The organism is Streptomyces sp. NPDC001617, from assembly GCF_053596855.1.
Map to the genome: position 1 here is coordinate 1 of NZ_JBSFHA010000083.1, position 49,681 is coordinate 49,681.

Annotated in this window: 41 protein-coding genes; 23 read left to right on the plus strand and 18 right to left on the minus strand. The window is 70.9% G+C overall.

What is annotated here, in order from left to right:
- Positions 1–107: 107 nt before the first annotated feature.
- Positions 108–269: a hypothetical protein gene (locus tag ACWC09_RS41235; RefSeq protein WP_450856177.1), complete on the minus strand. Its 162-nt coding sequence runs from the start codon at positions 267–269 to the stop codon at positions 108–110.
- Positions 270–477: 208 nt separating this feature from the next.
- Positions 478–3,435: a BTAD domain-containing putative transcriptional regulator gene (locus ACWC09_RS41240; protein ID WP_450856178.1), complete on the minus strand. Its 2,958-nt coding sequence runs from the start codon at positions 3,433–3,435 to the stop codon at positions 478–480.
- Between the two features lie 221 nt (positions 3,436–3,656).
- Between ACWC09_RS41240 and ACWC09_RS41245 the strand changes: the two genes are divergently transcribed.
- The 7 genes from ACWC09_RS41245 (at position 3,657) to ACWC09_RS41275 (ending at position 12,200) form a co-directional block, all read left to right on the plus strand.
- Positions 3,657–4,883, plus strand: coding sequence for an amidohydrolase family protein (locus ACWC09_RS41245; protein WP_450856179.1), 1,227 nt, complete (start codon positions 3,657–3,659; stop codon positions 4,881–4,883).
- Positions 4,880–5,809: an LLM class F420-dependent oxidoreductase gene (locus ACWC09_RS41250; RefSeq protein WP_450856180.1), complete on the plus strand. Its 930-nt coding sequence runs from the start codon at positions 4,880–4,882 to the stop codon at positions 5,807–5,809. Before ACWC09_RS41245 ends, ACWC09_RS41250 begins: the two co-directional genes overlap by 4 nt.
- 10 nt (positions 5,810–5,819) lie before the next feature.
- Positions 5,820–6,590, plus strand: a complete 771-nt coding sequence (locus tag ACWC09_RS41255) for an SDR family NAD(P)-dependent oxidoreductase (RefSeq protein WP_450856181.1) — start codon at positions 5,820–5,822, stop codon at positions 6,588–6,590.
- A 118-nt stretch (positions 6,591–6,708) separates the two neighbouring features.
- Positions 6,709–7,827 (plus strand): LLM class flavin-dependent oxidoreductase, encoded by a 1,119-nt coding sequence (locus tag ACWC09_RS41260; RefSeq protein WP_450856182.1) that lies wholly within the window; start codon positions 6,709–6,711, stop codon positions 7,825–7,827.
- 14 nt (positions 7,828–7,841) lie between these two features.
- Positions 7,842–9,572: an N-acyl-D-amino-acid deacylase family protein gene (locus tag ACWC09_RS41265; RefSeq protein WP_450856183.1), complete on the plus strand. Its 1,731-nt coding sequence runs from the start codon at positions 7,842–7,844 to the stop codon at positions 9,570–9,572.
- Positions 9,573–9,577: 5 nt separating this feature from the next.
- Entirely contained in the window at positions 9,578–11,038 is a 1,461-nt protein-coding gene (locus tag ACWC09_RS41270) for an aldehyde dehydrogenase family protein (RefSeq protein WP_450856216.1), read from the plus strand.
- A gap of 109 nt (positions 11,039–11,147) precedes the next feature.
- Entirely contained in the window at positions 11,148–12,200 is a 1,053-nt protein-coding gene (locus ACWC09_RS41275) for an aldo/keto reductase (RefSeq protein ID WP_450856184.1), read from the plus strand.
- A 30-nt stretch (positions 12,201–12,230) separates the two neighbouring features.
- On the opposite strand, the gene ACWC09_RS41280 is transcribed toward ACWC09_RS41275, so the two are convergent.
- Positions 12,231–12,653: a nitroreductase/quinone reductase family protein gene (locus tag ACWC09_RS41280; protein ID WP_450856185.1), complete on the minus strand. Its 423-nt coding sequence runs from the start codon at positions 12,651–12,653 to the stop codon at positions 12,231–12,233.
- An 81-nt stretch (positions 12,654–12,734) separates the two neighbouring features.
- On the opposite strand from ACWC09_RS41280, the gene ACWC09_RS41285 reads away from it, so the two are divergent.
- Positions 12,735–13,568, plus strand: coding sequence for an endonuclease/exonuclease/phosphatase family protein (locus tag ACWC09_RS41285; protein WP_450856186.1), 834 nt, complete (start codon positions 12,735–12,737; stop codon positions 13,566–13,568).
- Between the two features lie 140 nt (positions 13,569–13,708).
- Here ACWC09_RS41285 and ACWC09_RS41290 read toward each other — a convergent pair whose 3' ends face one another.
- On the minus strand, positions 13,709–15,223 hold the full coding sequence (locus ACWC09_RS41290; RefSeq protein WP_450856187.1) for a CehA/McbA family metallohydrolase: 1,515 nt from the start codon (positions 15,221–15,223) through the stop codon (positions 13,709–13,711).
- Between the two features lie 154 nt (positions 15,224–15,377).
- On the opposite strand from ACWC09_RS41290, the gene ACWC09_RS41295 reads away from it, so the two are divergent.
- The 3 genes from ACWC09_RS41295 to ACWC09_RS41305 all read left to right on the plus strand — a co-directional run bounded on the left by ACWC09_RS41295 (position 15,378) and on the right by ACWC09_RS41305 (position 19,564).
- Complete coding sequence (locus ACWC09_RS41295) at positions 15,378–16,247, plus strand: LLM class F420-dependent oxidoreductase (RefSeq protein WP_450856188.1); 870 nt, start codon at positions 15,378–15,380, stop codon at positions 16,245–16,247.
- A gap of 67 nt (positions 16,248–16,314) precedes the next feature.
- Positions 16,315–18,927: a bifunctional FO biosynthesis protein CofGH gene (locus ACWC09_RS41300; RefSeq protein ID WP_450856189.1), complete on the plus strand. Its 2,613-nt coding sequence runs from the start codon at positions 16,315–16,317 to the stop codon at positions 18,925–18,927.
- A 73-nt stretch (positions 18,928–19,000) separates the two neighbouring features.
- Complete coding sequence (locus ACWC09_RS41305) at positions 19,001–19,564, plus strand: hypothetical protein (protein ID WP_450856190.1); 564 nt, start codon at positions 19,001–19,003, stop codon at positions 19,562–19,564.
- Positions 19,565–19,577: 13 nt separating this feature from the next.
- Here the strand turns inward: ACWC09_RS41305 and ACWC09_RS41310 are convergent, their stop codons facing one another.
- A complete protein-coding gene (locus ACWC09_RS41310; RefSeq protein WP_450856191.1) occupies positions 19,578–20,114 on the minus strand; it encodes a DUF2165 domain-containing protein in 537 nt (178 codons plus the stop codon).
- A 68-nt stretch (positions 20,115–20,182) separates the two neighbouring features.
- Between ACWC09_RS41310 and ACWC09_RS41315 the strand changes: the two genes are divergently transcribed.
- The 6 genes from ACWC09_RS41315 to ACWC09_RS41340 all read left to right on the plus strand — a co-directional run bounded on the left by ACWC09_RS41315 (position 20,183) and on the right by ACWC09_RS41340 (position 26,256).
- Positions 20,183–22,987: a tetratricopeptide repeat protein gene (locus ACWC09_RS41315; RefSeq protein ID WP_450856192.1), complete on the plus strand. Its 2,805-nt coding sequence runs from the start codon at positions 20,183–20,185 to the stop codon at positions 22,985–22,987.
- 82 nt (positions 22,988–23,069) lie between these two features.
- Entirely contained in the window at positions 23,070–23,291 is a 222-nt protein-coding gene (locus tag ACWC09_RS41320; RefSeq protein ID WP_450856193.1) for an ATP-binding protein, read from the plus strand.
- Positions 23,292–23,516: 225 nt separating this feature from the next.
- The gene (locus tag ACWC09_RS41325; protein WP_450856194.1) at positions 23,517–24,314 is read left to right on the plus strand and encodes a helix-turn-helix domain-containing protein; all 798 of its coding nucleotides are present in this window, start codon (positions 23,517–23,519) and stop codon (positions 24,312–24,314) included.
- A 98-nt stretch (positions 24,315–24,412) separates the two neighbouring features.
- Positions 24,413–24,760, plus strand: coding sequence for a DUF6247 family protein (locus tag ACWC09_RS41330; RefSeq protein ID WP_450856195.1), 348 nt, complete (start codon positions 24,413–24,415; stop codon positions 24,758–24,760).
- Positions 24,757–25,017 carry a hypothetical protein gene (locus ACWC09_RS41335; RefSeq protein ID WP_450856196.1) on the plus strand — a complete coding sequence of 87 codons (261 nt, stop codon included), beginning with the start codon at positions 24,757–24,759 and terminating at the stop codon, positions 25,015–25,017. The genes ACWC09_RS41330 and ACWC09_RS41335 overlap by 4 nt, the downstream gene beginning before the upstream one ends.
- Positions 25,018–25,140: 123 nt before the next feature.
- On the plus strand, positions 25,141–26,256 hold the full coding sequence (locus ACWC09_RS41340) for an ADP-ribosylglycohydrolase family protein (RefSeq protein ID WP_450856197.1): 1,116 nt from the start codon (positions 25,141–25,143) through the stop codon (positions 26,254–26,256).
- Positions 26,257–26,277: 21 nt separating this feature from the next.
- Here the strand turns inward: ACWC09_RS41340 and ACWC09_RS41345 are convergent, their stop codons facing one another.
- The 3 genes from ACWC09_RS41345 to ACWC09_RS41355 form a co-directional block, all read right to left on the minus strand.
- Complete coding sequence (locus ACWC09_RS41345; RefSeq protein ID WP_450856198.1) at positions 26,278–26,907, minus strand: DinB family protein; 630 nt, start codon at positions 26,905–26,907, stop codon at positions 26,278–26,280.
- Positions 26,908–27,017: 110 nt separating this feature from the next.
- Positions 27,018–28,583 (minus strand): sodium:solute symporter family protein, encoded by a 1,566-nt coding sequence (locus ACWC09_RS41350; RefSeq protein ID WP_450856199.1) that lies wholly within the window; start codon positions 28,581–28,583, stop codon positions 27,018–27,020.
- Between the two features lie 125 nt (positions 28,584–28,708).
- A complete protein-coding gene (locus tag ACWC09_RS41355) occupies positions 28,709–29,494 on the minus strand; it encodes an SDR family oxidoreductase (RefSeq protein ID WP_450856200.1) in 786 nt (261 codons plus the stop codon).
- Between the two features lie 80 nt (positions 29,495–29,574).
- Between ACWC09_RS41355 and ACWC09_RS41360 the strand changes: the two genes are divergently transcribed.
- Positions 29,575–30,414 (plus strand): hypothetical protein, encoded by an 840-nt coding sequence (locus tag ACWC09_RS41360; RefSeq protein ID WP_450856201.1) that lies wholly within the window; start codon positions 29,575–29,577, stop codon positions 30,412–30,414.
- 136 nt (positions 30,415–30,550) lie between these two features.
- Here ACWC09_RS41360 and ACWC09_RS41365 read toward each other — a convergent pair whose 3' ends face one another.
- From ACWC09_RS41365 to ACWC09_RS41375, 3 genes are all read right to left on the minus strand, one after another.
- Positions 30,551–30,742 carry a DUF397 domain-containing protein gene (locus ACWC09_RS41365; protein WP_450856202.1) on the minus strand — a complete coding sequence of 64 codons (192 nt, stop codon included), beginning with the start codon at positions 30,740–30,742 and terminating at the stop codon, positions 30,551–30,553.
- A gap of 233 nt (positions 30,743–30,975) precedes the next feature.
- The gene (locus ACWC09_RS41370) at positions 30,976–31,833 is read right to left on the minus strand and encodes a helix-turn-helix domain-containing protein (RefSeq protein WP_450856203.1); all 858 of its coding nucleotides are present in this window, start codon (positions 31,831–31,833) and stop codon (positions 30,976–30,978) included.
- 307 nt (positions 31,834–32,140) lie between these two features.
- Positions 32,141–32,899, minus strand: a complete 759-nt coding sequence (locus tag ACWC09_RS41375) for a GOLPH3/VPS74 family protein (protein ID WP_450856204.1) — start codon at positions 32,897–32,899, stop codon at positions 32,141–32,143.
- 203 nt (positions 32,900–33,102) lie between these two features.
- Between ACWC09_RS41375 and ACWC09_RS41380 the strand changes: the two genes are divergently transcribed.
- Positions 33,103–36,423, plus strand: coding sequence for a D-alanyl-D-alanine carboxypeptidase (locus ACWC09_RS41380; protein ID WP_450856205.1), 3,321 nt, complete (start codon positions 33,103–33,105; stop codon positions 36,421–36,423).
- 204 nt (positions 36,424–36,627) lie between these two features.
- Positions 36,628–38,505: an MFS transporter gene (locus ACWC09_RS41385; protein ID WP_450856206.1), complete on the plus strand. Its 1,878-nt coding sequence runs from the start codon at positions 36,628–36,630 to the stop codon at positions 38,503–38,505.
- A gap of 7 nt (positions 38,506–38,512) precedes the next feature.
- On the opposite strand, the gene ACWC09_RS41390 is transcribed toward ACWC09_RS41385, so the two are convergent.
- From ACWC09_RS41390 to ACWC09_RS41400, 3 genes are all read right to left on the minus strand, one after another.
- On the minus strand, positions 38,513–39,388 hold the full coding sequence (locus ACWC09_RS41390; RefSeq protein WP_450856217.1) for a MerR family transcriptional regulator: 876 nt from the start codon (positions 39,386–39,388) through the stop codon (positions 38,513–38,515).
- A 111-nt stretch (positions 39,389–39,499) separates the two neighbouring features.
- A complete protein-coding gene (locus ACWC09_RS41395) occupies positions 39,500–40,006 on the minus strand; it encodes a glutathione peroxidase (protein ID WP_450856207.1) in 507 nt (168 codons plus the stop codon).
- Between the two features lie 9 nt (positions 40,007–40,015).
- Positions 40,016–41,008 carry an ArsR/SmtB family transcription factor gene (locus ACWC09_RS41400; protein WP_450856208.1) on the minus strand — a complete coding sequence of 331 codons (993 nt, stop codon included), beginning with the start codon at positions 41,006–41,008 and terminating at the stop codon, positions 40,016–40,018.
- Positions 41,009–41,092: 84 nt separating this feature from the next.
- On the opposite strand from ACWC09_RS41400, the gene ACWC09_RS41405 reads away from it, so the two are divergent.
- Positions 41,093–42,334 carry an MFS transporter gene (locus ACWC09_RS41405; RefSeq protein WP_450856209.1) on the plus strand — a complete coding sequence of 414 codons (1,242 nt, stop codon included), beginning with the start codon at positions 41,093–41,095 and terminating at the stop codon, positions 42,332–42,334.
- On the opposite strand, the gene ACWC09_RS41410 is transcribed toward ACWC09_RS41405, so the two are convergent.
- From ACWC09_RS41410 to ACWC09_RS41425, 4 genes are all read right to left on the minus strand, one after another.
- Positions 42,228–43,136: a slipin family protein gene (locus tag ACWC09_RS41410; RefSeq protein WP_450856210.1), complete on the minus strand. Its 909-nt coding sequence runs from the start codon at positions 43,134–43,136 to the stop codon at positions 42,228–42,230. The genes ACWC09_RS41405 and ACWC09_RS41410 overlap by 107 nt on opposite strands.
- Before the next feature lie 148 nt (positions 43,137–43,284).
- Positions 43,285–44,334 (minus strand): aminoglycoside phosphotransferase family protein, encoded by a 1,050-nt coding sequence (locus tag ACWC09_RS41415; RefSeq protein WP_450856211.1) that lies wholly within the window; start codon positions 44,332–44,334, stop codon positions 43,285–43,287.
- Positions 44,335–44,439: 105 nt separating this feature from the next.
- Entirely contained in the window at positions 44,440–45,381 is a 942-nt protein-coding gene (locus tag ACWC09_RS41420) for an N-acetylmuramoyl-L-alanine amidase (RefSeq protein ID WP_450856212.1), read from the minus strand.
- A gap of 148 nt (positions 45,382–45,529) precedes the next feature.
- Positions 45,530–47,242, minus strand: coding sequence for a TROVE domain-containing protein (locus ACWC09_RS41425; protein WP_450856213.1), 1,713 nt, complete (start codon positions 47,240–47,242; stop codon positions 45,530–45,532).
- Between the two features lie 382 nt (positions 47,243–47,624).
- Between ACWC09_RS41425 and ACWC09_RS41430 the strand changes: the two genes are divergently transcribed.
- Both ACWC09_RS41430 and ACWC09_RS41435 read left to right on the plus strand, forming a co-directional pair.
- Positions 47,625–48,185, plus strand: coding sequence for a hypothetical protein (locus ACWC09_RS41430; RefSeq protein WP_450856214.1), 561 nt, complete (start codon positions 47,625–47,627; stop codon positions 48,183–48,185).
- Positions 48,186–48,262: 77 nt separating this feature from the next.
- Complete coding sequence (locus ACWC09_RS41435; protein WP_450856215.1) at positions 48,263–49,480, plus strand: FAD-dependent oxidoreductase; 1,218 nt, start codon at positions 48,263–48,265, stop codon at positions 49,478–49,480.
- The last annotated feature ends 201 nt before the right edge of the window (positions 49,481–49,681 follow it).

The following is a 49,681-nucleotide window of genomic DNA, read 5'->3' on the forward strand; positions in this document are numbered from 1 at the left end:
CAGCGGTCCCGACCCGGGGCGGGGCGGGCGGGGCCGTGCAGTGCGGGACGTAGGGGGTAGGCGGCTCCCCTCCGAGCCGCCGCGGCCGATCCCCGTGTCGGAGTGCGTCAGGCGGGGTTGTCGGTGACGTGGACGTTGTCCGTGGTGACGGTGCCGGTGTCCGTCGCCGTCGCCGTCAGCGGCTCGTCCGTGACGTGGACGTTGTCCGTGGTGGCCTCGGCCGGCTCGTCGGTGACATGGACGTTGTCCGTGGTGTTCTCGTTGCTCATCTGGTGCTCTCCCCTGGCAGTGTCGTGCTGTGGATGGACGAGATCCGTCCGGCAGCTCCCCCGAGGGCTGCCGGACGGATCGTGAGGCCGGTTCACCTCAAGGTCCCGGCCCTGTGCCGTTCCGTCTGCCCCCCGACGCGACGGCCCGGCACAGATGAGCATGACGGGCGGCGATAAACGAACGATGAACGCGCGTCCCGTCGCTCCGTCAGGCGACCGCTGTCGGCGTCAGCAGGCTCCTGACCTCGTGTGCCTCCGGCGCGCCGAGGTCCTCGAAGATCTCCAGAGCCTCGCGCCAGCACACCTGCGCCCGGTCGAGCTGGCCGATCCCGTTGAGGGCGCGTCCCAGGACGGTGAGGACGTTGCCGCGCCGCCACTCCCCGCCGATGCCCCGCAACAGGGTCAACGCCGCCTCCGCGTTCGACGCCGCCTGTGCGGGACGCCGGGCCGTGAGGTCGAGTTCGGCGAGACGGAAGATCGTCATGCCCTCCCAGAGGTGCTGCCGGCTGTCCCGGAAGACACCGAGTGCCTGTTGGAGGCATTCCGTGGCCTGGGCCAGCTGCCCGCTGCGCGTGAGGGCGAGGCCCAGCGCGTACCGGCCGTTGGCCCCCTTCAGGTCGTGCCCCATGTCGTCGTACATGGCCGTGCCCTGCCGGGCCAACGTCACCGCGCTCTCCGCCCGGCCGGTGGCCAGATGCGCGCGCGACAGGTTGCACAGGGCACTCGCCTCGCCCGGGCGGTCCCCGAGCGTGCGGAAGTGCTCGATGGCGCGGGTGAAGTGGGCCTCGGCGTCGTCGTACCGGTTCTGGTACATCGCGATCGCCCCGCCGACGTTGGCGGCCCAACAGCCGGTCAGCGGATCGTCGGCGGCCTCGGCCGACTCGGTGGCCTGGTCGGCCTCCTGGACAGCCGCGTCGAACTTGGTGCCGGAGATGTGGTGGACGAAAGCCAGCGCCATGAGCGCCCGGCCCTCGGTGCGAGGATCCACGGCCTCCCGGGCCGCCTCCCTCAGCAGCACCGCGACCGCCTCGTACTCCTTGGAGTTGGTCCCCGACTCCGCCAGGTCGACGGCGGCCCACAGGACGTCGACGGCGCGCCGCAGCGAGCCGCCCCGCGCGGACTGCCGTACGCAGGCCAGGAGCGGGACCGCCTCCGCGTACAGCCAGTCCTGCGCCGCGTGCCGGTCGGAGAAGGTCAGCCCCGGATACTCGGGGCGCACCAGGTGCTCCACCAGCCGGTCGCCGGGCCGTTCGATCAGATAGACCCCGGCAGCCGTGGCCAGATAGAAGTCCAGCAACCGCGACAGCGCCGCCTCCTGCTCGCTCGGCGGCCGCTCGTCCCGTTCCGCGCATGCGCGCGCGTAGAGCCGTACGAGGTCGTGGTAGCGGTAGCGACCCGGCGCCGCCGACTCCAGCAACGACGTGTCGACCAGGCACTCCAGCAGGTCCTCCGTCTCCTCCACCGGGAGGTCGAGCACCGCCGCTGCCGCCGGGAGGGAGATGTCCGGCCCGTCCGCCAGGCCCAGGAGGCGGAACGCCCGTGCCTGGGCGGGCTCCAGCTGGCCGTAGCCCAGCTCGAAGGTCGCCTTCACCGCCAGGTCACCGGCCTGGAGTTCGTCCAGCCGCCGCCGCTCGTCCGCCAGCTTCGCCGCCAGGACGGAGACCGTCCAGGTGCGGCGGGCCGCGAGGCGGGACGCGGCGATCCGTATCGCCAACGGCAGGAAGCCGCACGCCCCCACGACATCCAGGGCCGCCTCGCGCTCGCTGGCCACCCTCTCCTCGCCCACGATCTTCGTGAACAGGGACAACGCCTCGTCCGGGGACATCACGTCCAGGTCCACCAGGTGCGCCCCGGCCAGGTCCACCATCCGCACCCGCGACGTCACCAGCGCCGCGCAGCCCTCCGTCCCCGGCAGCAGCGGACGTATCTGGGCCGCGTCCCGGGCGTTGTCCAGCAGGACCAGGACCCGGCGGCCGTCCAGGACGGACCGGTACAGCGCCGACCGCTCCTCCAGGGAGTCGGGGATCGCCGAGTCGGCCGTGCCGAGCGCACGCAGGAAGGACCCCAGCACCGTCTCCGGCTCCGCCGCCCGTGACCCCGCTCCCTGCAGGTCGACGTACAACTGCCCGTCCGGGAAGGCCGATCGCGCCTGGTGCGCCACATGCACCGCCAGTGTCGTCTTCCCGACACCTCCGATGCCCGCCAGTGCCGACACGGCCATCACGCGGCCCTCGGCGGAGGAGAGGACCTCGCCGAGTTCGCGTACGAAGGCGGTGCGGCCGGTGAAGTCCGGGACCGTGGCCGGGAGTTGGGCGGGGCGGACCTGTACGACAGCGGGCTCCGCCACCGGTGCCGACGGTTCCGCGAGGCCGGGGTCCGCCTGGAGGATGCGCTGGTGCAGCTCGCGCAGGCCCTGGCGCGGGTCGACGCCCAGTTCGTCGGCGAGGAGACGGCGTGTGTCGGCGTACACGGCCAGGGCCTCCGCCTGCCGGCCGCTGCGGTACAGCGCCAGCATGAGCAGTTCGCGCGGGCGCTCGCGCAGAGGGTGGGCGGCGGTCAGCGCCGTCAGTTCGGACACCGCCTCCGCATGGCACCCCTGCTCCAGGTCCATGTCGAGCCGCGACTCCAACAACTGGAGCCGCCACTCCTCCAGACGGACCCGCTGTGCCTCCGCGTACGGGCCCGGTACGCCCGCCAGCGTCTCGCCGTCCCACAGGGCCAGCGCCCGCCCCAGCACCTCACGGGCATGGCAGAGATCCCCGGCGTTCTTCGCCTTCTCCGCCTCCGCGGCCAGGTCGTGCGCGACCGCCAGGTCGAAGGCGCCCTCGCCGAGACCGCGGATCGCGTAGCCGCCGGACTCGCTCACCAGGACCCCGGGATCCAGGACCTTGCGCAGCCGGGAGGCGTACGTCCGTACCGCCGCCAGCGCCTGCGAGGGCGGGTCCTCGCCCCACAGGGCGTCGATCAGCTCGCCCGCGGTGGCCGTCCGGCCCTCGCGCAGCAGCAGGGCGGCCAGCAGGGCGCGTTGCTGCGGGGAGCCGGTGCTCAGCGACTCGTCCCCGCGCCGGGCACGCACCGGACCGAGCACGCCGAAGCGCAGCGCCGCCGGCTCCGAGGCGGAGGCCACACGCCTCTGCTCCGGCACCCGCGGTACACGGTCGACCATCGCCGTCCCCCTAGACACATTGAGCAACCCCGCCAGTTTGCCCTGTCCCTCGTGGTTGCGTCAGCTGTGGAGGGGACGGTCACAGCCAGACTCGCGGTATATCACAAGGCTCTCACCTCGTCTTCGCACACTTCCGCACAGGGAGTGAGACATCGGCGAGCGGAAAACAGCCCGCCACCACGTAGCTGACGGGTCGTCAGATCGGCGCTACCGTGAGCGCCATGGACACCGACCTGACGTTCCCTCAGATCATCTCCGTCGACGACCACACCGTGGAGCCCGCCCGCGTCTGGCAGGACCGGCTCCCGAAGAAGTACGCGGACGTCGGCCCCCGCATCGTCCGCGCCCCGCTGAAGGAGATCAGCTTCCTCGGCGGCCGCTTCCGCCCGGTCATGGGCGCACCGGGAGATGACGGCCCGCTGGGTGACTGGTGGTTGTACGAGGGCCTCCAGCGCCCCCTCACCCGGCTCGACACCGCCGTCGGCTACTCCCGCGACGAGATCAAGCTGGAGGTCATCACGTACGAGCAGATGCGGCCCGGCTCCTACGACGTCCCGCAGCGCCTCGCCGACATGGACGTCAACCACGTCCAGTCCGCCGTCTGCTTCCCCACCTTCCCCCGCTTCTGCGGCCAGACCTTCACCGAGGCCAAGGACCACGAGCTGGGGCTGCTGTGCGTCCAGGCGTACAACGACTGGATGGTGGAGGAGTGGTGCGGCCCGGACGCCCAGGGACGCCTGATACCCCTCACCCTCATCCCCCTCTGGGACGCCGAGCTGGCCGCCGCCGAGGTCCGGCGCAATGCCGCCCGGGGCGTCCGGGCCGTCGCCTTCTCCGAGATACCCCCGCACCTCGGCCTGCCCTCCGTCCACTCCGACGACTGGGACCCCTTCCTCGCCGCCTGCGACGAGACCGGCACGGTCATCGCCATGCACATCGGCTCCAGCAGCCGTATGCCGTCGACGTCGAAGGACGCACCGCCCGCCGTGGGGTCGACGATCACCTTCGCCAACTGCTGCTTCTCGATGGTCGACTGGCTGATGAGCGGCAAGTTCGAGCGCTTCCCGAACCTCAGGGTCATGTACGCGGAAGGCCAGATCGGCTGGATTCCGTACATCCTCGAGCGCGCCGACGTCGTGTGGGAGGAGAACCGGGGCTGGGGCGGCGTCGCCGACAAGGTGCACCGGCCGCCGTCCGAGCTGTTCGCCGAGCACGTCTACGGCTGCTTCTTCGACGACGCCTTCGGGCTGAGGAACCTCGACTCGATCGGCCTCGCCAACGTCCTGTACGAGACGGACTACCCCCACTCCGACTCGACGTGGCCGAAGTCGAGGGAGGTCGGCGAGGCGCAGATGGGGCATCTGGAGCCGGAGGTCGTGGAGCGGATCGTCCGGGGCAACGCCATCGACCTGCTGGGCCTGACCCCCGAAGGGCTCTGGCGGCCATGAGTGCCACCCCTCTGTCGTACGGCATGCAGCTGCCCGTCCAGTCCCAGAGCACCCTCTACGCCGAGCCCTGGGAGGCCGGCGCGGGCCCGGACGACCTCGCCGAGATCGCCCGCGTCGCCGACCGGGCCGGTTTCGACTACCTCGCGAGCTGCGACCACGTCGCCATCCCGCGCCGCCTCGCCTCCGCGATGAGCACGGTCTGGTACGACCCCGTCGCCACCCTCGCCTTCCTGGCGGGGGTGACCGAGCGGGTGCGGCTGCTCAGCCATGTCGCGGTCGTGGGGCTGCGGCACCCGCTCCTGACCGCCAAGCAGTACGCCACCCTCGATCACCTGAGTGGCGGCCGGCTGGTCCTCGGGGTCGGGGCCGGGCATGTCCAGGAGGAGTTCGAGGCGCTCGGCGTGGACTTCGAACAGCGCGGGGCCGTGCTCGACGAGGCGATCGACGCGCTGCGGGCGGCGCTCGGGCCGGAGGAGTTCCCCGAACACCACGGCAAGCGCTACGACTTCGAGGGGCTGGGTCAGCGCCCCAGGCCGGCCCAGCAGCACGTCCCGCTCTGGGTCGGCGGCTCCTCGCCCGCCGCCGTACGCCGGGCCGCGCTGAAGGGGGACGGCTGGCTGCCGCAGGGAGACCCGCGCGACCGCCTGCCCGACCAGATCGCCGAGCTCAAGCGGTTGCGCGCGGAAGCCGGCCTCTCGGATCCGCTGACCATCGGCGCCATCACCGAGCCCCTCTACCTGTCCACCCCCACCTGGGAGGTGGGCCGCCGCACCCTCACCGGCGCCCCGGAGCGGATCGCCGAGTCCCTCCGCGCCTATCGCGCGATGGGCGTGCACCAGATCCAGGTGCGGTTCCGCTGCCGCAGCCGCGCCGAACTCACCGACCAGATGGCCGCGTTCGGGGCGGACATAGCCCCTCACCTCTAAGGAGTACGGCATGGGCAAGCTGGACGGACGTGTCGTCATCGTCACCGGTGCGGCACGCGGGCAGGGGGAGCAGGAGGCCCGCCTGTTCAGAGCGGAGGGGGCCGAGGTCGTCGTGGCGGACGTCCTCGACGAGCAGGGAGAGGCCCTCGCGAAGGAGATCGGCGGGCGGTACGTCCACCTCGACGTCGGCGAGGAGGAGCAGTGGCGGTCGGCCGTGGCCACGGTCAAGAACGCCCACGGCCGCATCGACGGCCTCGTCAACAACGCCGGCATCCTGCGCTTCAACTCCCTGGTCGACACGCCCCTCGACGAGTTCATGCAGGTCGTACGGGTCAACCAGGTCGGCTGCTTCCTGGGCATCAGGAGCGTCGCCCCCGCGATGGAGGACGGCGGCACCATCGTCAACACGGCGTCCTACACGGCCGTGACGGGCATGGCGGCCGTCGGCACGTACGCCGCCACCAAGCACGCCATCCTCGGCCTGACCCGCGTCGCCGCCCTGGAGCTCGCGCACCGGGGCATCCGCGTCAACGCCATGTGCCCCGGCGCCATCGACACCGCGATGTCCAACCCGGCGCAGCTGGACCCGGAGGCCGACGCGGAGGAGACCGGCCGGGCGCTGGACGAGCTGTACCGCAAGCTCGTGCCGCTCGGGCGGATCGGGCAGCCGGCCGAGGTGGCCCGGCTCGCGCTGTTCCTGACGTGCGAGGACTCGTCGTACATCACCGGGCAGCCGTTCGTGATCGACGGAGGGTGGCTGGCGGGGGTCAGCATTGTCTGAACCCCGGAATCTGACTAGCCATCAGCTATTGACCCTCCATGCGGGTGGTGCGACAGTCTGCCCATCGAAACTGACGGTGTGTCAGAAAAACATCCAGTACCGGGGACGGTGAACCGCCTTGGAATTCGGGCTCTTTGTACAGGGATACGTGGGCAAGCGCGCCGAGACCGATCCGCTCGCCGAGCACAAGGCGCTGATGGAGGAGACCGAGTACGTCATCCAGGCGGACAAGTCGGGCTTCAAGTACGCCTGGGCGTCCGAGCACCACTTCCTGGAGGAGTACTCGCACCTCTCCGCCAACGACGTCTTCCTGGGCTATCTGGCGCACGCCACCGAGCGCATCCACCTCGGCTCCGGGATCTTCAACCCCCTCGCCCAGGTCAACCACCCGGTGAAGGTCGCCGAGAAGGTCGCCATGCTCGACCATCTCACCGGCAACCGCTTCGAGTTCGGGTCCGGCCGCGGCGCCGGCTCGCACGAGATCCTCGGCTTCCTTCCCGGCATCACCGACATGAACTACACCAAGGAGATCTGGGAAGAGACCATCGCCGAGTTCCCGAAGATGTGGATGCAGGACGAGTACGTCGGCTTCCAGGGCAAGCACTGGCAGCTGCCGCCGCGGAAGGTCCTGCCGAAGCCGTACGGGAAGTCCCATCCGGCGATGTGGTACGCGGCCGGGTCGCCGCCGTCGTACGCGATGGCCGCGAGGAAGGGGCTGGGCGTGCTCGGCTTCAGCATCCAGAAGGTCTCCGACATGGAGTGGGTGCTGGAGCAGTACAAGACGGCGGTCGTGAACGCGGAGCCGGTCGGGGAGTTCGTCAACGACAACGTGATGGTGACGACGACGGCCATCTGCGCGCCGACGCACGACGAGGCGATACGGATCGCGACCAACGGCGGGCTGCACTATCTGCCGTCGCTCGTCTTCCGGTACCACGACACGTTCCCGCGGCCGGAAGGGTTCCCGGTGTGGCCGGAGACGCTGCCGGAGTACACCCCCGAGTTCGTCGAACTGCTCATCGAGGAAGAGCTGTTGATCTGCGGTGACCCCGACGAGGTGCTCACCCAGTGCAAGCGGTGGGAGCAGGCGGGGGCGGACCAGTTGAGCTTCGGGTTGCCGGTGGGGGTGCCGAAGGAGGAGACCCTGCAGACGATCCGTCTCATCGGGGAGCACGTGATTCCGAAGATCGACACGGATCCGGTGCATCGGACGACCCGGTTCCGGCAGTCTGTATAAGGAGGTTCGGTCAGATGCTCGACCACCTCATCAAGGGCGCGACCGTCGTCGACGGGACGGGCGCGCCCGCCCGCACCGCCGACGTCGGCATCCGGGACGGTCGTATCGCCGTCATCGGCAGCGTCACCGAACAGGCCCGGACGTCCGAGGACGCCACGGGGCTCGTCCTCGCGCCCGGGTTCGTCGATCCGCACACCCACTACGACGCCCAGCTGTTCTGGGACCCGTACGCGACCCCCTCCCTCAACCACGGCGTGACGACGGTCGCGGCCGGGAACTGCGGGTTCACGCTCGCGCCGCTCCACCCCTCCCGTCCCGAGGACGCCGACTACACGCGCCGGATGATGTCCAAGGTCGAGGGCATGTCGCTGGTGGCACTGGAGGAGGGGGCGCCCTGGAGCTGGAACTCCTTCGGGGAGTACCTGGATGCCCTTGAGGGCCGCATCGCCGTCAACGCGGGCTTCATGGTGGGGCATTGCGCCCTGCGCCGGTACGTGATGGGGCCCGACGCGGTGGGCGGACAGCCGACCGACGAGCAACTCGCCGCGATCGTACGGCTGTTGCATGAGGCGATGGACGCCGGCGCCTGGGGCTTCTCCACCACCCAGTCGCGTACGCACTCCGACGGCGACGGACAGCCGGTCGCCTCCCGGCACGCGAAACCGGCCGAACTGCTGGCCCTCTCCCGGGCCGTCGGCGAGCACGAGGGCACGCAGATCGAGGCGATCGTCGCGGGCTGTCTCGACCAGTTCAGCGACGCCGAGATCGAGCTGTTCGCGGAGATGAGCGCGGCGGCCGGACGGCCCCTGAACTGGAACGTGCTGACCGTCGACGCGTCCGTCCCGGAGCGGGTGCCCCGGCAGTTGTTCGCGAGTGAGCAGGCGCGGAAGGCGGGCGGGCGGGTGGTGGCCCTCACCATGCCGATCCTGACGCCGATGAACATGTCGCTCGGTACCTTCTGCGCGCTGAACCTCATCCCCGGGTGGGGACCGATCCTCGGCCTCCCCGTACCCGAGCGGATCGCCGAGCTGCGGGACGCGGACGTACGGGCGGAGATGCTGAGGCGTGCCGAGTCCAAGGAGGCCGGTGTCTTCCGGCGGCTCGCGAACTTCGGGCGGTACGTCATCGGGGACACGTACAGCGAGGCGAACCGTGGGCTGAGCGGGCGGGTGGTGCGGGACATCGCGGCGGAGCGGGGGCAGGACCCCTTCCACTGTCTGGTCGAGATCTGCGCCGCCGACGACCTCCGTACGGTCCTGTGGCCGATGCCCACCGACAACGACCCCGCCTCCTGGGCGCTGCGGGCCGAGACCTGGCAGCACGAGGACGTGATGCTCGGCGGGTCGGACGCCGGGGCGCATCTGGACCGGATGTGCGGGGCGCCGTACACCACCCGCTTCCTCGGCGACTGTCTGCGGCGCCGGAAGCTGGTCGGCCTGGAGCAGGCGGTGAAGATGCTGACCGACGATCCGGCGCAGCTGTTCGGCCTGCGGGAGCGGGGCCGTGTGCGGGAGGGCTTCCATGCGGATCTGGTGCTCTTCGACCCGGAGCGGATCGACGCGGGTACGGCCACCCTGGTGCACGACCTGCCGGGTGACAGTCCGCGGCTGGACGCCAAGGCGATCGGGGTGCGGGCCGTCTGGGTCAACGGGGTCGAGGCGATCCGGGACGACGTGGTGAGCGGGGCGGTGCCCGGGAAGGTGCTGCGCTCCGGGCGGGACACGCGGACGGTGAGCACCAGGTGACGGGGCTGACCGAAGTCGCCGACGGTCAGCGGCTGTTCATCGGCGGGCGGTGGGTCGAGCCGGACGGCGGGCACTACGCCGTCACCGACCCGGCGACCGAGAAGACCGTCGGGTGGGCTCCGGAGGCCTCGCGGGATCAGGTGCACGCGGCCTGTGCCGCGGCCCGCGAGGCCTTCGGGCCGTGGTCGAGGACCTCGCCGGAGGAGCGGGCGGCCGTGCTGGGCCGGGCGGCGGAGATCATCGCCGGTCACTTCGCGCCGTACGCGGAGCTGGCGCAGGCGGAGACGGGCGCCACCACCGGGACGGCGCGGGCGATGCAGGTCGGGGTGGGTGCGGCCCGCTTCCGGCGGTACGCGCGCGTGGAGCCCGCCGAGTGGGCGATACCGCCCCAGATCAACGAGGCCGGGCCGATGGGCAAGGCGGGGGTCATGGGCGCGCTGGCCGTGCGCCAGCCCGTCGGGGTCGTCACCTGCATCACCTCGTACAACAACCCGTGGGCCAATCCGGCGGGCAAGGTCGCGCCCGCCCTGGCGATGGGCAACACGGTGGTCGTGAAGCCGGCCCCGCAGGATCCGTTGTCCGTCTACCGGATGGCGGAGGCCCTGGAGGCGGCGGGTGCGCCGCCGGGGGTCGTGAACGTCGTCTCCGGGCAGTCGGTGGAGGTCGGGGAGACCGCGGTCGACTCTCCCGACGTCGACATGGTGAGCTTCACCGGGTCGACGGCGGTCGGCCGGCGGATCGGCGAGGTGTGCGGGCGGTCCCTGAAGCGGCAGTTGATGGAGCTGGGCGGGAAGGGCGCGGCGGTCGTCTTCGACGACGCGGATGTCGGTTCGGCCGTGGCGGGGATCGGGACGACCTTCTCCTTCTACAGCGGGCAGATCTGTACGGCGCCCACCCGGGTGCTGGCGCAGCGGGGCGTGTACGAGCGGTTGGTCGAGCAACTGGCCGCGTATGCCGGGCGGTTGAAGGTGGGCGACCCGCGGGAGCCGGGCACGGTCGTCGGGCCGGTGATCTCGGCGGCGCACCGGGAGCGGGTGGAGTCGTACGTCGAACTGGGCCGCAAGGAAGGCGCGGTGGTGGTCGCGGGCGGTGAACGGCCGCCGTACGACCACGGTTTCTATGTCGCCCCCACGCTCCTCGCGGACTGCCGTCACGACATGCGGGTGGCCCGGGAGGAGATCTTCGGCCCGGTGGTCGTGGTCGTCCCCTTCGAGGAGGAGGAAGAGGGGATCGCCCTCGCCAACGACAGCGACTACGGGCTCATCGACTACGTCTGGTCGGGGGACGTGGCCCGTGCCTTCCGGGTGGCGCGGCGACTGAGGGCCGGCGGGGTGGGGATCAACACCGTCGGACGGAACATGGAGGCGCCGTTCGGCGGGTTCAAGAAGAGCGGGGTGGGGCGGGACGTCGGTGTGTACGCCCTCCATGCGTACAGCGAGGTGCAGGCGATCGTGTGGCCGGGGTGACGCTCGGGCCTGCTGAACAGGCGTAGCCGCTCGGGCCCTTGCCGTCGAGTGCACTCCAAGTCCTAGGCTGACGCTCCCGACCCACCCCCGCCCGCGACGGAGTACCGGCATGCGCTACCGCGTCCTCGGCAAGACCGGCATCGAGGTCAGCACCCACTGCCTCGGCACGATGATGTTCGGTGCCGTCGGCAACCCCGACCACGAGGACGGCGCGCGGATCATCCATGCCGCGCTCGACGCCGGCATCAACTTCGTGGACACCGCCGACATGTACTCGGCCGGTGAGTGCGAGGAGATCGTCGGCAAGGCGTTGAAGGGGCGGCGGGACGACGTCGTGCTCGCCACGAAGGTGCACTTCCCGATGGGCGAGGGCCGCAACCGCAGCGGAAACTCGCGGCGTTGGATCGTCAGGGCCGTCGAGGACAGTCTGCGGCGCCTGGACACCGACTGGATCGACCTCTACCAGGTGCACCGCCCCGACCACACCACGGACATCGAGGAGACGCTGTCCGTCCTCAGCGACCTGGTGCGGGCGGGCAGGATCCGGGCGTTCGGCTGCTCCACGTTCCCCGCCGAGGAACTCGTCGAGGCCCACCATGTGGCGGAGCGGCGCGGACTGATGCGGATGCGCACGGAGCAGCCGCCGTACTCGATCCTCGCGCGCGGCATCGAACGGGCCGTGCTGCCCACCGCGCAGCGCCTGGGCATGGGCGTGCTGACCTGGTCACCGCTGGCCTCGGGGTTCCTGTCCGGCGCCTACCGCGCGGGCCGGCCGGTCGACCTCACCACCGGCCGCGCCAAGCTCACCCCGCACCGCTTCGACCCCGACGCTCCGGGCAACCCCGCGAAGTTCGCGGCGGTGGAGCAACTGGTCGGTCTGGCGGCGGAGTTGGGCTGCACGCTGCCGGAACTGGCCGTCGCCTTCCCCCTGGTCCACCCGGCCGTCACCTCGGTGATCATCGGCCCGCGCACCATGGACCAGCTCACCTCGCTGCTCGCGGGAGCCGACCTGCTGCTCGACGACGCGACACTCGACCGCATCGACGAGATCGTGGCACCCGGCACCGACCTCTACCGGGCCGACGGCGTCTGGCAGCCGCCGTCCCTGACCGAGCCGGCCCTGCGCAGGCGCCCGGCCGGGGAGCGGGCGGCGGCGGACTGAGCGGTCCTACGGCGGCGGGCTGAACCGGCCCTAGGGCTGGGGCGACGACCCGCCACCGTCCAGATCCACCCGCACCGTGAGCAAGCCCGCCCCGATCGTCCGCACCGCCACACTGTTCAGCGAGCGCAGCTTCCGCAGCCGGGCGACCGGGTCGTCGTCCGGCAGGAGATGCGCCGTGCCGGTGTGCCAGCGCCCTCGCAGCCGGACCCGCACCCGTGGGTCGGCCTGGATGTTGCGCACGTACTGCGAACGCTCCCCGAACTCCGACACCAGCCAGAACGAGTCCCCGACCCGACGCCCGCCGACCGGGGTACGGCGGGGCAGGCCGGAGGTGCGGCCCGTGGTCTCCAGCACGGTCTGGAGGGGAAGGCGGCGCATGAGTGGGTTGAGCCGACGCTGGAACGCCGTGGCGAGGCGGTACTTGGTCTCCGAGTGGCGGGGGCGGGACGGCATGGTCTCCGGGACTCCTGTCCTGCTGCGGTGACGGTGGTCTTCAATATCTCTCACGGTGCCCCGAGGAGAGACGGTGGGTCCATGCGTGTGGTGACCTGGAATCTGTGGTGGCGGTTCGGGCCGTGGCGGGAGCGGCAGAAGGCGATCCTGGCCGTGTTGCGCGAGTTGCGGCCCGATGTGGTGGGCCTGCAGGAGGTGTGGGCCGCCGACGGCGAGAACCTCGCCGAGTGGCTCGCAGGTGAGCTGGGCCTGCACTGGACCTGGGCCGCCTCGCCCGCATCCGAGCGCTGGCAGCGGCGGATCGGCGAGCCGGGCGTCGAGGTCGGCAACGCGGTACTGAGCCGCTGGCCAGTCGTGCGGCGAGAGGTGCTGCGACTGCCGACGCCGGCCGACCTCGACGACGGACGGCTCGCCCTCTACGCCCGCCTCGACACCCCGGGCCACCAAGTCCCCTTCTTCACCGTCCACTTGACGTCCCCGCTCGACGCCTCCGCCGTACGCCGCCAACAGGTCACCGCCCTCGCCGAGTTCGTCGCCGCCCATCGCTCGGGCACCGACTTCCCGCCCGTCGTCACCGGCGACTTCAACGCCGCACCCGACTCGGACGAGATCCGCCTGCTCAGCGGCACCAGAACGGCACCGGTCGTCCCCGGCCAGGTCCTGTTCGACGCCTGGGAGTACGCCGACCCGACGACCCCGTCCGCCACCTGGGACCCCGCGAACCCGTACGTGCATCCGGGCCTGGGCCCCCGCACCCGAGTCGACTACATCTTCGTCGGCGGCCCGGCCGGCCCCGACGGGATCGGGACGGTACGGGCGGTACGGCGGGCGGGGGACGGGCCGGTGGAGGGGGTATGGCCCACGGATCATGCGGCAGTGGTGGCGGATCTGGCCGGTTCAGCGTACGGAGGATGACTTCAGCAGGTCGATCAGGGCGGTGAAGGCGGCGGGGGTGGTGGATACGTGGACGCAGGCGTCGCCTTCCTGACAGTAGGACGAACCGCGTGGCGGAGACCCGGCGTCAACGCTCTCGAAGGAGGCTCCGTCCGCCCCGCCTACCGCCGCCCCAGAAACACCGGATTGGTGAACCCCGCCAGGGCCCCCGGCACCGGCCCCGCCGCCGCCTCGTGCCTCAGCTCCGCCCGTACATAGGCTGCGTACGCAGGCGTCGTACGCCACTCCACGCTCCCCGAGCCCGCCACCGGCAGTGGATCGCTGGTCAGCAGCAACCCCTCGTCCGTCACCAGGCGGATCGTGCAGCGCGGTGCGCCCGACGCCTCGACCCGAACCGTGACCGGGGCGTCCGCGTCGACCTCCAACCGCTCGCCGATCCCGGCGTGCCGGCCCCGATCCCCCGTCGCCGTGAGGGACAGCGTCACGTTCTTCGACTCGGCGACGTACGAGCGGCCCGTCCGGATGCCCTCCTGGATCGCCTCCCGGGTGAGGTCGTCGGCGAGGACGACCGTCTGGGGGAGGCCCACCGTGTCCGGGTCCCGGTGCGCGTCGCTGTTGCCCATGGCCGGCAGCCACGCCCGTCCCTCCCGCACCGACGCCACCAGCTGGTTGTCCCATTCAGCCAGGGTCACCTCGTCGTCGGGGGTGTAGGGGCCGTTCCACACCTCCACCGCGTCCGCCTCCCCGAACCCGAACTTCCAGCCGCATCCGATGCAGGTGGCGTGGGGGTGGGCCGGGACCACCAGGCCCCCGGCCCGGCGGATCAGGCGCGCGAAACGGCCGAAGCGGTTGTCCCGGGCCCGGTAGCGCCAGTCGACGAAGGTGCCGGGCTCGGTGCCGAGGGCGACCACATGGCCGTTCCTCGTCGTGATCTCCTCGCCCAGCATGATCAGCAGGTCGTCGCCCGCCTCGGAGGCCCAATGCGGGTGCGCGGAGTGGGTGTTGTGGTCCGAGGAGTTGATGAAGTCCAGGCCCGCCGCGCGGGCGAGTGACGCGATCTCGGCGGGCGTGCGGCGCCCGTCGGAGTACCAGGAGTGGAGGTGACAGTCGCCGCGGTACCAGGCGCGGCCCCGGCCGGCGGCGCGCGAGGGCGGGTACACCGGCCGCGGGGTCTCGCCGGGGTCGCCGTATGTCAGCGTGATCGTGAGTTCGTACGACAGCCCCTGCGGCGCCACCGTGTACGGTCCGAGTGCCACGTGCCAGGTCCCCTGCCGTACGGGCCCCGGCACATATCCCGGCGTCGCGTCGTCCGCCCGGACGAAGAACTCCGCGCGCGCCCCGCCCGACCAGCCCCGGAAGCCATGGCCGCCGAGCTCGGTGCCGCGTTCGTCGAAGATACCGATGTCGAGGGCGTTGCCCTGGGTGCCGGCCGGGACGGCCGGCTTGTCGTAGGTGTAGGCGACCCTGATCTCCCGTACGCCGGACGGGACTTCGACGGGTACGTACACGAAGTCCGGCGATCCGGTGGGCAGGGTGCCGCGTACGGTCCTGGTCTCCTGGCTGCCCGGGTCCTGTTCGTCCGCCGCTGCGAAGCTCACGCTTCCCAACGTAAGCGCGGCGGCCGCGCCCGTCACGAACAGAGCGCGTCGTCCGATGCCGTGCGCGTCCTCACACATGCGGCTCACTCTCGGGTGCGGGCATGAACTCCCGCGAAAGGGGAGGGAATTGGCACCTCTCTATGTCATGTACACGAATGAAGGTCAATAAAGACACCCGAGATGCCGACTGGTCGGTATGGACATCTGGCCTCGGCCCCGGTACAGATGGGTCATGCGAATCGCCGTAACGATCTTCCTCACGGACGAGACCATCGCCCCGACCCGGCTCGCCCGTGAGCTGGAGCAGCGCGGTTTCGCCGGCCTGTACCTGCCCGAGCACACCCACATCCCGGTCGAGCGGACGACCCCGTACCCGGCGGGCGGCGAGCTCCCGCCCGAGTACGGCCGCACCCTCGACCCCTTCGTCGCCCTCGGCCAGGCCGCCGCGGTGACCGAGCGGCTCGCCCTCGGCACCGGTATCACGCTGGTCGCCCAGCACGACCCGATCGACCTCGCCAAGCAGATCGCCACCCTCGACCACCTCTCCGGCGGCCGCTTCACCCTCGGCCTCGGCTTCGGCTGGAACGTCGAGGAGGCCGCTGACCACGGGGTCGAGTGGCGTACCCGGCGGGAGCTGGTGCGGGACCGCATGGCGCTGATGCGCGCGCTGTGGACGGAGGAACCGACGGCGTACGAAGGGGAGTTCGGCCAGAGCGTGCGGGCCTCCTCCGCCTTCCCCAAACCCGTCCAGAAGCCGCGCGGCCCGGTCACCGGTCCCCGCACCCTCATCGGCGGTGCGGCCGGCCCCAAGCTCTTCTCGCACATCGTCGAGTACGCCGACGGCTGGCTCCCGATCGGTGGCCGCGGCCTGACCGAGTCCCTGCCGGTGCTGCGCACCGCCTGGGTGGACGCGGGCCGCGACCCGGGCGCCCTCCAGATCGTCCCGTACGCCGTCTTCCCGACCCCGGGCAAGCTCGCGCACTACGCCGAACTGGGCATCGAGGAGGTCGTGGTCCAGCTGCCGCCGGCAGGGGAGTCGGAGGTGCTGCGGGTGCTGGACGACTACGGGACCTTCCTGACCGGTTCCAGTGACACCGTGTAACGAGCGGGGTTCCCGTGGATGAGCCGACGCCACTTTGGCCTGATCAACCCGAACGTATGCTCAAAGAATGACGATTTCCGCGACCTCCGGAACCGGCCCCACCGAACGCCCCAGTGGCGCCGGCCCAACCGAGAACTCCATGCGTCGCGCCCTCAAACGCGCCCGTGACGGCGTCGCCCTCGACGTCACCGAGGCGGCCGTCCTGCTCCAGGCCCGCGGCGAGGCCCTCACCGACCTCGCCGCGTCCGCCGCCCGGGTGCGCGACGCGGGCCTGGAGGCGGCCGGCCGCCCCGGCGTCATCACGTACTCGAAGAGCGTCTTCATCCCCCTCACCCGGCTGTGCCGGGACAAGTGCCACTACTGCACCTTCGTCACCGTGCCTGGCAAGCTGCGCCGCGCCGGGCACGGAATGTTCATGTCCCCGGACGAGGTCCTCGACATCGCGCGCAAGGGCGCGTCCCTCGGCTGCAAGGAAGCCCTGATCACCCTCGGCGACAAGCCGGAGGAGCGCTGGCCGGAGGCGCGCGAGTGGCTCGACGCGCACGGCTACGACGACACCATCGCCTACGTCCGCGCCATCTCCATCCGCATCCTGGAGGAGACGGGCCTGCTGCCCCACCTCAACCCGGGCGTGATGTCCTGGACGGACTTCCAGCGGCTGAAGCCCGTCGCCCCCTCCATGGGCATGATGCTGGAGACGACCGCCACCCGCCTCTGGTCCGAGCCCGGCGGCCCGCACCACGGCTCCCCCGACAAGGAACCCGCCGTCCGCCTGCGCGTCCTGGAGGACGCGGGCCGCTCCTCCGTCCCCTTCACCTCCGGCATCCTGATCGGGATCGGGGAGACGTACGAGGAGCGCGCCGAGTCCCTCTTCGCGCTCCGCAAGATCTCCCGGGCGTACCACTCCCTCCAGGAACTGATCATCCAGAACTTCCGTGCCAAGCCGGACACCGCGATGCGCGGCATGCCGGACGCGGAGCTGGACGAACTGGTGGCGACGGTGGCGGTGGCCCGCCTCATCATGGGCCCGAGCGCCTGCCTCCAGGCTCCGCCGAATCTGGTCGACTCCGAGTACGAGCGGCTCATCGGGGCCGGCATCGACGACTGGGGCGGGGTCTCCCCGCTGACCATCGACCACGTGAACCCCGAGCGCCCCTGGCCGCAGATCGAGGAGCTGGCCGCACGGTCCGAGGCCGCCGGGTTCGAGCTGCGGGAACGTCTCTGCGTGTACCCCGAGTTCGTCACTCGCGGTGAGCCGTGGCTGGATCCGCGGCTGCGTCCGCACGTACGGGCGCTGGCGGACCCGGAGACCGGCCTGGCCCGCCCGGACGCGACCGTCGAGGGCCACCCGTGGCAGGAGCCCGAGGAGGCCTTCGTCGCCTCCGGTCGTACGGATCTGCACGCCTCGATCGACACCGAGGGCCGTACGTCCGACCGGCGCGACGACTTCGACGAGGTGTACGGCGACTGGGCCGAGCTGCGGGAGGCGGCGGCGCCCGGCATGGTGCCCGAGCGCATCGACACGGACGTGCGCGAGGCCCTGCGCACCGCCGCCGACGACCCGACCCGCCTGACCGACGCCGAGGCGCTGGCCCTGCTGCACGCGGACGGGCCCGCACTGGACGCCCTGACCCGCATCGCGGACGACGTGCGCAGGTCGGCGGTCGGCGACGACGTGACGTACATCGTCACCCGGAACATCAACTTCACCAACGTCTGCTACACGGGCTGCCGCTTCTGCGCCTTCGCGCAGCGCCGCACCGACGCGGACGCCTACACGCTCTCCCTGGACCAGGTGGCGGACCGGGCCCAGCAGGCGTGGGACGTGGGCGCGGTCGAGGTGTGCATGCAGGGCGGGATCCATCCCGACCTGCCCGGGACGGCGTACTTCGACATCGCGAAGGCGGTCAAGGAGCGTGTGCCCGGCATGCACGTCCACGCCTTCTCGCCCATGGAGGTCGTGAACGGCGCGACCCGCACCGGCCTGTCCGTCCGGGAGTGGCTGACCGCCGCGAAGGAGGCCGGGCTGGACACGATCCCCGGTACGGCCGCCGAGATCCTCGACGACGAGGTCCGCTGGATCCTGACCAAGGGCAAGCTGCCGGCGGCCACCTGGATCGAGGTGATCACGACCGCGCACGAGCTGGGGATCCGGTCCAGCTCGACCATGATGTACGGGCATGTGGACCAGCCGCGCCACTGGCTCGGCCACCTGCGCACCCTCGCCCGCATCCAGCAACAGACCGGCGGCTTCACGGAGTTCGTGACGCTCCCCTTCATCCACACGAACGCGCCGGTGTACCTGGCGGGCATCTCCCGCCCGGGTCCGACGACCCGCGACAACCGCGCGGTGACGGCGATGGCGCGGCTCCTCCTGCACCCGTACATCCCGAACATCCAGACCAGCTGGGTGAAGCTGGGCACGGAGGGGGCGGCGGAGATGCTGCGCTCGGGGGCGAACGACCTGGGCGGCACGCTGATGGAGGAGACGATCTCCCGGATGGCCGGCTCCTCCTACGGCTCGTACAAGTCGGTCAAGGACCTGATCGGGGTGGCGGAGGCGGCGGGGCGGCCGGCGAGGCCGCGTACGACGCTCTACGGCGAGGTGCCGGAGGAGCGGCGGCGGGCGGCGGCGGTGTCGGACGGACACCTGCCGGAGCTGCTGCCGGTGCTGGACTGAGGAGACCGGACGTATCGAGGGGGGCCGGTACGATGATCGGACCCCCGTCCGTCGGGGATCCTTAGCTGAGGAGATGCGTGCCGTGCCAGCCCCGAAGGTCTGGGTGACCGGTCTCACGGTGGGAGCGATCGCCGCTGTCGCCGTCCTGGCCGTGCAGGCCGACAAGGGAACCAAGCCGCACGCGGTCGCCGCGAGGCCGAGCGCGTCGGCGTCGGCGGGCGCGCACTCCGGCACCACGAAGCCGAAGACGCCGGCCGCGGTGCCGGACGCCTCCGGCACCGGCCGCCGTATCGTCTACTCCCTCTCGCAGAAGACGGTGTGGCTGGTCGACGCGAGCGACGCGGCCCGCCGCACCTTCGCCGTGTGGCCGGGGACGGTGAGCCCCGACCCCGGCACGTACACGGTCGGCACCCGCGCCGAGGGTCCGCTGACCGGCTCGGACGGTGTGAAGATCGAGCACATCGTGTACTTCTCCGCCAAGTCGGGCGTCAACATCGCCTTCTCCAACGCGGTCGACGGATCGTCCCCGCCCCCCGCGGCGAACACCGCGACGGGCGGCGTCCGGATGCGGACGGCGGACGGCTCGGCGCTGTGGACGTTCGGGACGGCGGGCACGAAGGTCGCGGTGGTCAAGTAGCCGCGGGGAAAGGTCAGTCGGTGTCGCCGCTCCGCCGGTCGCTGAGCAGCACGACGACCAACGAGACCCCGGCGAACACGAACACCCGCAGCGCGGCGTCCAGTCCGTTCCAGGTCTTCGACTGCCACATGGAGAACCACTCACCGCCGATCGCGATGAACCCGGCACCGAAGAGCAGCAACAGCATGAGCAGGCCGTACGTGGAGACACTGCGGGCACGTGCGAAGTCCCGCCGCGCCCAGAGCCAGGTCCCGTACACGAGGACGAGCGCGGCGAGGGTCTCCCAGACGATGATGGCGACGTAAGCGGCGTTCTGCAGGCCCGTGTTGGTGATGGCCCGCCACATCAGGTCGTCGTCCTTGAAGGTGGTGTCCATGGCCAGGACGTGCTGCACGAACGCCTGGTTGGTCCCGAAGTCGGTGATGTTCCCGAAGGCGACGAGCGCGATGTAGAGCGCGACACTTGCGGTGAGGAGCGCGGCCGTGAGGGTAAGGGCGCGGTGGTGGGGGGTTGTGGTGACCTTGGTCCCGACAGATGTGTTGGTGGACATGACAGCCATCTTTCCCTGTGAGGGGACCGGTTATGGGGAGGGTGTGGATGATGACGAGGCGCCCTTCGATGCATGAGCTGATCGCGCGCCGCAGACGGGCGGGTTTCGTCGGCCGGGGCGCCGAACGGGCCGCCTTCCGGGAGAACTTCGACGTACCCCCGGAGGACGAGCGGCACCGCTTCCTCTTCCATGTGCACGGCCAGGCAGGGGTCGGAAAGACCTTCTTGCTGAGGGAGCTGGAGCAGTTGGCCCGCGAGAAGAGGGCGCTGACCGCCTACGTGGACGAGAGCGTCGGCAGCGTGGTGGAGGCGATGGCGGCGATCGGCCGTGAATTCGCCGGACAGGGCAGGAGGCTCAAGGAACTGGAGCGGCTGCTCACCGCTCACCGGGAGCGGCGGCACGAGGCCGAGACGGCCGCTGTGGCCGACCCGGAACTGGCGGGGCCGTCGGCGAGCGGCCTGGCGGTGGCGCGCGCCGGTCTGGTCGGGCTGGGCCTTGTGCCGGGGGTGGGTCCCTTCGCCGGAGCGTTGGACCCTGATCAACTCGCCAGAGGAGCCGACAGATTCAGGGCCGGTCTCAGCGCACGCCTCCGTAACCAGGAAGACGTCCAGCTGGTGTTGTCGCCGGAGCGGGTACTGACACCCGTGCTGCTGACGGAACTGTCCGATGCCGCCTCCACCGTGCCCTGGATCGTCCTGTTCTTCGACACCTACGAGCGGACCGGCCCGTTTCTCGACGGCTGGCTGTGCGACGTGATGACGAGCGATCGGTACGGCAACCTTCCCGCCCACGTCGTCGTGGTCACCGCCGGCCAGAGTCCCTTCGACACCGTCCGCTGGGGGCCTTTCGCGGACTTCATGACAGATGTGCCGCTCGGGCCGTTCACGGAGGAAGAGGCACGGGGGCTGCTGGCGAGCAGGCACGTCGTGGCCGGGCCGGTCGTCGAGGAGATCCTCCGCCTCACCGGCGGACTCCCGGTTCTCGTCTCGACTTTGGCGGAAGCGCGGCCTGCCGATCTCCATGATGTGGGGGACCCGAGCGCGACGGCGGTGGAGCGATTCCTGAAGTGGGAGCAGGACCCGGTACGGCAGAGCGTCGCCTTGGCCTGTGCGTTGCCCCGCTGGCTGGATGCGGACGTGTTCAGAGCGGCCGTGGACTGTTCGGACGAGGACGCCGACGAACTCCTCGCCTGGCTGAGGGGCATGCCGTTCGTCAGCGAGCGCGGCGAGAAGGCGCAGTACCACGGCGTGGTTCGGGGACCGATGTTGCGGTTGCAGCGTCTGCGTTCGCCGAGGGGATGGGTCGAGCGTCACGGGCGCCTTGCGCGGGTGTTCGAGCAGTGGAGGGTCGAGGTCGAAACGGATCTGTCCTCCGATCAGTTGTGGGAGGACGAGGGATGGCGCAGAACGCGGCTCGCCGAGTCGTATCACCTCCTGTGCGCGAGGCCGAGAGTTTCCCTGCCGGTGGTGCTGCGGGACGTCGTGGACGCCTGTGGCGAGGGCGAAGAGGTGGCCCGCCAGTGGGCGCAGGCCCTGGTGCAGGCCGGAGAGGACGCCGATGCGGAGACGATCGGTGTTTGGGGACACGACCTGCTGGAGTCGTTCGAGCACGGTGGAGTGCTTGAAGCCCTTGGGTTGTTGCTGGCACGCGGGTGCTTCGACGCACGGGGGCGGGCCGTGGTCCGCCAGACACGAGGGGTGGAACTCGGAGGTGCCGGACGGCACGCCGAGGCACTGACCGAGTTCGACCACGCTCTCGCTCTCGATCCCGAGTTGGCGGCCGCCTACCACGGCAGAGGGTACGCACGAGCTCAGGGAGGGGACTACGCCGGCGCCATCGTGGACCTGTCCCGCGCCGACGAACTCGCGCCCGGCAAGGCGACGACCCTGATGCTGCGTGGCGAGTACCAGCGGCTGACGGGGGATTGCGCGGCGGCGGTACGGGATCTGGACCAGGCGATCGGGCTACGTCAGGAACGAGCCTTTGCGTGGGCCTCCCGGGGTGCCGCCAAGCACGGCCTCGGCGAACTCGAGGCGGCTACAGCGGATCTGGACCGGGCGTTGGAACTGGATCCGGAGTACGTCTGGGCCTTGGTCCGCAGGGCGAGGGTCTGGCGCTCCCGCCGTGACCACACGCGGCAACTGGAGGACCTGGACCGTGCGGTCGATCTGAGTCCGGACAGTCCGTGGCTCTACTGCGAACGGGGTGACGCGCTGACCGGCGTACGCCGCTTCGAGGAGGCGATCGCCGACTACGACCGAGCGATCGAGCTCGATGCCGAGTACACCTCGGCCTACGCCAGCCGTGGCGCCTGCCGAGCCGCGATGGGTCGGCGTGCCGAAGCGCTCGCCGACCTGGACCATGCGCTTGAGGCCGACCCCGAATACGGCTGGGCCCTGTGCAAACGGTCAGACGTGCATCTCGCACTCGGCGACGGAGAATCGGCGTTGGCCGACCTGGACCGGGCAAAGCGACAGCGGCCCGACGACCCATGGGTGCTTGCCATGCGCGGCAGAGCCCTGGACGCCGTGGAGCGCTTCGAGGAGGCCCGTACCGAGCTGGACCGTGCGATCGAGGCGAGCCCCGACTACACGATGGCCTACGGGTACCGCGGCGCACTTCTGTTCAGGCAGGGGTTTGTGGTGGAGGCCCTGGAAGACACCGGACGCTTCCTGGAGCTGCTCGGGTCCCTACCCATGAACGAGACGGAGGTCGCCCGGATGGAGGCTGCGGTCCGTCAACTGATCGGCAAGTTGATCGAGTTGGTCGAGGCCCTGACGAGACTTCCCGACATCGACGGGGCGGCCCTCACTCCGGTACTCGCCCTGCTCATGGCGGCTCGTGACATGCCCTGGTCTCAGCCGGCCGAGTAACTGCTCACGAACTCGGTCCCTACGGCATCCGCGAACGTGAGGCGCGCGCCGTCCCGGTCGTGTCCCTGGACGGGACTTCCGTGTGCGCCTGGAGCTCCGGCCCGACCACACCCTCCGTATCGAGGTCACCGACGCCCGGGGCGACCGGATCCCGCAGCTCCAGGACCCGGTGGACGGTGACGGGGAGTCGGGGCGCGGGCTGCGGATCGTGGCGGCGTACGCGGACCGTTGGGGCGACGACGCGGCGCCCGCCGGCTGCAAGACCGTATGGGCGGAGCTGTCACCGGATCGTGCGGATCCATGACCCGGTCCGGCCCGACGCCAAAGACCAAAGAACGAGGGAAAGAACCAACCCACCCCCACCGCCCCCGTCGATCACCCGCGAGGGTGAACATCACCAACTCGGCTGGCGCGGCGAGGTGTTCGTGGTGCAGCCTCAGCCGCAACAACCGCAAACATGACTCGGCCCCCGCCGGGACGGCAATCCCAGTGCGAGGGCCTGATCACCAAGGAAGAAGAGACCTTCCCGATGACTGACCAGCAGCCTAGCGCGTCCGCGCGCGCCGAGTCCGGACGTTTCACCGGTGGCGTCGAGCACGTCAACGTGCCCCTCACCGACAACTTCGTCGTGGTCGGAAACGACCTCGTCCAGCACCCCGAGCTGTCCCTGACGGCGATCGGACTCGCGGTCCACATCCAGTCGCTGCCCGCCGGTACCCCGGTCGGAATCAAGGCGCTCACCGCCAAGTTCCCCGAGGGCGAGATCCGGATAGCCGCCGCACTGAGGGAGTTGGAGCGGTACGGCTACCTCGCGCGCAACAAGGAGCGTCTTCAATCGGGGACCTTCGTGACCCGCACGCTCTCGTACAACAAGTCGCGCCTCGCGATCACTTCGGCGGCAGCCACCTCGACCGCACCTGAGCCCGCGCGCCCCCGACCGCGACCGGGCCCGAACCACCGGGTCGACCCGGCCGCCGCCGACCTGCTGGCCGGTCTGCGCACGCATGACCCCCGCCTGCTGCTCAGTGAACGGGACGTACGCCGTCTCGCGCCGGACGTCACCACCTGGCTGGACCGGGGCGTGCCCACCGCGGTCGTACAGCGCGCCCTGACATCCGGCCTGCCCCACGAACCGATCCGGCACCCGGCGGCCCTGCTCGCCCGACGCCTCACCGACCTCCTGCCGCCGCCCGTCCCGGCACCGGCGGGTTCCCCCACGCCTGTCCGAGCGGACCCGCTCCAGAACTGCGACGGATGCGACCGGGCCTTCCGGTCCACCCGGCCGGGCAGATGCCGGGGCTGTCGTACGTCCGCCGTGGCGGCATAGGGCGGGAGACGATCGCCGTGACAAGCGCCGCCCGGGCGCCGCTCCGCCCTCTCCGCAGGTACCGTACGAGGACCGAGCCACCCGCACCGGAGGTCACCGTGAGTGCCCAGACCGACGGCCCGTACGGACCGCTGATTCCCATGCCCGAGCTGACCCCGGACGCGCTGCGGGCGGCCGTCATGCGGATCGCTCCGAGTCGGGTCCCGGCCCTCACGCAGCACCTCTTCGAGGCGACGACCAACGCTCAACAGACGCAGAGCCTCGCCCCCCTGCGGGCCTTCGTACATTCCTGGGCTGTCTTCGTGGCGATCGAACGACACCCGGAGCGTGCCGCGCGGCTCCGCGAGCTGGAGCGTGTCGTGGACGCGGGTGATCAGGACCCGGCGGAGGCCATCGAGGAGATCCGCGTCATCAGGGAAGCCGCCGAAGCCGAGGCGGGGCTGTGACGGACTGGGCTTGGGACTACAACCCCAGCGCTGAGTACGTCACGGGCGGGCTTCCCGTCGGGGTGGTGGCGGAGGTGGAGCGACTGGCCGCGGAGCTGGCCGCGCTCGGCCATGACTCCGTGAAGGTCGGCCGCCCCTTCGACCGGGAGGGCGGGCTGCGGGAGTTCGACATCCTCGGCGGGCGTGGTTTCATCAGCTTTCTGGCTGTACCACGCCATGAATGTCTTTATGTCTGCAATGTCACCTGGTACGGGTGATAACTCACCACTCAGGGGCACTAAGGGCACACCCCGCATACCACATCACCCCCTAAACCGACCGTCCCCGTTCGATTACAGTGACGAACTGTCGTGTCGGGTGTTGCCATCGCGGAGGTCTTGGTGGGTGTGACAGCCGGGGCCGTCTGGGGCCGGGTGGAGCAGCAGGATTTTCGGAGCCGGGTGCGGGGGACGTTGCTCGGGTCCGCTGTCGGGGACGCGTTGGGGGCGCCGGTCGATGGGCTCGACGTGGAGGGGATACGGGAGCAGTACGGGGCCGAGGGGATCGCCGATCTCGCCTTCGCCTACGGCCGCCGCGGTGCCGTCACCCATCTCACCCAGCTCAGTCTCTTCTCCGTCGACGGCTTGATACGCGCGCAGGTGCGCCGGGACACCGGCGCCTGGCATCCGCCCACCGATCTGCATCGGGCCTATCTGCGGTGGGCGGCCACGCAGCGGGACTGGGGGCCGGACGAGCGGCGTAAGGATGACGGGTGGCTGGCGCGGGAGGAGTGGCTCTACGCCAGGCGGGAGCCCAGCCGGCCGCTGCTCATCGGGTTCGGGGACGAGAACATGGGGACCCTGGACGCGCCCAAGAACCCGGCGGAGGTCGGGCCGGAGGCCGTCGCCCGGTCGGCGCCGTTCGGGCTGCTCGTGGGGTGGGAGCCGCAGCTTGTCGTGCAGCTCGCCGTGGAGTGTGCCGCGCAGACGCACGGGCATCCCATGGCCTATCTGTCGGCCGGGGCGTACGCCGTCATCGTGCACGGGCTGGCGCGCGGGGAGACCCTCGACGCGGCCGTTCAGCAGGCGCTCGCGCTGCTCGCGGCGAGGCCCGGCCATGAGTCGGTCTCGGGCGCGCTGCAGCACGCCCTGGGGGCCGTGCGGCAGGGCATGCCCACGCCCACCCGGGTCGCCGAGCTCGCCGGGGACGGTACGGCGGAGGGGGCGCTGGCCGCCGCCGTGTACTGCGCGCTGGTGGGGGAGGACGTACGGCACGGGCTGTGTCTCGCCGTGAACCAGGACGGCCCGTCGGGGGCCACCGGCGCGCTGACCGGAGGGCTGCTCGGGGCGCTGCACGGGGAGACCGCTCTGCCGCCCGCCTGGCTGGCCGAGCTCGAAGGCAGGCCCACCATCCTGGAACTCGCCGACGACTTCGCCATGGAGATGACCCAGGGGCCCGCGCTGCACGGGCCGGCCGGGTCCTCGCCGGGATGGCTCACCCGCTATCCGCGGGCCTGACCTCCATCGACGTACGTACGGCTACGGCTGATCCCCGCGTGCCTGATCCCCGCGTGCCTGCGCCTCCCGCGCCGCGCCCTCCAGTCGCTCCCGGTACTCCTTCCACCACTCCTCGCCGCCCTCCGGCAGGCTCGTGTTGTGCTTCTGCATGCCCGCCGAGCCGTCCAGCTGCTCCCGCAGGATGTCCGCGTGCCCCGCGTGCCGCTGGGTGTCGGCGATCACCCGGACCAGGGCGTGCAGGAGGGTGATCTCGTCCCTGCCGTCCGGCCACCACGGGACCCTGCCGACCGTGTCCAGGGACAGTGCCTCGACCGTCGCCTCCGAGTGCGCCCACACCTGCCGGTAGTCGGCGACGATCCGCTCCCGTGACTCGTCGGCGGTGGCCCACATGTCGGAGTTCACCTCGGCGTCGGCCGCCATCCAGGGGCGCACCTCGCCGAAGGGACGGCCGAACGTGTCGCCCAGGTAGCCGAGTTCGGCGCCGGTGACGTGCTTGACCAGGCCCAGGAGGTTGGTGCCGGTCGGAGTCAGCGGGCGACGGATGTCGTACTCGGACAGGCCCTCCAGCTTCCACAGGAGCGCGTTGCGCGCCTCCTGGAGGTAGAAGCGGAGGTCGGCCTTGGGATCGTGCGGATCCGGAGTGGTGGTCATGCGGGTCAGTCTGCCGAGCGTGTGGTCCGCGGGCATCGCCTTTTCGCGCGCACGGCACGGGAGGACCCGGGGTGACCGGGTCCTCCCATGCGGGGAAGTGCCGTGGGCCGTCAGTCCTTCACCGGCGTACGGTCCGCCGGGCCCACCGGGGTCGGGATGGCGGCCGCCGCCGTGCCGTCGTCGTCCGTGTTGACGCGGTCGATGATGGCGAGGCGGGCCGGGGTGTCCTCGGGCTTGAGGTAGCCGATGAGGATGTACAGGACGAGAGAGACGGCCAGGGGGACCGAGACCTGGTACTCCAGGGGGACTCCGCCCTTGACGTTCCAGTTGATGGGGTAGTTGATCAGCCAGAAGGCCAGCAGACCCATCGACCAGCTGGTGAGGGCGGCGGTCGGGCCGGAGCGGCGGAACGGGCGGAGCAGGCCCAGCATCATCGGGATCGCGATCGGGCCCATCAGACCCGCGACCCACTTGATGACCACCGTGATGATGTCCTTGAAGGTCGGCGAGTTGACCTGTGTCGCCACCGACATCGACAGGGCGAGGAAGAGCACGGTGGTGACGCGGGCGGCGATCAGCCCGGACCGCTGGTTCCACTCCCGGGCCCGCTGTGAGACCACGGGTGCCACGTCCCGGGTGAAGACGGCCGCGATCGCGTTGGCGTCGGAGGAGCACATGGCCATGGTGTGCGAGAAGAAGCCGACGATGACCAGGCCCAACAGGCCGTGCGGGATGAGCTGTTCGGTCATCAGGCCGTAGGAGTCGGAGCCGTCCGGCTTCTGGGCGTGGACCAGCAGTGGCGACATCCACATGGGGAAGAACAGGACCACGGGCCAGACGAGCCACAGGGCCGCGGAGAGGCGGGCCGAGCGCTCGGCCTCCCGCGGGCTGCCCGTCGCCATGTAGCGCTGGGCCTGGTTGAGCATGCCGCCGTTGTACTCGAAGAGCTTGATGAAGAGGAAGGCCAGCAGGAAGACGGTGCCGTACGGGCCGACCAGGGGCTTGCCGTGGCCGTGCAGGGCCGGCTCGTCCCAGGCGCCGAAGAAGCCGATGCCCTTGTCGTTGAGCTTCAGGACGACGGCGACGAACATCGTGACGCCGGCCAGCAACTGGATGACGAACTGGCCGAGTTCGGTCAGCGCGTCCGCCCACAGGCCGCCGATCGTGCAGTAGACCGCGGTGATCGCGCCGGTGATGAGGATGCCCTGGTTGAGGGTCAGCCCGGTGAACACCGACAACAGGGTCGCGATCGCCGCCCACTTGGCGCCCACGTCCACGATCTTCAGCAGCATGCCGGACCAGACGAGGGCCTGCTGGGTCTTCAGGTCGTAGCGGTTCTTCAGGTACTCCAGGGGGGAGGCCACACGCAGCCGTGAGCGCAGCCGGTTGATGCGCGGCGCGAACAGCTTCGAGCCGATGGCGATGCCCAGCGCGATCGGGAAGGACCAGGTCACGAAGGACGTCACGCCGTAGGTGTAGGCGATGCCCGCGTAGCCCGTGAACATCACCGCGCTGTAGCCGGACATGTGGTGCGAGATGCCGGACAGCCACCACGGCATCTTGCCGCCGGCCGTGAAGAAGTCGCTGACGTCGTCCACCCGTTTGTGCGACCAGACGCCGATCGCCACCATCACGCCGAAGTAGCCGATGAGCACGGCCCAGTCGAGACCGTTCATGTACGCCTCCCAGGGGTCGACCCGGCGCTCATCGTGTGCGGTGTCACGTGAACACGACAAGTGAGCGTAAGGTCAAGGGGAGGTAAAAATATTCGTGATGATGGTTCTCGTTCAGCTATGTGAACTCATCGCATCAGCTCCCCAGCGTTGACCAGCAAGGACTGTCCGGTGATCGCCCGCGCCCGATCCGACGCCAGGAACACGGCCGCGTCCGCCACATCGCCGTCCGTGGCGAGATCGGGCAGCGCCATGCGCGAGGTCAGCCGCTTCAGTACGTCGCCTTCCGGCGCTTTCTCGGTCTGCGCCGTGAACTGCACGAACGCCTGCACCGGCGGCCCCCACATCCAGCCCGGCAGCACGGTGTTCACCCGGATCCGGTGCGGGCCGAGCTCCCGCGCCAGTGAGTACATCGCGCTCGTCAGCGCGCCCTTCGAGGCCGCGTACGCCGCCTGCGAGACCTGCGTCGGGGCGGCCACGGCGGACTGCGTACCGATGAACACCACCGACCCGCCGGCCACCTTCAGCGCCGGCAGACAGGCCCGGGTCATCCGCAGCGAGCCCAGCAGGTTCACGTCGATCACCGACTGCCAGGTGGCGAAGTCCGCCTCCTCCAGCCCGCCGAAGTAGCTGTCCCAGGCGGCCACTTGGACCACCGCGTCGATGCGCCGGAACCGCTCCACCGCCAACTCGGCGAGCGCGACGCACTGTTGCTCGTCGGTGATGTCCGTCGACCGGTACGCCGTGTGCGCCCCGTCCGGATCGATCTCGGCCGCGCTCTTCGCGAGGTTGGCCTCCGTGCGCGCCCCGAGCACCGCGTTCCCGCCGTCGCGTACGACCGCCGCGGCGACCTGGTGACCGAGCCCGGCGCCGACTCCCGACACGACGACGGTCTTGCCCGTGAGCAGTGACATCGGAGCCTCCGGGGGTATGGCGATTTATCTGACGGGGCGTCAGAGTATGGGCGACCGGCGGAGGACGGAAGGGGAGCGACGTGAGCGAGGAAACCCGCAGTGACGTGTACGCCGAGCTGGCCGCCGTGGGGCCGTACGGGGTCCGCCCGGGCCATGCGCTGATCACCATGGTGGAGCCGCATCCGGGGCACGAGTACGCGTACAACCGCTGGTACGAGGACGACCACTACTACGCCGGCGCGATGGCCATGCCCTGGATGTACGCCGGGCGCCGCTGGGTCGCCACCCGGGACCTCCAACTCCTGCGCTACCCCGAGAAGTCGGCGGTCGCCCAGCCGGTCACCGCCGGCTGCTACCTCTCGACGTACTGGGTCACCGAGGGCCGCTACGACGACCACATGAGGTGGACCGTGGCGATCAACAAGCGGCTGAACCGGGATGCCCGGGTCTACCAGGACCGTACGCACGTCTTCACGGCGTTCCAGGACCACGAGGTGACGGTCTACCGGGACGGGGCGGCGGGACCGCGCGACTTCCACGCCCTCGACCACCCCTACGCGGGGCTGGTGGTGGAGGTGATCGACGCCGAATCGGCCGAGCAGCGGGCCGAGTTGCTGGAGTGGCTGCGCTCCCGTCGGCTGCCCAAGCGGCTGGCGGGGTCCCCGGCGGCGATGGTGACCGTGTTCCGGCCGACGCCGCTGCCGGGTGACCGTATGACGTATGTGAAGCAGGTGGAGGGCGTGGACACCCGGCTGACCCTGCTGTGGTTCCTGGAGGCCGATCCGCGGGATTGCTGGGAGGCGTACTTCACGGGGCTGGACGGGCCGGTGGCCGAGGCGGGGCTGGGGAGGGTGGAGCTGGTGGCGCCGTTCGTTCCCACGGTGCCGGGGACGGACAAGTACGTGGACCGGCTGCGGTAGAGCGTGGGCCGCTTTCGGACATGGCCGAGCCCTCTCGGCAAGGACGGCGAAGCTGGTCGAGAGGGCTCTTCCTGTGATGCGTATGAAGTTGGCGCATGTGAAGTTGTACTGCTCGGCCGCCTTGGAAGTCGTACCGCTAGGCCTTGATCGAAGTGACGAAGTCGTTCCACGCCTCGGCCGGGAAGGCCAGTGTGGGGCCCTCGGTGACCTTGGAGTCCCGGACGGCCATCGCCGCGACGACGGGGGACTTGATCTCGACGCACGCGCCGTTGCCCGTGGAGTAGGAAGACTTGACCCACGTGTCCGCGGTGCCCTGACGAATTGCCATTTTCTGCTCCGTATTGCCAGATGCCGAGTTGCTGTCACCGCGCGACAAGTCCGTCTCCGAACTCATGGCGCGGTTTGCGCCAACCTTGGTGTGTGGTGGCGTGATCGACGCTACTCGCCAACCCCGGCGTACGAAGAGACTATTCACTCGACCGGATGGCATATTCCAGGTGGGTCTTCCACTCCGGCCCCGGGAAGGTGTACGGTGCCCGGCGCCTTCCCGGAGTGGGCGTCTCAGAGTGCGTACTCCTTCGCGGCGTCCGCGATGAACTGCCGTGACTGGTCCGGGTTCAGGGCCTGGGCCCGCAGGTGCTCGTACATCACGCTGTACTTCTGTACGTCGTTGGGCTTCTCCAGGTACAGATCGCTGGTCACACCCTCGATGTAGACGACGCTGGAGTCGGCGGCGTCCGGGAACTCCAGGATCGCGTACTGGCCGTTGAGGCCGGGATGCGCCCCCATGTCGAACGGGATCACCTGGACCGTCACATGGGGCAGCTGGGACTGCTCGACGAGATGCTCCAACTGGTCCCGCATCAGCGACTTGTTGCCCACCAGCCGGCGCAGGGCCGCCTCGTCCATCACCGTCCACAGCCGGAGCGGGTTCTCCGGGGCGGTGATTCGTTCCTGCCGGCGCAGGCGCACCTGGACGCGCTTCTCCACATCGGCCGCCGCGGTCTCGGGAAGAGCGCCCGTGATGAGGGCCTCCGCGTACTGCCGGGTCTGCAACAGGCCCGGGACGACCTGGGGATCGTAGACCCGCAGACTCGCGGCATCGGTCTCCAGACCGATGTACACGCTGTAGGGAATGTCCCCGAAGGAGTGCCACCACCCTTGCTGGCGGCTGTCCTTGGCCATCTGCATCAGCGAATCGACTATCCGGTGGTCCTCGACCTCGTACACCCCGCAGAGATCGCGCACATCGCGCTGGCTGATGCTGCGGCGGCCGTTCTCCAGTCGGCTGATCTTCGACTGCGAGACCAGCAGCCGTTCCGCCACTTCCTCGGCCGTCATGCCCTTGAGCTCACGGAGCCGACGCAGCTCCTGGCCCAGTCGGCGTCGCCTGACGGTCGGATTGACATTGGACGCCACGGGAACGTGCACCTCCGGCTGCGGACCTCTGTTTACCACTTTGCGTATCTGCTGTTGAGCAGACTGCCACCAAGGTGCTTCCTACCGCTGGGAAACGGCGGATATGCGCTGGATACGCGCCAGTTCGGCGGGCCCGGGAGGAATCGGGCCGCGCGGCGGACCGGTGAACGGGGTGGAAAAGCGGCCGCGCGGGGCGGTCGGAGACCAAGGAGGTCTCAACCGCCCCGCGCGGACCAGCGGCTCCCGAACCGGGTCTCGGGACTGCTGTTCGTCCTGCTGTCCTGCTCGTTCGTCGTGGGACTGCGGCTCAGTGGGCCACGACACGCGCCATGGATCCTCGGCGCGGCTGCATCGGAACGCCACGAGCGGGTTCCGGTGCGGACCTGGCGGGTCCGGCGGTGGCCTGGCGGCCGGCCGGGGCCGGGTTGCGGCGTGGCTGTGCTCCCACGCCGTTCTGGACGTCCATCACGGCGTGCGCGACGAGACCGCCCATGGGGTCGTGCCTGATCAGATCCCTGAGCCGGGACCGAGAGGAACGCCCCTCGTTGCCCGGGTACAGGTGCTTGCCGAGGCCGACCGCGTGGGCCAGGGCGGCGAGCGCCGCGGTCCGTGGGTCCGGCGGTACGCCGGTACGGATCGCCGAGTCCAGCCGGGCCCTGATCTCCCGGCTGATGGCGTTGTCCGTCGCCTGGTAACGGGTCGTCGGCAGCACTCCGCACATCTGACCCGCCACGGCATGCACCATGCCGCACCGCTCCAGATGCGAGAGGTAGGTCTGGCGCAGCCCGAGACGGGGTCCGCCAATCCAGTTCACTGCACGCACGGGAGCGCCACGCCTTCGCAGCAACTCCAACGCGCAGTCCAAAGTTGGATCTCCAGTCGGCCGTGGGGCTACCACGGCGATACGATCCCCGTCTGGGGCTATCCGTCCGGCCAGCGCCAGCTCCACTAGCTGCGCTCCGGCCAGACCGAGGTCGAGCGACTGCGGCTGTGCAGTGGTACCCGTGGCCGGGTCCAGTGCCAGCAGCAGAAGCTCCTCCGGAAGTGTTCTGCGGCTCCTGCCCATCCATGCCTCCCCGCGTGGATGAAAGACAGGGTGACCCCTCTCACATTGGTCTGTCGAGGGTGCGTGACCTCTTTGTGAGGGAACCGGTAGGTATGTCGTTCTCGTCTACCGCAGGGGTTAAGCCCGCACACAGGACACTGGTACATGGTTCGGACAGCGCGAGTGGCGGTGTCCCGGGCGGCGATTCACGGTTCGGTTGGCACATGGAGGAGGCATCGGTGGCGGGCGAGTCCCCCGACAGGTCGAAGCAGCGCGAGTCGTCGGCAGAACCGACGTCGGGGAGCGCGGGTCCGGTTCCCGAGGCCAGGACCGAGGAACGAGCGGCGCGTGATCCGCGCCTCGGGGTGGCCTCGGAGGCGTCTTCCGGTTCGCCGGGGGTGCGCGGCGGCGTGGACACGGCGACCCGGGTGTTCTCGGTACGGGATCTGAAGACCGATGGGGAGGGCGCCGGGGAGGCCCGAGAGCGGGGCCAGAGCGCCGACAAGGGCCCTGCGGACGCGAAGACGCCCTCCGAGCCCGCCAAGACCGACACCGAGGCTCCGGAGATGACTGAGGGCGCTGTGAAGGGCTCCGAGGCCGACGCCGAGGTCGCCGCGGCGGTTGAGGACGACGCGGAGGCCTTGGCTGGGGATGAGTCCTCGGGCGAGGACGCCGAGGGCGCGGGGGCCGGCGACGCCTCGAAGGGCGACGATGCCGACGGCTCCGGGGCCGAGGAGGTCCCTGAGGGGGGCGCTGCCTCCCGGGCCGCTGCCGGGGAGCCGGAGGCCGCTGAGGACACCGCTGAGGGCGCTGAGGGTGCCGCTCAGGGTGCTGAGAGCGGCGCTGAGGGTTCGAGTGAGAGGGCCGAGGCCGCTTCGGGGGAGGACGCGGTCTCCAGCAACGGTGACGTTTCCTCTGACGCGGTGACCGACGGGGAGGCCGGGACCGACAGCGAGGCCGGGACCGACAGCGAGGCCATGGCCGACGGTGGCCAGGGCGACGCGTCCGGTGACGCGCGGCTGCGTGCGGCAGTGGCGGCCTGGGTTCGCTCGGGGGACTCCGACGGTGCCGAGGACGGCGTGGAGGCCGTGGAAGCGGGAGACGCCGGGGACGAGAAGGGCGCTGCGGAGGACGAGGGCGCCGTGAAGGACGCGGCGAAGCAGACCGCGGCCGACGGCACTTCCGCCGAGCCGGAGCCGGACGACGCGACCGACGCCGAGGCCGAAGGCACCTCCACCGAGCCCGAGGCGGACGAGAAGCCTGCCACCAAGGCGGACGCCGGGCCCACGGACGCCGAGGACTCGCTCGCCGACGCGCCGTCCGTCAAGGCGGCAGCCGGCGGTGAAGCCGACGTGGACACCAAGACGTCCGCGCAGGCGGATGCCGATGGCGACGCGCCCGCCGACGCCCGGCCGTCCGCCAGGCCGTCCGCCGACGCGCGCCGCAGCACGGAGCCGTCCGCCGACGCGCCGTCCGTCAAGGCGGCAGCCGGCGGTGAAGCCGACGTGGACGCCAAGACGTCCGCGCAGGCGGATGCCGATGGCGACGCGCCCGCCGACGCCCGGCCGTCCGCCGACGCTCGCCGCAGCACGGAGCCGTCCGCTGACGCGCCGTCCGTCAAGGCGGTAGCCGGCGGTGAAGCCGACGTGGACACCAAGACGTCCGCGCGGGCGGATGCCGATGGCGACGCGCCCGCCGACGCCCGGCCGTCCGCCGACGCGCCGTCCGTCAAGGCGGCAGCCGGCGGTGAAGCCGACGTGGACGCCAAGACGTCCGCGCGGGCGGATGCCGATGGCGACGCGCCCGCCGACGCCCGGCCGTCCGCCGACGCTCGCCGCAGCACGGAGCGGCCCGCCGACGCGGAGCCCTCCGCCAAGGCCGGAGCCGACGCCGACGTGGACTCCACCACGCCCGAGTCGGACTCGACCACCTCGAAGCCGGACCCCGGCTCCCCCGAATCCGCGGCCGCCGACGGCGAGTCCGCTCCGCAAGGGTCCCCCGCGGCCGACGACGGGAGTGGTACGGGTGGGGCGGGTGGGAAGACCGTCGATCAACCCACCACCATGCTCAAGCGGCCGCAGCTCGATCAGCCCACGACCATGCTCAAGCTCCCCGACCCCAAGTCGGACCCCGAGCGCACCAGCAAGTTCGTAGCTCTCAAGCCCCTCGACGACCCGGCGACGAAGCGGCCCAAGCCCGCCCCCGCGGACGCCACCGCCTCCGTCCCCCAGGTCGGCCCCGAGCGCACCACCCAGCAGCCCCTCCCGCCCAAGCCGCCGCTCGACCTGCTGGCGGAGCTGACGAACACCCCGCCGCCGCCCCAGACACCGGTCCGCACGATCATCCGGCGGGTCAAGATCTGGACCCCGCTGGTCATCCTGCTCGTGGTGGTGTTTGCGATCGCGCAGGCCGTGCGCCCCCTGCCCACCCCCACCCTCGCCCTCACCGCCTCCGACTCGTACACCTTCGACGGCAGCAAGGTCGACCTCCCGTGGCCGTCCGAGGGCCAGGGCCGCCTGGACATCAACGGCATCGGCACGATGGGCACCTTCGGCAAGGAGACCCCGGTCGCCATCGGTTCCGTCGCCAAGGCCATGACCGCCTACATCGTCCTCAAGGACCACCCGCTGAAGTCGGGCGAGGAGGGCGCGAAGATCACGGTCGACGCGCTGGCGGAGAAGGAGGCCGGCTACTACAAGGACGGCGAGTCCACCCTCACCACCGTCAAGGAGGGCGACGTCCTCACCGAGCAGCAGGCGCTCTCGGCCATCATGATCCCGTCCGCGAACAACATCGCGCGCCTGCTCGCCCGCTGGGACGCGGGCTCCGAGGCGGCGTTCATCAAGAAGATGAACGACACCGCCCAGCAGCTCGGCATGGGCAACACCACCTACACCGACGCCTCCGGCCTGAAGGAGACCACCGTCTCCACCGCCGAGGACCAGGTGAAGCTCGGCAACAAGCTGGTGAAGATCCAGGCCCTGATGGACATCACCAGGCTGCCCAAGTGGAAGGACCCGTCGGGCAAGAGCTGGGACAACTACAACCGTCTCGTGCCCTACAACGGCGCCATCGGCATCAAGACCGGCACCACCACCAAGGCCGGCGGCAACCTCCTCTTCGCCGCCACCAAGGAGGTCGGCGGCGAGACGGTCACCGTGGTCGGCGCGATCCTCGGCCAGCACACCGCGCCGATCATCGACACCGTCAACAACGTCAGCAGGACGGCGATGCTCGCCGCCCAGGACGCCCTGAAGTCGACGAAGATCGTCGAGAAGGGCACGGTCGTCGGATACGTGGACGACGGGCTCGGCGGTCACACCCCCGTGGTCGTCACCAAGGACGTCACCGCCGTCGGCTGGAACGGCTTCAAGGTGAAGCTCTCCTTCGACGCGGACGACGTCCCGCACACCGCCAAGGCCGGCACCAAGGTCGGCACGCTCACGGTCGGCGACGGCACGAGCGGCGCCGTGCAGGTCCCCGTGGCCCTGCAGAAGGACCTCACCGAGCCCGGCTTCACGGCCAAGCTCAAGCGCCTCGGCTGAACCGCCGCGAGCGCGTCACCGCACCCCGCCGATGGGCCCCACCAGGGCGCTCACCGGCGGGGTGCGTGCTAGCGTCACGAAACAGGGCAGGCCGCCGCTCGCGGGGCGCGGCCGGGAAGACCCACCGGGACGTGGCCGGCAACGGACGGCCGACGGGACGCGTCCTAGAACAGAAGACAGGACACCCACGGGGAGTGCCTTCAGGTGGCCACAGCGGAGCCGACACGCGCCGACGACGCCGATCCGGGCCCGGGAACCGGCCCGCGAATACGCGTGCCCGCACCGCGCGAGATCGAGCAGCGGCGCGAGTACGAGGCCACGGGTGCCCGCCCGGAGGACGACCGCGAGTCCCGAGTGACGCGCGCCTTCCTCGCGCTGCGTGAGCGGCTCCTGCGCCACCCGGTGCTCTCCATCACCGTGCTCGCCGGCGCACTGCACCTCGTCTGGTTCTTCACGTTCGCGAACAGCGGCGGCGACCTCGCGGCACAGGACGCATGGGCCGAGTTCGTCGGCCGGCACCCCGACTCGGCGTACAACCTCGCCTGGTACGGCGGCATGCACCCGGTGTCGTACAGCATGGTGTCGCCGTACCTGATGTCCGTGCTCGGTGTCCGTACGACGATGATGATCGCCGGGACCGTTTCCGCCGGGCTGCTCACGATGGTCCTCATCCGCAGCCGGTCCGTGAAGAACCCCCTGTGGGCCTCGCTGGCGGGCGTCTTCGCCTTCCTCTGCAACGCGGCCTCGGGACGGGTGACCTTCGGGCTCGGCACGGTGTTCGCGCTGGGCGCGGTCGCCGTGGTGTTCTGCTGGCCCCACAAATGGCGGTACAAGCGGTGGGCGAAGGCGCTGTGCGCGGCGCCGCTCGCCGCCCTCGCCACCATGTCGTCGCCGGTGGCCGGGCTGTTCGTGGGCCTGGTGGCGGTCGCGCTGTTCCTGCAGAAGCGGCGCCCGGGAGCCTGGGCCCTCGGTCTGGCACCGGCCGCGGTCGTCGCGATCTCGGCCTGGCTGTTCCCCTTCGCGGGCACCCAGCCGATGACGATCGCCTCGGTGATCCTGCCGTTCCTCTACGCCGTCCTCGCCTTCGTCCTCGTCCCCAGGCAGTGGACGACGGTCCGGCTGACCTCCGCGGTGTACGGCCTCTCCGTCCTCGCGGTGTGGATCGTCAGCTCGCAGATCGGCTCCAACATCACGCGCCTCGCGATGCTGTTCGGCGGCGTCACGCTGGTCGCGGCGCTGCCCTTCAAGGTCCGGCGCTCGCGCGAGTGGTGGCTGTGCGTGGTGGCCATCGCCGGGTTCACCTTCTGGATCGGCTTCAAGGCGGTCGACGACGTCGTCCGTACGACCCCGCGCGCGTCCTGGGCCCGGGAGCTGGCACCCCTCGTCAACGAACTCCAGGACGTCGGCGCCGAGAAGGGCCGCGTCGAGGTGGTCCCGGCCCGCTCCCACATCGAGGCGTCCACCCTCGCGCCGTACGTCAACCTGGCCCGCGGCTGGAACCGCCAGGCCGACATGGAGCGCAACCCCCTCTTCTACGACGACACACTCAACTCGGCGAACTACCACGAGTGGCTGCGGCGCTGGGCCGTGCACTTCGTCGTCCTGCCGAAGGACGTGCCGGACGGCGACGGCGGCGAGCGGGAGCGGGAGCTGGTCCAGCGGGGGATGCCGTATCTGAAGCAGATCTGGGGCGACGCCAACTGGCAGCTGTTCCGCGTGACCGACCCGACCTCGCTCGCCGAGCCGAACGCGGTCGTGGACCGGGCGGAACAGGGCGAGATGACGATGCGGGTGAAGAAGCCCGGCCGCATCCTCGTCCGCATCCCGTACTCGCCGTGGCTGAGCATCGTCGACGCGGAGGGCAAGAAGCTGAAGCCACCGCAGGAGACGGAGGCGTCCAAGAACCGCGCCGACGGCGATCCGAAGTCGTACGACAACGTCAACGGCTGCCTGATGGAGACGGAGAAGGACGCGAACGGCGACAAGTGGACGATGCTGATCGCTCCGCGGGCGGGGACGTATCGGCTGGCGGCGCCCTATACGTTGCCGCGAGGCACTCCGTGTCCGGACGAGCTGAAGTGACCGTGTGTCACGCGCCGGACGGGCTGGATGTGCTCACCCGCACCGGGAAGGCGACGTCACACACCTCGTCCTCCGGCCCCGCCGCATCCCAGTCCGCGAAGTAGATCTCCCGGCAGGGGCCCGCCATCTCCAGCCCCTCCCCGGCCATCCACTGCTCCACCGCCTCGAAGGCCGCCAGGATCTGGGGATGGGCCACCTGGGCCTTCGTGATGCGGGTGTAGGCGATCCGCTGGGCCGGTTCCACGCGGACCCTGGCCTCCCAGGGGCGGCCCTTCGCCTCCGCCCACGCCCGTGCCGCCGTCTCGTCCGCCACCGGCACGCACGACTCCGCCGGGCCGTCGCTCTCCATCGAGACCTCGGAGTGGTAGACGACGTACGGTGCCGCCGTCACGCCGCCGCACTCGCGGGCCGCCGCCTCCAGCCGCGTCAGCGACGCGCCGATCCACGCCGGCAACTCGTCGGCCAGCGTGTGCCGGGTCTCGGTGATCACCACCCGGGCCGGTACGTCCACCGTCTCGACCACGAACTTCCCGTACATCTCGGAGCTCCTCCCCGACAGTCGTCCACGGAGGTACTCGGCGAGCGTCCGCTGCCCGGCGAACCGCGTCTCGACGTCCGTCCAGTACGCGGCGAGCACATCGGCGGCCCGTGAGCCGTCCGCCTCGACGACCTCGGCGATCCTGGCCAGCGGCATGTCGAGCTGCCGCAGCAACGCCACCAGCCGGGCGCGTTCCACCTGGTCGGCGCGGTAGTAGCGGTAGCCGCTGGCCTCGTCGATGTGGGCCGGTGCGAGCAGGCCGAGGCGGTCGTACAGCCGTAGGGCCTTCGCCGAAAGGCGCGCACGGGCCGCGAACGCGCCGATGGTGAGCAGTTCCTGGTCCACCACTGCAGCCCCTTTGCTGGTCGGCTCGCCCCTTCGGCTCACTCTCCCTCCGTCACCGGACGGGTCTTCCGCCCGGTGACCAGGAGGCTCATCCCTGCCCCAGGGGCAAGGTCAACCGGCGAGCTGTGCCTCGAGCGCGGCGACCAGTTCGGCCGACTCCGGCTCGGTCTGCGGCGAGAAACGGGCGACGACCTCGCCGTTCCGCCCGATCAGGAACTTCTCGAAGTTCCAGCGGATGTCCCCGGTGTGTCCCTCGGCGTCGGCGAACCCGACCAGACGGTCGTAGAGGGTGTGCCGGCCCTCGCCGTTCACCTCGACCTTCTCGGTCAGCGGGAAGGTCACGCCGTACGTCGCCGAGCAGAACTCGGCGATCTCCTCGGCGCTGCCGGGCTCCTGCCCGAGGAACTGGTTGCAGGGCACGCCGAGCACGGTGAAGCCCTTGTCGGCGTACTGCTTCTGGAGGTTCTCCAGGCCCGTGTACTGCGGGGTCAGCCCGCACTTGGAGGCCACGTTCACGATGAGCACGGCCTTGCCCGCGTACTGCGAGAGGTCGGCGGAACCGCCCTGGAGGGCATCGATCTGCACGGCGAGAGGGGAGTTGCTGTCAGAAAGCGTCATAAGCGGATGCTAACTCCGGTACATGTCGGAGCGGTGGTTGGCCTGCGCCTCGACGAGGACCTCTCCCGCCGCGGTCCGCGAGTACAGCACCGAGCGCCCCGCCCTTCGCCGCTCCACCAGGCCCGCGTCCAGCAGCACCTTCAGATGGCGGCCGACCGAGCCGAGGGCCTGGCCGGTGACGGCGACGAGCTGGCTGGTGCTCAGGGGGGAGGCGAGGAGGGCGAGGACCCCGGCGCGGGCGGGGCCGAGCAGGGCCGCCAGGCTCGCGGGGGCGGGGCGGGCGGAGTGGTCGGCGAGGGCGCCCTCGCAGGCGTAGATGATCGCGTAGCGGTCCGGTTCCTCCCAGGACACCCAGCCCGCCTTGGGCGTCACCGGCACGAAGACCAGCTCGGCGCCGGAGATCTCGCGGGGCGGGTACTCGTGCAGGTTGACCTGGAGGCGGTTCCCGCCGAGCCAGCGGGTGCGGCCCGGCCGCAGCGCGTCCAGCACCGCCGCCCAGCCTCCCTGGCTGACCTGCGCGGTCCGGGCGACCACATCGGCCTCCAGGATGCGCCGACGCCGGTCCCAGTACGGCCGTACGGTCTCGGTCCAGACGTAGGAGAAGAGGTCGGCCGCCCGGGACGGAAGGTCGTCGCGGTCCAACTCGGGCGGGAGCGGGGCGCGTTCGAGGGCGACCGTGATGTCGGCGCGGGCCTGGGCGGGGGAGACCGACCGGACGCGTGCCACCCCCGCCTCGAAGGTCTCGCCGTCCTTCGGGGTGGGCGTGAGGAAGTCGGCGATCCAGCCTCGGCCGAGGCCTGCGCGGACGAGGCGCGCGGTCACGGGGTCGGTGGCCAGGCGCGCCCGGTAGGCGGGCAGATGGTCCCGCAGCCAGGCCTGTTCACCGGGGTGGGCGGCCTGGCCCCGGTGCAGCAGCTGGAGGGAGGCGAAGGTCTCCGCGAGCGGGGAGAGCACGAAGCGGCTGCGGGCCAGTGTGTCGGCGTTCACCTGCCACCAGCCCATGAGTCTCCCTGCCTCCCCGTCCGGATGTTTCGCGTCTGCGCGAAACAATAACCACCACCGGCCGGCCCTTCCGAGACTCCCTGCATGCGCAGCTACCGAGACCTCTTCCGCACCCCGGAGTTCACGCCCTTCTTCCTCTCCGCCGCCGCCCAGACCGCCGCCCAGACGATCGGCGGTCTGGCGCTCGGCACGCTCGTCTACCGGATCACCGACTCACCGCTGCTGTCGGCGGTGAGCATGTTCGGGCCACAGCTCGCGCAGGTGCTGGGGGCGACCTTCCTGCTGTCGGGCGCCGACCGGCTGCCGCCGCGCTCGACGCTGACCGGCATCGGTCTCGCCTTCGCCGCCGGTACGGCGGTGTTGGCGCTGCCCGGACTGCCGGTGTGGGGCGTCTTCGCGGTCGTGCTGGTGCAGGGTCTGGTCGCCTCGCTGGGCGGGGGAGTGCGCTGGGGGCTGCTGAACGAGATCCTCTCCAAGGAGGGCTATCTGCTGGGGCGTTCGGTGTTCAACATGCTCTCCGGGCTGATGCAGATCACCGGGTTCGCGACGGGCGGTGCGCTGCTGACGGTCCTGTCACCGCGGGTGTGCCTGCTGCTGGCGGCCGTGCTCTACGGTGTCTCCGCCCTCGGCGTCCGGCTGGGCCTGACCGCCCGGCCGCCGCGCTCCTCGGGGCGGCTGTCGGCCGGGGCGACGTGGCGCACCAACGGCCTCCTGTGGTCGTCCCGGCCCCGCCGCCTCACCTACCTGGGCCTCTGGGTCCCCAACGGTCTGGTCGTCGGCTGCGAGTCCCTCTACGTCTCCTACGACCCCCGGGCGGCCGGCGCGCTGTTCGCGTGCGGGGCGCTGGGCATGTTCGCCGGCGATGTGACCGTCGGCCGGCTCGTGCCGCCCGCGGTCCGGCCCCGGCTGGCGACCCCGCTGCTCCTGCTGCTGGCCACGCCGTACCTGCTCTTCGCCCTGCACCCGGCGCTGCCCTGGTCGGCCGTCCTCGCCACCGTCGCCTCCGCCGGCTTCGGCGCGAGCCTGGTGCAGCAGGAGCGGCTGATGGCGCTCACCCCGGACGAACTCTCCGGGCACGCCCTGGGGTTGCACTCCGCCGGGATGCTCACGATGCAGGGCGTGGCCGCCGCCGTGGCGGGCTCGGTGGCCCAACTCACCTCGCCCGCCACGGCGATGACGGTCATGGCGGCCGCGTCGGCCGTGGTGACGCTGGCGCTCGCTACGGCTGCTCGACGACCGCGGTCCGCGGGTCGGGTGCCGGAAGCGGAGCGGGGACCTGTGCCGGAGCCGGGATCTGCGCCGGGGTCGAAGCCGGTTCCGTCGTAGGAGCCGGGGCCGGTGCGGGCACCGGCGCCTCCCCGGCCGCCATCTTCTGCGTCGCCTTGTCGAAGTACCGCAGCAGCTCCACCGGGAACGGCATCACCAGCGTCGAGTTCTTCTCGGCCGCGACCTCCACGACCGTCTGGAGAAGCCGGAGCTGCATGGCCTCCGGGGTGTCCGACATGATCCTGGACGCGTTGGCGAGCTGCTGGGCCGCCTGGAACTCGCCGTCCGCGGTGATGACCCGGGCCCGGCGCTCGCGCTCCGCCTCGGCCTGCCGCGACATGGACCGCTTCAGGGACTCCGGCAGCTGTACGTCCTTGATCTCGACGCGGTCGATGTGGATGCCCCACTGCGCGGCCGGGCTGTCGATCATCAGCGCCAGCCCCTCGTGCAGCCGCTCCCGGTCGGTGAGCAGGTCGTCCAGATCGCTCTTGCCGATGATCGAGCGGAGGGAGGACTGGGCGACCTGGCCGACGGCGAAGACGTAGTCCTGGACCTCGATGGCGGCCCGGACCGGGTCCACCACCCGGAAGTAGACGACGGCGTCGACCTTGACCGAGACGTTGTCCTTGGTGATGCCCTCCTGGGTGGGGACCGGCATGGTCACCACCTGGGTGTTCACCTTCCGCATCCGGTCGACGAACGGAATCAGGAACGTGACGCCCGGCTGCCGGTACTCCGGCAGCGCCTTGCCCATCCGGAACACGACACCGCGCTCGATCTGGTTGACCACCTTCATCCCACTGCGCAGCACGAGCAGGGCCCCTACGGCCAGCAGCACGACCGCGACGACGGCGCCTTCCATGGCACTCCATTCCCCGTTGAAGATTGTGACGAAGGGTTGTGACAAGGAATGGGACACGGCACGGGGACGGTTGGATGCGGTCGCGAGTGTCAGGAGATCGTCAAGAATCGGACCGCGTTCGGCCGACGGTGGGAACCGCGCCTCCGTTTCATTCGGGCCGGGTGAGCGCGAGCGGCGGTTCGTCGGCGAGGCGCAGGAGCGAGCGGGCGATCTCGGTGCCGTTCGCCAGGTCCGTGCCCGCCGCCGCGCCCGGGAAGAGACGGCCCCAGGAACCGGCCCGCCCGATCGCGCCGAGCCGCCAGGCCGGGGCGAGGGCGCGGCGCAGCTCGGGCAGGGAGCGGTCGCCCGCGGTCCAGGGTTCGAGGTAGGCGTCCCGGAGGCGGGGCAGGACGTCGGGGCCGTGACGGTCGACGGCTCTGCGGGCGGGGACCAGGAAGCTGCAGAAGGGGTGCGAGACGAGAGCGTCGCCCCAGTCGAAGAAGGTGAAGCGGTTCGTTCCCGGCGTCTGTTCAGGCGCGTGGAAGACCTGCCCCTCGTGCAGGTCCGCGTGGTCGAGCGAGTCCCCGACGCCGAGCGCCGCGAGCTGCGCGCACCACTCCGTCACCCGCGGCCGCAGCCCGTCCAGCACCGCGCGCTCCTCGCCCGTCAACGCCCCGTTCTCCTCGACGAGCCGGTCGAGGACGCCGGGCAGGGAGGCGGTACGGGCCCCGGGCACCCCGAGGGACTCGATCCGCTCGGTGTACGGCAGCAGGGAGCGCTGCAGCTCCGCGTACCGGCCCAGCATCTCCTCCCAGGCCCCGGCACCGGCCTCGCCGGAATCGAGCACATCGGCGAACCTCCGCCCGCCGTCGGGCAGCAGCGACCACCCGCGCCCCGCGTCCACGGCGAGGGGCGTGAGCACCTGCCCCGGCACCCATCCGGCGAGCGCCTCGCCGAGCCCCGCCTCGAAGCGGCTGCCGGGCGGGTTGGCCTTGAACCAGACGGGGCCGTCGCCTCCGTCCACCGCCAGCCGCACCAGCACGGACCAGGGCCGTACCCGCACCTGCCGGGGCCCGGTCTCCCGCAGCCGGCGCGCGCCGAGCACCCCGCTCGCCCATGCCAGGGCCTCGGCCCGCCACGCCAGGTCGTCCCAGGGCGTCACTGCCTCGGGATACAGCTTGCGGTCAACGGTCTCCGAGGTCTCCGGCATCTCGCTCATCGGGCCATCCCATCAGCGGGCGAGCGGGAGAGCATCCGGATTTCATCGGGAGGGCAGCGCTTCTCGACAGGGCCGACGTGACGGACGCCGCGGTGCGGGCCCGGCTCAGGCCACGACCGTGAACAGGCCCGTACGGTCGCCCAGTTTGCTGAGGGAGATCTTGCCGGGGATGCCGTCGGCCTCGCCACCGGAGTAGCCCAGGTGGCGCTGCCACTTGGCGTACGCGGCGATCGTGGTCGTACCGAAGGAGCCGTCGCCCGCGTAGGTCTTGGCGAGGTAGCCGAGCTTGACCAGGGCCGCCTCGGTGAGGTTGGTGCCGGCCATGTAGGTGACGTGCCCCTGTTTGGCGTTCGGGTCGGCCTTCGCGGCCTGGGCCAGGCGGGAGAGGTCGACGCGGGGCCTGCTCGCCGAGCCGGTGGTCGGCTTGGTCGGCTTGGACGGGGCCGACTTGCCGACCGTGACCGCGAGTTGCTTCTTCACGTCGGCCCGGAAGTCGTCCATGTCGAAGCTGGGGTCGACCTTGCCGGGCTGCACCTCCTTGTGCCCGGCGACCGAGTTCTCGGACCAGCCGTGCGCCCGGCAGATCGCCGCCGCCCACAGCACGGCCTGGCGGTACTGGTCGTCCGGGTAGGGGTCCTTGCCGTTGCCGAGGTTCTCGATCTCCAGGCCGTAGAGGCAGTCGTTGCCGTCGGCGTTGGCCTGGTTGTCGGTGGGAAGCGGGGACTTCTCGGCGCGCAGGGCGTTGAGGACGTCGAGGTCGACGGCGCCGGCGTGGTTGGCACGGCCGTTCGCGAGCGTCCACAGCCCGTCGGTCTTGCCGAGCCAGGCGTGGCAGAGGGGGCCGGGGAGGTCGGATCTGCCGTTGTAGCAGAGCTCCCTGTCGCCGTGTCCGGCCGTGTGGTGGATCAGTACGCCGATGACGGGGCCGAAGGTCTTGCCGGTCGCCGTGTCGCGGTTGTGGGTCTCCCAGCCGCTGTGCTCGTGCACGGTGAGGCCTTCGGTCGTCAGCGCGGTGAGCATCTGCGCGGCGGTCAGAGGTGTGGCCATTGCTGCGGTCCTTTCGGATGGACCCGTTGACTGGGCTGCCTTGCCAGGGAGTTGCTGTGGGGGACCGCGTGCGGGCGGCAATCGCTTTCGTACCTGACTGCGACCGCGGAAACCACGCGCCGCGCGGGGGCATGCCCTTTCAGGTGCCCTAAAGGGCACCCGCGCTCCGGGAACCGCCGGTCTCCCACGGCCACTTGGCGTCCCGGCCCGCTTCGACGAGCGGGATCAGCCGGAACGCGGCGTCGCTCAGGCCGCCGAAGGTGTGGCGGTGCGGGCCGGACGCGGCGTGCGCCATGGCGTAACCGGCCAGGTTCCAGGTGTAGACGGGGATGTGGAAGGGGACCGCCTGCAGCGGGTTGAACCACCGGGTCAGCTCGGTCTGTTCGTCGGTCACCACGACCACCCGGTCGTGCCGGTCGTAGTGCCGGTTGAGCGCCGCGGCCGTGTTGGTGCCACCGAGGTCGTGGAAGCGGTCCAGGACGTGCAACACCGGTTCGCCCGGGGCGAGTTCGATACGTCGACTGCCGGTTCCGAACTCCACCAGGTCGGCCCGCTCGGCCCGCAGCGCCAGCGCCGTACCGAAGACGGCCGCCGAATCGGCCCGGTTGAGCCGGGTGTGCTCGCTGGGCCGGTCGAACATCGAGCCCGAGCGGTCCACCAGGACCAGCGTGCGGCCGGGCAGTTCGGGCACGTTGGCGAGGGAGTGCCCGAGGGCCGTCTCCAGGGCCTGCTCCCAGCGGCACGAGGGCGCGTTGCGGTGAGCGGCGAGGTAGCGGAAGGGGAACTGGCGGGAGCGGCGCACCTCGTCCGGGTCGGAGATCCGGGCGGCCACCTCGGCGGCCGCCCGGTCGCTGAGGCCGGCCTGGTCGAAGTTGCGCAGGTTGCGGACGAGGGCCATCACTCCCATCGAGGGGATCAGGGCCTCCCACACGGCCGCGTCGAGGGGGCTCTGCAGCCAGCCCGCCACCGACTCCCAGGTCATACCGGCCGCGGCCAGCCGCTCGGCACCGTCCGGTGCGGTGACCAGGGTGTACCGCTCCTCGACCGGCACGGCCAGCAGCTCCCGGTGCGTGGCGAGCAGCGTCTCGCCGGAGGGCGGCAGGGCACGGTCGGGGCGGTGGCGGCGGTCGATGGCGTAGCGGAACAGGCCGCCCTGCCACGGCCGTTGCGGGTCGGGGGAGGGGTGGGTGAGCTCGATGACGTCGCCGAAGCGGTAGGCGTGCGAGGCGGTGTCGTACTTGAGGAGCGCGCGACCGGTGTAGAGCCGCCGTACGGCGTCGGCGATCCCGCGCTTGAGGGGCTGCGGGAGTCCCCGCCCGTACCGGGAGGTCCAGTACGCGATCAACTCTCCGGGCTCGTCGGCCCGTTGAAGTACGGTGGCCACGGCCTGGCGGGAGAAGCCGACGGCGCCCGCGTCCAGCCTGGCCCGCACGAACTCGGCCGCGCCGACCAGGGAGGCGGTGCGCATATGGGCCTCGGTGCGCAGCCAGCGCAGCAGGCCGAGGGTCCACTCGGGGTCGCTGACGGCGAGGGTGCGGACCAGCTGCGCGTAGCGCTCGTCGCGGGCGCCGGCCTCCTCGTAGAAGCTGTGGTGGCCGACCATGTTGGCCATGGCCAGGAGGAAGAGCTGGGCCTTCGGGGGGCGGGCGTAGCCGGCACCGCCCTGGTGGGTGCGGCTGTGGCCGTGCGGCCAGGAGGCGGGCGGGCGCGAGGCGGTGCGGGTGGTGGCGGACGGCGGGAGCAGCCACCGGCCGTGGGTGGAGAGCGACGACGTCGCTCCGCCTGCGGTCAAGCCCGGTATCTCTGCCTGGATCTCGGTCCTGGCCTCGGACTTGGCCCGCTGACGGTTGAAATGGGGCATGCAGAAGGTCCCTTGGGAGACGTTCCTGGAAAAAGCTCTTGGAGAAGAGCTCTTGGAGAAGAAAGAGGTCTTTGAGAAGAGGTCTTGGAGAAGCTCTTGGAGAAGAGGTTCTTAAGAGAGAGGCGCCTTCCGAGATCAGTAGTGGCACCGGGGTGGTGTTGCGGCTTTGTCAGGAAGTAACCGGGGCACAGCGCATCGGAAGGCGTCGAACAGGCACGCTAGCGGGTGCTTTCGGAGGGCGCACCCGAATTAATTCGCTCCGGTTCGGCCGGAAGGCGGTGGTGACACGGGCTCGGACCGCGTCCATGATGGGTGGGTTATGGGGGGTTCGGTGGCTGTGCTTTGTCTGCGCCGACGCGGTCGGATGCCGCGGGTGGTGCCGGTGGCGGCTGTCCGGGCAGGGCTGTTCTCCGCGCTGGGCACGGTGGTCGCGAGCACGGTCCATCACCTGGCCTTCGACTCCAGTCCCTCCTTGAGCGTGCGCGCACTGGCAGCTGTTCTGCTGTTCGTGGTCGCGCTGCCCGGCGCGGGCCACGACAAGCCGCTGGTACGGCAGGTGCTGCTGGCGGTGGGCTCCCAGCTGGTCGTGGGCTACTGGTTCGTCCGGGCCGACCCCGCGGTGAACGTCCCGGCACACGCCTTCTGGCCGTCCTCCCTGCACGCCGGGGCGCCCGTGGTGGCCGCGCATGTGGCGCTGACCGTGCTGGGCGCGGTGCTGCTGCACGGCGTCGACACCTGCCGTCGGCGAGTGCTGTGCGCGGCCGGGCGTGAGCTGCTGGAGCGGTTGTTCGCGCCGTGGTCCACTCCGCTTGATCTGGACACGGACGCGGTGGGCTGCCGCCCCTGCCCCGGGCCGGCGGTCGACGGCCCGACCCGTCTTCTCCTCGCGGACAGCGTCGTACGGCGTGGGCCGCCCTGCCCCTCCGGGTACCTCGCGATCTGACCTTCCGACCCGTTCCGGGATCCGTCATGTCTGCGTGCGGGCGCTCAAGTGCGCCGTACCAGGGGGGAATTCAACTCATGTCCGAGAACACGTCCACAGCCATGTCCCATGTGTCGAACATGTCGAAGAACGTCGTGGTCATCGGGGCGGGCCCCTACGGCCTGTCCACCGCCGCGCATCTGAAGGCGCGCGGCCTGAGTGTCAGGGTGTTCGGTTCGCCGATGGCGAGCTGGGCCGAGAACATGCCGGCGGGGATGCTGCTCAAGTCGCCGCCGGCCGCGTCGATGCTGTCCGCGCCGAAGCCGGGGTTCACGCTGGACGACTACGCCCGTGAGGTGGGGGAGGCGCGGCTGAGCGGGCACGACCAGGTGCCGGTGGAGATGTTCGTGCGGTACGGGCGGTGGTTCGGCGAGCGGCTCGTGCCCGAGGTGGAGGACGTGCGGGTGACGGCCGTCGACCGGCGGTCCGACGGCCTCTTCCGGCTCGGGATCGCTTCCGGGGAGGAGGTGCGGGCTGCGGTCGTGGTGGTGGCCAGCGGGATGGACGGCTTTGCGTATGTGCCGGGGCCGTTGGCTCCGTTGGTCGGTGAGGGGCTTGTCTCGCACAGTTCGGACCATGCCGACCTCGGGAAGTTCGCGGGGCGGGACGTGGTCGTGGTGGGGGCCGGGCAGTCGGCGCAGGAGAGTGCGGCGCTGCTGCACGAGGCGGGGGCTCGGGTGCGGCTCCTCGCCCGTGCCGAGAAGTTGGTGTTCGGTGGCGGGCCGACGCCGGGGCCGCACTGGCAGCCGGATACTCCGCTCGGGCGTTCCTGGGCGCTGTACGCGGTCGTTCATCAGGCGGCGGCGTTTCGCTATCTGCCCGCTGCCACGCGGTTGCGGCTGGTGCGGCGTGTGTTGGGGCCCTTCGGGTCCTGGTGGCTGAAGCCGCGGCTCGACGGGGTGGTTCCGGTGCAGCTCGGGCGTCGCATCACCGGGGCGCGGCGGGATGGCGAACGGGTTGTCCTGTCCACCGGTGATCGGCAGGGGCGTACCCACGTCCTGGACGCGGACCACGTTCTGGCGGCCACGGGTTATCGCGTCCGCGTCGACGCGCTGGACTTCCTGGGCCCGGAGCTGCGTTCTCGGCTGACCCGTACGGGGGGCTTTCCCCGGCTGGACCCGGGGTTCCAGTCGTCGGTGCCCGGGCTGTACTTCACGGGGATCCAGGCGGCGGGGACGTTCGGGCCGCTGCTGCGGTTCACGTGTGGGACGGAGTTTGCGGCGCCGCGGTTGGCGGGGGCGGCGGTGCGGGTGTAGGTGCGGCGCCGTTGTGGGTTTTCGCGCAGTTCCCCGCGCCCCTGATGCCTGCGGCGCAGCTGCGGGTTGGGTGGGGGCTGGTGTAGCGCCTGCGGATGGTGGGTGGGTCGGGGCCGGGGCGGGGGGTGTCCGTCCTCGGTCGGGCGGTGCTGTGTCTTTTTGAGGTGCGCGGTGATGGACGCCCGCCGCTGCGGGCGATCG

What these genes read in the sequence shown, in the direction of transcription:
- ACWC09_RS41245 (WP_450856179.1), top strand. Translation starts at nt 3,657, where the DNA reads ATGGACACCGACCTGACGTTCCCTCAGATCATCTCCGTCGACGACCAC.
- ACWC09_RS41350 (WP_450856199.1), bottom strand. Translation starts at nt 28,583, where the DNA reads ATGAACGGTCTCGACTGGGCCGTGCTCATCGGCTACTTCGGCGTGATG.
- ACWC09_RS41295 (WP_450856188.1), top strand. Translation starts at nt 15,378, where the DNA reads ATGCGAATCGCCGTAACGATCTTCCTCACGGACGAGACCATCGCCCCG.
- ACWC09_RS41410 (WP_450856210.1), bottom strand. Translation starts at nt 43,136, where the DNA reads ATGGAAGGCGCCGTCGTCGCGGTCGTGCTGCTGGCCGTAGGGGCCCTG.
- ACWC09_RS41380 (WP_450856205.1), top strand. Translation starts at nt 33,103, where the DNA reads ATGGAGGAGGCATCGGTGGCGGGCGAGTCCCCCGACAGGTCGAAGCAG.
- ACWC09_RS41435 (WP_450856215.1), top strand. Translation starts at nt 48,263, where the DNA reads ATGTCCGAGAACACGTCCACAGCCATGTCCCATGTGTCGAACATGTCG.
- ACWC09_RS41395 (WP_450856207.1), bottom strand. Translation starts at nt 40,006, where the DNA reads ATGACGCTTTCTGACAGCAACTCCCCTCTCGCCGTGCAGATCGATGCC.
- ACWC09_RS41365 (WP_450856202.1), bottom strand. Translation starts at nt 30,742, where the DNA reads ATGGCAATTCGTCAGGGCACCGCGGACACGTGGGTCAAGTCTTCCTAC.
- ACWC09_RS41425 (WP_450856213.1), bottom strand. Translation starts at nt 47,242, where the DNA reads ATGCCCCATTTCAACCGTCAGCGGGCCAAGTCCGAGGCCAGGACCGAG.
- ACWC09_RS41315 (WP_450856192.1), top strand. Translation starts at nt 20,183, where the DNA reads ATGCATGAGCTGATCGCGCGCCGCAGACGGGCGGGTTTCGTCGGCCGG.
- ACWC09_RS41285 (WP_450856186.1), top strand. Translation starts at nt 12,735, where the DNA reads ATGCGTGTGGTGACCTGGAATCTGTGGTGGCGGTTCGGGCCGTGGCGG.
- ACWC09_RS41345 (WP_450856198.1), bottom strand. Translation starts at nt 26,907, where the DNA reads ATGACCACCACTCCGGATCCGCACGATCCCAAGGCCGACCTCCGCTTC.
- ACWC09_RS41420 (WP_450856212.1), bottom strand. Translation starts at nt 45,381, where the DNA reads ATGGCCACACCTCTGACCGCCGCGCAGATGCTCACCGCGCTGACGACC.
- ACWC09_RS41355 (WP_450856200.1), bottom strand. Translation starts at nt 29,494, where the DNA reads ATGTCACTGCTCACGGGCAAGACCGTCGTCGTGTCGGGAGTCGGCGCC.
- ACWC09_RS41235 (WP_450856177.1), bottom strand. Translation starts at nt 269, where the DNA reads ATGAGCAACGAGAACACCACGGACAACGTCCATGTCACCGACGAGCCG.
- ACWC09_RS41400 (WP_450856208.1), bottom strand. Translation starts at nt 41,008, where the DNA reads ATGGGCTGGTGGCAGGTGAACGCCGACACACTGGCCCGCAGCCGCTTC.
- ACWC09_RS41405 (WP_450856209.1), top strand. Translation starts at nt 41,093, where the DNA reads ATGCGCAGCTACCGAGACCTCTTCCGCACCCCGGAGTTCACGCCCTTC.
- ACWC09_RS41250 (WP_450856180.1), top strand. Translation starts at nt 4,880, where the DNA reads ATGAGTGCCACCCCTCTGTCGTACGGCATGCAGCTGCCCGTCCAGTCC.
- ACWC09_RS41325 (WP_450856194.1), top strand. Translation starts at nt 23,517, where the DNA reads ATGACTGACCAGCAGCCTAGCGCGTCCGCGCGCGCCGAGTCCGGACGT.
- ACWC09_RS41310 (WP_450856191.1), bottom strand. Translation starts at nt 20,114, where the DNA reads ATGTCCACCAACACATCTGTCGGGACCAAGGTCACCACAACCCCCCAC.
- ACWC09_RS41375 (WP_450856204.1), bottom strand. Translation starts at nt 32,899, where the DNA reads ATGGGCAGGAGCCGCAGAACACTTCCGGAGGAGCTTCTGCTGCTGGCA.
- ACWC09_RS41275 (WP_450856184.1), top strand. Translation starts at nt 11,148, where the DNA reads ATGCGCTACCGCGTCCTCGGCAAGACCGGCATCGAGGTCAGCACCCAC.
- ACWC09_RS41305 (WP_450856190.1), top strand. Translation starts at nt 19,001, where the DNA reads ATGCGTGCCGTGCCAGCCCCGAAGGTCTGGGTGACCGGTCTCACGGTG.
- ACWC09_RS41300 (WP_450856189.1), top strand. Translation starts at nt 16,315, where the DNA reads ATGACGATTTCCGCGACCTCCGGAACCGGCCCCACCGAACGCCCCAGT.
- ACWC09_RS41265 (WP_450856183.1), top strand. Translation starts at nt 7,842, where the DNA reads ATGCTCGACCACCTCATCAAGGGCGCGACCGTCGTCGACGGGACGGGC.
- ACWC09_RS41280 (WP_450856185.1), bottom strand. Translation starts at nt 12,653, where the DNA reads ATGCCGTCCCGCCCCCGCCACTCGGAGACCAAGTACCGCCTCGCCACG.
- ACWC09_RS41290 (WP_450856187.1), bottom strand. Translation starts at nt 15,223, where the DNA reads ATGTGTGAGGACGCGCACGGCATCGGACGACGCGCTCTGTTCGTGACG.
- ACWC09_RS41415 (WP_450856211.1), bottom strand. Translation starts at nt 44,334, where the DNA reads ATGAGCGAGATGCCGGAGACCTCGGAGACCGTTGACCGCAAGCTGTAT.
- ACWC09_RS41240 (WP_450856178.1), bottom strand. Translation starts at nt 3,435, where the DNA reads ATGGTCGACCGTGTACCGCGGGTGCCGGAGCAGAGGCGTGTGGCCTCC.
- ACWC09_RS41255 (WP_450856181.1), top strand. Translation starts at nt 5,820, where the DNA reads ATGGGCAAGCTGGACGGACGTGTCGTCATCGTCACCGGTGCGGCACGC.